Origin of the sequence: Bradyrhizobium sp. SSBR45G (genome assembly GCF_030159255.1) — a bacterium.
In the GTDB taxonomy this organism is placed as follows: Bacteria; Pseudomonadota; Alphaproteobacteria; order Rhizobiales; family Xanthobacteraceae; genus Bradyrhizobium.
On record NZ_BSCT01000024.1, the window covers coordinates 1 to 57,671 of the forward strand.

48 protein-coding genes (1 of these 48 running past the window's edge) are annotated in these 57,671 nt (G+C 65.4%); 36 read left to right on the plus strand and 12 right to left on the minus strand.

The annotated features are described in order from the left end of the window. The first annotated feature begins 433 nt into the window (after positions 1 to 433). On the plus strand, positions 434 to 856 hold the full coding sequence (locus QQL87_RS24260) for a DOPA 4,5-dioxygenase family protein (RefSeq protein ID WP_284421267.1): 423 nt from the start codon (positions 434 to 436) through the stop codon (positions 854 to 856). Between the two features lie 367 nt (positions 857 to 1,223). Here QQL87_RS24260 and QQL87_RS24265 read toward each other — a convergent pair whose 3' ends face one another. Further along, entirely contained in the window at positions 1,224 to 2,393 is a 1,170-nt protein-coding gene (locus QQL87_RS24265) for a polysaccharide biosynthesis/export family protein (protein ID WP_284421268.1), read from the minus strand. Positions 2,394 to 2,989: 596 nt separating this feature from the next. Here QQL87_RS24265 and QQL87_RS24270 point away from each other — a divergent pair. The 3 genes from QQL87_RS24270 (at position 2,990) to QQL87_RS24280 (ending at position 5,355) form a co-directional block, all read left to right on the plus strand. Further along, the gene (locus QQL87_RS24270) at positions 2,990 to 3,274 is read left to right on the plus strand and encodes a hypothetical protein (RefSeq protein ID WP_284421269.1); all 285 of its coding nucleotides are present in this window, start codon (positions 2,990 to 2,992) and stop codon (positions 3,272 to 3,274) included. Between the two features lie 502 nt (positions 3,275 to 3,776). Next, complete coding sequence (locus QQL87_RS24275; protein WP_284421270.1) at positions 3,777 to 4,121, plus strand: hypothetical protein; 345 nt, start codon at positions 3,777 to 3,779, stop codon at positions 4,119 to 4,121. 850 nt (positions 4,122 to 4,971) lie between these two features. After that, a complete protein-coding gene (locus QQL87_RS24280) occupies positions 4,972 to 5,355 on the plus strand; it encodes an H-NS histone family protein (protein ID WP_284421272.1) in 384 nt (127 codons plus the stop codon). 208 nt (positions 5,356 to 5,563) lie between these two features. Here QQL87_RS24280 and QQL87_RS24285 read toward each other — a convergent pair whose 3' ends face one another. Then, positions 5,564 to 7,039 (minus strand): undecaprenyl-phosphate glucose phosphotransferase, encoded by a 1,476-nt coding sequence (locus QQL87_RS24285; RefSeq protein ID WP_284421273.1) that lies wholly within the window; start codon positions 7,037 to 7,039, stop codon positions 5,564 to 5,566. A gap of 520 nt (positions 7,040 to 7,559) precedes the next feature. Here QQL87_RS24285 and QQL87_RS24290 point away from each other — a divergent pair. Then, positions 7,560 to 8,357, plus strand: a complete 798-nt coding sequence (locus tag QQL87_RS24290; protein ID WP_284421274.1) for a glucose-1-phosphate cytidylyltransferase — start codon at positions 7,560 to 7,562, stop codon at positions 8,355 to 8,357. Next, positions 8,354 to 9,007 carry a PIG-L deacetylase family protein gene (locus tag QQL87_RS24295; RefSeq protein ID WP_284421275.1) on the plus strand — a complete coding sequence of 218 codons (654 nt, stop codon included), beginning with the start codon at positions 8,354 to 8,356 and terminating at the stop codon, positions 9,005 to 9,007. Before QQL87_RS24290 ends, QQL87_RS24295 begins: the two co-directional genes overlap by 4 nt. Positions 9,008 to 9,206: 199 nt before the next feature. Here the strand turns inward: QQL87_RS24295 and QQL87_RS24300 are convergent, their stop codons facing one another. Further along, complete coding sequence (locus QQL87_RS24300; protein ID WP_284421276.1) at positions 9,207 to 10,307, minus strand: hypothetical protein; 1,101 nt, start codon at positions 10,305 to 10,307, stop codon at positions 9,207 to 9,209. Positions 10,308 to 10,627: 320 nt separating this feature from the next. On the opposite strand from QQL87_RS24300, the gene QQL87_RS24305 reads away from it, so the two are divergent. The 12 genes from QQL87_RS24305 to asnB all read left to right on the plus strand — a co-directional run bounded on the left by QQL87_RS24305 (position 10,628) and on the right by asnB (position 25,041). Then, complete coding sequence (locus QQL87_RS24305; RefSeq protein ID WP_284421391.1) at positions 10,628 to 11,665, plus strand: NAD-dependent epimerase/dehydratase family protein; 1,038 nt, start codon at positions 10,628 to 10,630, stop codon at positions 11,663 to 11,665. Between the two features lie 60 nt (positions 11,666 to 11,725). Continuing rightward, positions 11,726 to 12,988 (plus strand): class I SAM-dependent methyltransferase, encoded by a 1,263-nt coding sequence (locus tag QQL87_RS24310; RefSeq protein ID WP_284421277.1) that lies wholly within the window; start codon positions 11,726 to 11,728, stop codon positions 12,986 to 12,988. Between the two features lie 83 nt (positions 12,989 to 13,071). Beyond that, on the plus strand, positions 13,072 to 13,614 hold the full coding sequence (locus QQL87_RS24315) for a dTDP-4-dehydrorhamnose 3,5-epimerase family protein (protein ID WP_284421278.1): 543 nt from the start codon (positions 13,072 to 13,074) through the stop codon (positions 13,612 to 13,614). 100 nt (positions 13,615 to 13,714) lie between these two features. Continuing rightward, positions 13,715 to 14,683, plus strand: a complete 969-nt coding sequence (locus QQL87_RS24320; RefSeq protein WP_284421281.1) for a phytanoyl-CoA dioxygenase family protein — start codon at positions 13,715 to 13,717, stop codon at positions 14,681 to 14,683. A gap of 22 nt (positions 14,684 to 14,705) precedes the next feature. Continuing rightward, on the plus strand, positions 14,706 to 16,025 hold the full coding sequence (locus tag QQL87_RS24325) for a DUF4910 domain-containing protein (RefSeq protein WP_284421282.1): 1,320 nt from the start codon (positions 14,706 to 14,708) through the stop codon (positions 16,023 to 16,025). A 31-nt stretch (positions 16,026 to 16,056) separates the two neighbouring features. After that, positions 16,057 to 17,214: a glycosyltransferase gene (locus QQL87_RS24330; RefSeq protein WP_284421283.1), complete on the plus strand. Its 1,158-nt coding sequence runs from the start codon at positions 16,057 to 16,059 to the stop codon at positions 17,212 to 17,214. Positions 17,215 to 17,399: 185 nt separating this feature from the next. Further along, entirely contained in the window at positions 17,400 to 18,899 is a 1,500-nt protein-coding gene (locus QQL87_RS24335; protein WP_284421284.1) for a lipopolysaccharide biosynthesis protein, read from the plus strand. Positions 18,900 to 18,998: 99 nt separating this feature from the next. After that, positions 18,999 to 20,327 (plus strand): glycosyltransferase, encoded by a 1,329-nt coding sequence (locus tag QQL87_RS24340; RefSeq protein ID WP_284421285.1) that lies wholly within the window; start codon positions 18,999 to 19,001, stop codon positions 20,325 to 20,327. Further along, the gene (locus QQL87_RS24345) at positions 20,324 to 21,382 is read left to right on the plus strand and encodes a Gfo/Idh/MocA family protein (RefSeq protein ID WP_284421286.1); all 1,059 of its coding nucleotides are present in this window, start codon (positions 20,324 to 20,326) and stop codon (positions 21,380 to 21,382) included. Before QQL87_RS24340 ends, QQL87_RS24345 begins: the two co-directional genes overlap by 4 nt. Then, positions 21,379 to 22,410, plus strand: coding sequence for an NAD-dependent epimerase/dehydratase family protein (locus QQL87_RS24350; RefSeq protein ID WP_284421287.1), 1,032 nt, complete (start codon positions 21,379 to 21,381; stop codon positions 22,408 to 22,410). Before QQL87_RS24345 ends, QQL87_RS24350 begins: the two co-directional genes overlap by 4 nt. 8 nt (positions 22,411 to 22,418) lie before the next feature. Continuing rightward, positions 22,419 to 23,072, plus strand: coding sequence for a hypothetical protein (locus QQL87_RS24355; protein ID WP_284421289.1), 654 nt, complete (start codon positions 22,419 to 22,421; stop codon positions 23,070 to 23,072). Positions 23,073 to 23,100: 28 nt separating this feature from the next. Further along, the gene (gene asnB, locus QQL87_RS24360) at positions 23,101 to 25,041 is read left to right on the plus strand and encodes an asparagine synthase (glutamine-hydrolyzing) (RefSeq protein ID WP_284421291.1); all 1,941 of its coding nucleotides are present in this window, start codon (positions 23,101 to 23,103) and stop codon (positions 25,039 to 25,041) included. 35 nt (positions 25,042 to 25,076) lie between these two features. On the opposite strand, the gene QQL87_RS24365 is transcribed toward asnB, so the two are convergent. The 3 genes from QQL87_RS24365 to QQL87_RS24375 form a co-directional block, all read right to left on the minus strand. Continuing rightward, positions 25,077 to 25,934: an SDR family NAD(P)-dependent oxidoreductase gene (locus QQL87_RS24365; protein WP_284421292.1), complete on the minus strand. Its 858-nt coding sequence runs from the start codon at positions 25,932 to 25,934 to the stop codon at positions 25,077 to 25,079. Positions 25,935 to 26,114: 180 nt separating this feature from the next. Next, positions 26,115 to 27,401, minus strand: a complete 1,287-nt coding sequence (locus QQL87_RS24370; RefSeq protein WP_284421293.1) for an acyltransferase family protein — start codon at positions 27,399 to 27,401, stop codon at positions 26,115 to 26,117. A gap of 78 nt (positions 27,402 to 27,479) precedes the next feature. Then, complete coding sequence (locus tag QQL87_RS24375; RefSeq protein ID WP_284421294.1) at positions 27,480 to 28,430, minus strand: glycosyltransferase family 2 protein; 951 nt, start codon at positions 28,428 to 28,430, stop codon at positions 27,480 to 27,482. A 189-nt stretch (positions 28,431 to 28,619) separates the two neighbouring features. Between QQL87_RS24375 and QQL87_RS24380 the strand changes: the two genes are divergently transcribed. Further along, the gene (locus tag QQL87_RS24380) at positions 28,620 to 30,587 is read left to right on the plus strand and encodes a glycosyl hydrolase family 28-related protein (protein WP_284421296.1); all 1,968 of its coding nucleotides are present in this window, start codon (positions 28,620 to 28,622) and stop codon (positions 30,585 to 30,587) included. A gap of 41 nt (positions 30,588 to 30,628) precedes the next feature. Here QQL87_RS24380 and QQL87_RS24385 read toward each other — a convergent pair whose 3' ends face one another. Then, on the minus strand, positions 30,629 to 32,359 hold the full coding sequence (locus tag QQL87_RS24385; RefSeq protein ID WP_284421297.1) for an O-antigen ligase family protein: 1,731 nt from the start codon (positions 32,357 to 32,359) through the stop codon (positions 30,629 to 30,631). A gap of 54 nt (positions 32,360 to 32,413) precedes the next feature. Between QQL87_RS24385 and QQL87_RS24390 the strand changes: the two genes are divergently transcribed. After that, a complete protein-coding gene (locus QQL87_RS24390) occupies positions 32,414 to 33,523 on the plus strand; it encodes a WecB/TagA/CpsF family glycosyltransferase (RefSeq protein WP_502871211.1) in 1,110 nt (369 codons plus the stop codon). Between the two features lie 243 nt (positions 33,524 to 33,766). Further along, positions 33,767 to 34,027 (plus strand): hypothetical protein, encoded by a 261-nt coding sequence (locus QQL87_RS24395; RefSeq protein ID WP_284421298.1) that lies wholly within the window; start codon positions 33,767 to 33,769, stop codon positions 34,025 to 34,027. 41 nt (positions 34,028 to 34,068) lie between these two features. Here QQL87_RS24395 and QQL87_RS24400 read toward each other — a convergent pair whose 3' ends face one another. Beyond that, positions 34,069 to 36,429, minus strand: a complete 2,361-nt coding sequence (locus tag QQL87_RS24400) for a polysaccharide biosynthesis tyrosine autokinase (protein ID WP_284421299.1) — start codon at positions 36,427 to 36,429, stop codon at positions 34,069 to 34,071. A gap of 947 nt (positions 36,430 to 37,376) precedes the next feature. Beyond that, positions 37,377 to 38,372 (minus strand): LysR family transcriptional regulator, encoded by a 996-nt coding sequence (locus tag QQL87_RS24405; RefSeq protein WP_284421300.1) that lies wholly within the window; start codon positions 38,370 to 38,372, stop codon positions 37,377 to 37,379. 463 nt (positions 38,373 to 38,835) lie between these two features. Between QQL87_RS24405 and QQL87_RS24410 the strand changes: the two genes are divergently transcribed. From QQL87_RS24410 to QQL87_RS24435, 6 genes are all read left to right on the plus strand, one after another. Continuing rightward, complete coding sequence (locus QQL87_RS24410) at positions 38,836 to 39,975, plus strand: CaiB/BaiF CoA transferase family protein (RefSeq protein WP_284421301.1); 1,140 nt, start codon at positions 38,836 to 38,838, stop codon at positions 39,973 to 39,975. Positions 39,976 to 40,013: 38 nt separating this feature from the next. Next, positions 40,014 to 41,225: an ABC transporter substrate-binding protein gene (locus QQL87_RS24415; protein WP_284421302.1), complete on the plus strand. Its 1,212-nt coding sequence runs from the start codon at positions 40,014 to 40,016 to the stop codon at positions 41,223 to 41,225. Between the two features lie 9 nt (positions 41,226 to 41,234). Then, the gene (locus QQL87_RS24420) at positions 41,235 to 41,831 is read left to right on the plus strand and encodes a glutathione S-transferase family protein (RefSeq protein WP_284421303.1); all 597 of its coding nucleotides are present in this window, start codon (positions 41,235 to 41,237) and stop codon (positions 41,829 to 41,831) included. 11 nt (positions 41,832 to 41,842) lie between these two features. Beyond that, entirely contained in the window at positions 41,843 to 42,601 is a 759-nt protein-coding gene (locus tag QQL87_RS24425) for an SDR family NAD(P)-dependent oxidoreductase (RefSeq protein ID WP_284421304.1), read from the plus strand. A 43-nt stretch (positions 42,602 to 42,644) separates the two neighbouring features. Further along, complete coding sequence (locus tag QQL87_RS24430; protein WP_284421305.1) at positions 42,645 to 43,571, plus strand: glutathione S-transferase family protein; 927 nt, start codon at positions 42,645 to 42,647, stop codon at positions 43,569 to 43,571. Between the two features lie 300 nt (positions 43,572 to 43,871). Beyond that, positions 43,872 to 44,288 carry an ester cyclase gene (locus QQL87_RS24435; RefSeq protein WP_284421306.1) on the plus strand — a complete coding sequence of 139 codons (417 nt, stop codon included), beginning with the start codon at positions 43,872 to 43,874 and terminating at the stop codon, positions 44,286 to 44,288. A 13-nt stretch (positions 44,289 to 44,301) separates the two neighbouring features. On the opposite strand, the gene QQL87_RS24440 is transcribed toward QQL87_RS24435, so the two are convergent. From QQL87_RS24440 to QQL87_RS24450, 3 genes are read right to left on the minus strand one after another with little or no spacing between them, the layout of a single operon-like run. Next, entirely contained in the window at positions 44,302 to 45,327 is a 1,026-nt protein-coding gene (locus QQL87_RS24440; protein WP_284421307.1) for a class II aldolase/adducin family protein, read from the minus strand. A gap of 14 nt (positions 45,328 to 45,341) precedes the next feature. Beyond that, positions 45,342 to 46,211: a TIGR01459 family HAD-type hydrolase gene (locus tag QQL87_RS24445; RefSeq protein ID WP_284421308.1), complete on the minus strand. Its 870-nt coding sequence runs from the start codon at positions 46,209 to 46,211 to the stop codon at positions 45,342 to 45,344. Continuing rightward, entirely contained in the window at positions 46,208 to 47,482 is a 1,275-nt protein-coding gene (locus tag QQL87_RS24450) for an FGGY-family carbohydrate kinase (RefSeq protein WP_284421309.1), read from the minus strand. The genes QQL87_RS24445 and QQL87_RS24450 overlap by 4 nt, the downstream gene beginning before the upstream one ends. A 183-nt stretch (positions 47,483 to 47,665) precedes the next feature. Here QQL87_RS24450 and QQL87_RS24455 point away from each other — a divergent pair, with 183 nt between their 5' ends. The 9 genes from QQL87_RS24455 to QQL87_RS24495 all read left to right on the plus strand — a co-directional run. Continuing rightward, complete coding sequence (locus QQL87_RS24455) at positions 47,666 to 48,655, plus strand: sugar-binding transcriptional regulator (RefSeq protein WP_284421393.1); 990 nt, start codon at positions 47,666 to 47,668, stop codon at positions 48,653 to 48,655. A gap of 37 nt (positions 48,656 to 48,692) precedes the next feature. Then, positions 48,693 to 50,132 (plus strand): extracellular solute-binding protein, encoded by a 1,440-nt coding sequence (locus QQL87_RS24460; protein WP_284421311.1) that lies wholly within the window; start codon positions 48,693 to 48,695, stop codon positions 50,130 to 50,132. A 106-nt stretch (positions 50,133 to 50,238) separates the two neighbouring features. Next, the gene (locus QQL87_RS24465) at positions 50,239 to 51,165 is read left to right on the plus strand and encodes a carbohydrate ABC transporter permease (protein ID WP_284421394.1); all 927 of its coding nucleotides are present in this window, start codon (positions 50,239 to 50,241) and stop codon (positions 51,163 to 51,165) included. Positions 51,166 to 51,177: 12 nt separating this feature from the next. Beyond that, positions 51,178 to 52,035, plus strand: coding sequence for a carbohydrate ABC transporter permease (locus QQL87_RS24470; RefSeq protein WP_284421312.1), 858 nt, complete (start codon positions 51,178 to 51,180; stop codon positions 52,033 to 52,035). Positions 52,036 to 52,041: 6 nt separating this feature from the next. Next, positions 52,042 to 53,145: an ABC transporter ATP-binding protein gene (locus QQL87_RS24475; protein ID WP_284421313.1), complete on the plus strand. Its 1,104-nt coding sequence runs from the start codon at positions 52,042 to 52,044 to the stop codon at positions 53,143 to 53,145. Positions 53,146 to 53,160: 15 nt separating this feature from the next. Then, positions 53,161 to 54,270 carry an ABC transporter ATP-binding protein gene (locus QQL87_RS24480; RefSeq protein WP_284421314.1) on the plus strand — a complete coding sequence of 370 codons (1,110 nt, stop codon included), beginning with the start codon at positions 53,161 to 53,163 and terminating at the stop codon, positions 54,268 to 54,270. Positions 54,271 to 54,272: 2 nt separating this feature from the next. Beyond that, on the plus strand, positions 54,273 to 55,853 hold the full coding sequence (locus QQL87_RS24485; RefSeq protein WP_284421315.1) for an FGGY-family carbohydrate kinase: 1,581 nt from the start codon (positions 54,273 to 54,275) through the stop codon (positions 55,851 to 55,853). Continuing rightward, complete coding sequence (locus QQL87_RS24490; RefSeq protein ID WP_284421316.1) at positions 55,846 to 56,886, plus strand: 2-hydroxyacid dehydrogenase; 1,041 nt, start codon at positions 55,846 to 55,848, stop codon at positions 56,884 to 56,886. Before QQL87_RS24485 ends, QQL87_RS24490 begins: the two co-directional genes overlap by 8 nt. A 15-nt stretch (positions 56,887 to 56,901) precedes the next feature. After that, positions 56,902 to 57,671: the 5' portion of a class II aldolase/adducin family protein gene (locus QQL87_RS24495; protein WP_284421318.1), read on the plus strand. 22 nt of this gene lie beyond the right edge of the window; only the first 770 of its 792 coding nucleotides appear in the window; it begins with the start codon at positions 56,902 to 56,904; the stop codon falls past the right edge of the window.

Consider the following 57,671-nt stretch of genomic DNA (forward strand, 5'->3'; position numbering starts at 1 on the left):
CCCTCTTCACATCCCAAAACAACAACGCCGCGCTGAAACCTCAGCGCGGCGTTGTCGTTTGTACTCCTGCGTTCGTTCGCCCGCATTTTTTCCGACGCCGTCTCACGTCTCGCGATGTCGATCGCCCAGGTAGCCAGAGATCTCACGGTCTCGCGCCTACGCCCCGTGAACGGTCGGCATGATCACAGCCGCGTTAAGCCCAGACATTCTGCGATCGTCCAGGCAGGCAGATCATCTGTCGCTCCTTGCTCTCTCCTATCACGCTCTGATGGTGTGCTGCTTCCACGCCGCTCGACGCGTGCCGAGCTGCCGGACCTCGTCCGCGACCAGGGAGCTCCGCGACATCTCCGGCCTTGCGGTGCTATGCTCGATAAAAAGCCGGGCGGCGGAGAGGAATCCGTTACCGCCGCGAATTGCGAGAAGAGGTGGAAGCATGGGAGAGCCCGCAACGACATCGGAGCCGCATCGCCTCGGCGCGATCGCGAGCTTTCACGCCCACGTCTATTATGACCAGGAGACCCGCATCGAAGCCGAGCAGCTGCGCACATGGATCGGCGAGCGATTCGTGGTGACCCTCGGCCGCTGGCACGACGCGCTGGTCGGGCCGCATGAGCGCTCGATGTATCAGGTCGCCTTCGCGGTCGAGGTGTTTCCGGCGCTGGTGCCGTGGCTGATGCTCAATCACGGCCGGCTCAGCGTGCTGGTGCATCCGAACACGACGCAGCCGCTGGCAGACCATACGGCGCACGCGTTGTGGATCGGACCGCAGCTCGGCATTCGCGGCGAGACATTGCCTGACACCGCCGAGGCCGAGCTACCGCTGGCGCCAAATACGACGCCGACCGTGCCCGCCTGACTCGCTGCCGACCGCCATGAGATCCGGCGTGGCGCTCACGGTCGCGGCGGCCAGGCGATCCGCCGGTGACGGAATCCGTTCGAGATCGACGACGCTCGGACTGAGCTCTGCGCTTTGGATCTTGAAACTGCTCGTGCTGAGCCGGCGCGGCGCCAACGCGCGGCTGCCGGGCAGGGCATGACGTGCGCCCTTCGACACGGCGCAGGCGACCAGGCTGGCTACGGCCAGGATTACGACGGACCGTGCGTGGTGACTGCATCCGCGGGTCTGCCGCCTTCCGGACATTCGTGATGTCCGACAGATTTGCCAGACTGCGGTCGGCCCGCGCCGTCAAAGCGCCGGGCCGAACGATTTCAGCTGTGGGCCGTCACCACTTGGTCTTCACGGCAGTGTTGACGTTGGTCACCGCTCCCGCGGTGCTCGATGTCGTTGCCGCGGTGTTGTTGATCAGGGTCAAAAGCTTGTAGTAGTCGACGACCTTGGCGTTGGCGACGTACATCACGTCCTTGCTGCGCATCTGGAAGCCCGAGGCGAGCAGCATCCCCGAGGGATCACGCAAATTGACGTGGTAGATGGTCGGAATGCGTTCGTAGACGAACCGGCTGGTGTCGATACCGAGCTTCTGCAGCAGCGGGCGCTCCTCATAGCGGTACAGGAAGACCTCGGCCGGATCCGATTGCTGATCGTTCAAGCCGCCCGCTTTGCCGATCGCCTGAGCCAGCGTCAGGGTCTCGGTGTCGAATGAGATCTCCGAGTTGAAGCCGAAGACGTTCTGGTTGAGCGCACCGAGCGCGGTGAAGGTCGGCGACTCCCGCGTGATATAGATCACGTCGTTCGGCCGGATGAAGATGTTCTCGCGCGGGTCCTGCACCACGCGGGCGAGCAGCACGCGCACGCGCTTGCCGTCCCGCTGCAGCGTCACATAGCTTTCGATCGCCTCGTGCTTCGGGCCGCCGCCCCGCGCGATCACCGCCAGCAGCCGCTCGCCGACAGAGTTGAGGGCCAGCACGCCCGGCGTGTTGACGTCGCCGAGCACGCTCACCACGGCGGAATGCTGCTGGTTGAGGCTGACCACGACCTGCGGCTCGAGCGCGCGCTTCTGCAGTCGGAAGACGATATCCTGCTCGATCTGGGGAAGAGTCCGGCCGGCGGCTGCGATCTCGCCAGCATAGGGAACGCGGATGTTGCCCTGCTGGTCGACGGCCTGCGCCGGCAGATCGACAAAATTGCCCGGACGGGCGCCGGCAGCCGTCGGAGGCGTGAACAAGCCGCCCGGCGCCGCCTCGAAGATCGACACGTTCAGGACGTCACCGATGCCGGCGACCTGAACCGGCTTGGGCCGCTTGTCGGGAAACACGCCCTGGAACGTCACGAGATTGGGTTGCGACAGGAAGCCGATCGTCTCCGGGCTGACATCGACCAGGGCATAGGGAAGGGCAGTGCTCGAGCGGACGCTGGCCGTGGCGTTGTCGCTGACTGCGTCGCTGGTCGGACCCGTTCCAGGAAGCCAGGAGCACGCCGGGAGGAGCGCCAGCAATGCGACAGCGACGAGGGCACGCGAGCCGCGCCAGACGCTGCAGAGCCCGCTGAGGCCCGCTGCGCTGCGGATCGGAGATCTTGTTCCGCCAGTCGCACCGTGCGACCCGGGCGGATTGATCAAGGCCTTCGGACGCATCCTCAGATACAACAATAAAATACGTTTCCCCACGCCACTCCCTCCGCCAAGGAGGGAGATCGCCCCACTTGGTTCCCAACCTAACCGGCGCCCACACCAGGCGAAAGCGCATCACCATTCAGCCGGGCCGGCTTTTGCCGCGCCGTGCTAATTCGGTCACAGTCGGGCCTCACCGACTTACCGCTCGCAGCTCTCGTCGCCCCTGAGCCTCTGCGTCCGCCAAGCCCACAAGGCGGCAAACGTCCTCCGACCTCGTGAAATCCGTAAAATTCTAGACAGAAAGCCATTGAGCAACGGTTATCCGAGTCGCGCGCGCCGGTCGTTGTCGAAACGGCCCAAAAAACGAGGGGGCGGCGGTTGCGGATCCGCTGGGCACGGCCCGACCGGACCCGTCGGTTGTCCGCGGCCGTCATTCAAGTCTATGCTGCCAGCCTGACCTGGGCCATCTTGTGGGGAGCATGCCGTTGTCGAACGTCATCAGGATCGCAGCTGCTGCGCTCATCGCGGCCCTGGCGGGTCTGTCCGGCCCGGCGTCGGCCCGCGGGCTCTATCCGCTTACCGAGTGCGGCCCTGATCTCAGCCGCCTGTGCCGGCTCCACGGCGCGTTCGAGGCCACTCCGTTTCATTACAATCTTGCGATCTATCCAGGATGCATCCGGCGGGCCGCCGTGGAGACGCCCCACGGGGTGCGGTATCGGCGCGTCATAGTCTGCGGGGCGCCGGAGCGGGCGATGATCTGGTAAGCCGGCGTCTCGCGAGGCCTCGTGGTTCGGGCTCCGCGGCGAGCCCGCTTACGCCTGTTTCTGCTGTGACCCGGATTGCACTGGGGCAGGGGCGCCGCGCGTCCGTGGGGAACCCTTCGAACGAGGGCCTGGGGCGGACTTCAAACATAAACGTCGTAAAATACCGCGGTTGCATAGGCTGTTTTATGCAATCTAAAATTAAATATTTTATTCGTGTGCCCCGGACAACGCCTGCCATGAAAAGGCGCTGAGTGAACAAACTAAAGCTTCATTTGTCGCCGACCAAGGGTGGTTAATAAGTCCTTTCGGGTGTGCGGCGACAGATTGCGCCAAGCCGCTTCCTGCGCCGGACGTATTTAATGTGTTGTCTTGCAGATGGTAAATTAACTTGTCGCGAGTTGTTAATTTAATCCCGGTCACCGGATCCGAACGTTGTCGCGATGGCAGTTCGCGGGCGCTCGAGAAAAATCCCTCAAATCTCGCCAACGAGTGGGGTCCGTCCTTGTGCGACGAGCTTGGTACAGCGTTGAGTGAAGATGAGTTGGACGTCGGCCGCGGCCGCGCCCCGAATTCCGTCCAGAAATCATTGAGCAAGATCCGGAGCGCCAGATTGCGCTTGAAGCAGCCGCCGGCGGATCATTCGACGCCGGCTGCCCTGATGTCGCAAATCGAACTCTACGACGTCCTTCTCGATGAAATCCGTTCGATCACCAGCAGTCTCGACAAGCGTGTCGAGCATTCCGGCGCTCCCAGCCGTCGTCCGATGGCAAACAGGCGTCACCGCGGCACCGCTCATCTGATCGTGCCGCATCGTACGGCGCCCGGCCGCACCAAGCAGCAGCGGTAGGCACGGCGTACATGAAAGCCCTTGTTGCTCTGTCGTCCCGGAAGCCAGCGCTTCCGGCCAGCTGGCGCGGTCACGTTGCCTTTGATCGGGGACGCCTCCACGGCCGTTCGGCGCCCGATCGGGCCCGGCTTCGTCGGTCTCGCTGATCCGGCGCGTTGACGCCGGTGCGACCGGTGGCCTCGCAATTTTTCCTATTGCCGGAAATAGGCCCTGCCGGAAATACGCCGCCGGATCTTCGGTCGGCCCGCCTCCCTGCACGAACCATCACCGCGAACGGAGATCTGCTCCTCGTCGCGCCGGCAGGCGGGTCCCGGATGTGCTCGAACGGGCCCATTCTGCGGTCGAGCCGATGGACGCGGGCCGCATTGTGTCATATTCCCGGTTTCGTGCGTAATTAAACCCGCTCCCGACATTTTGTGCGGATGCAAAATATCCCGATCCGGGTTAGCGGCTTTATCGCCCGAATAGGTTGTGCCTGTCGCCGCCCGTGCTGCCAGGAGTTCTCAGATGGAGAGGGCTGGCAGCCGGAATATGCCTGTTTGCGCCAGTTTAATCGCGTGATTTCGGCGCGTTTCCGCCATAAAATGCGATGATCTGTTGCAGATCGCGTCGATTTGAAGTCTTTTAATGCCAGGGGCGCAGCCGTGGTCATGGCGTGCAAGAGCGGGCAACACAATTTACCGGAATAGGGTTGAAGGTTGATATTTGTTTGAGTTACAACCAAATACATTGGTGGCGTGGGTATAAATCAAATATTCCGGTTTTCCGACAGAGAACCACTTGCGGATCGAAATACCGAATTATATGACATTAATTCGGCAGGATAGAGAACACAGACAAAGGCTGCTGCATGTCCAGCAAGAAGATCGATTTAGACGCGATGTCGTTCGATGACCTCTGGTCTCTGCATGAGCAGATCAGTCAGATTCTGGCTGTGAGGATCACGTCTGAGAAGCGCGAGCTCGAACGTCGTCTGGCGGTTCTCAACCGCAGCCGCGGCGCGATCGAGGGAACGAACAACGAGGGCGCGCAGTCCTACAGCGCAACAGGAAAGGCGCGCCGCAAATATCCGCGTGTGCTGCCGAAATATCGCAACCCGCAGACTTCGGAGACCTGGTCCGGGCGCGGCAAGCAGCCGCGCTGGCTAGTCGCCGCGATTAAAACGGGACGTCGGATCGAGGAATTCGCGATCAACGCCACCGGTGCTCCCAAAGGCCGCCGTCAGCGCGCCTGATCGATTTTGGTCCGGTTCATGCGCCGCTCATGAGCGGCAGCGCCGTGCCTCCAGGACACCCCGCGACGCGTGACCGGATTGCCCTCTCGGACCCCGGAGCGCGGGCTTCGCCGCCAGGTCGCCACAGCGCCGGCGATGGCCTCAGTTGATGATCGCCCGCGGTGCTCAGTGCCCGCATCGGCAGTGAGTTGCCCCGTCCTCAACCGCGCTAATAGGCATTGTTGCCGCGGATCAGCTCGATCGGGGTCCTGAGAAGGATCGCGATATCCAGCGACAGGCTCCAATTGTCGATGTACCAGAGGTCGAATTCGACACGCTCTTCGATCGACGCCCGCGTCGGCGTCGGCCCGCGGCAGCCATGCACCTGCGCCCACCCGGTCAGTCCAGGCTTGACGCGGCGACGGAACGCGTAGTTGCGCACCAGCTTGTCGAACTCGTTGTCATGGGCCAAGGCGTGGGGGCGGGGGCCCACCAGGGACATGCTGCCGTTCAAGACATTGAGCAGCTGCGGCAGCTCATCGATGCTGGTGCGGCGCAGCCATGCGCCGAGGCGCGTGAACCGGCTGTCCCCGATCCTGGCCTGGACGACGGAGGGGCCGTCCTCGAGCACTGACATCGTGCGGAACTTGTAGATCTGGAAGGCGCGCCCGTTGAAGCCGCAGCGCTGCTGGCGGAACAGCACTGGTCCTGCCGAGTCGAGCTTGATGGCGATCGCGACCAGCAGCAGCAGCGGCGACAGCAGCAGCAGCGCTGCTCCCGCCAGCGCAAGGTCCATGAGTCGCTTCGTGGCGTGTTCGAGCGGACTCATCAGCCCGCGATGCAGCTCGACGCATACGGCGCTGCCGAGGTCGTGGCGCGGGCGCCTGAACAGCTCTGCAGCCGCGCCGACGGGGACGAAGCTCACGGGAAACGGTAGAACTCTCAACTCGGCGCCCAGCGTTCGCAGCTCGGACCACGGGTCGGGGCTGGCGCCGACCACGATCTCCTCGATGTCGGAGCCGCGAACATAATCGATCACGCTCGCGACGACGCGCTGCCGCTGCTCCACATCGGAGCATGAGTCAGGAAGCAGGAAGTGCCGCTTGACGCGGAAGCCGGTATCCATGAGCGCCTGGGTCAGGCCCGCATTGTCCTTGCTGGCGTCGTCGGTGATCAGAACGATGTTCCTGCCCGAGAACCGCTTCTCCGCAAGACCTTTCGCCAGCAGATAGTCCGTGATCCGGCGGTTCACGATCAGCGCCGTCAGCCCGAGGGTCGCGAAGACGACGCTGGTGCCGCGCGAAAACTCGCTGCCGATCTTCAGCGCAAACAGCGCGCCGGCCAGCACGAGGAAAGCGGTGATCCAGGTCAGGCAGGTCGCGCGGATCTGGCGCGGCAGGATCAGGAGCTCGGCCGGCCGATACATGCCGCGGATCTTCATCAGCGACACGAACAGGGCTGAGACCAGGATGGCAAGCCCGACCGACTTGCTGACGTCGTTGGCGCTGGACGGGTCCTGCAGGTGATAGAGAAAGCCGGACAGCACGCTGGATGTGGCGATCGTCGCGATGTCGGCCGCGATCGCGAACGGCTCCACCGCGGCGTAGTGGACAGGCCATTTACGGCCCTGGGGTTGCCGATCCGCCAACAGGGCCGCCGGCATGCCGTTTCGATCGAGAGTCTCGGGCTGATCCACGTAATGCATGGGATGTCGGGGTTCGAAACTCGGTTAAATAGCCGCCTGCAGCGTTTATATAGACAAATATTTAATTTAGACAAATAAAATCGGTGTCCGTTTTATTTTTGCCGCGCGGCGGTCTCGAAATACCGCACTGCGACGTCGTCGGCGAGAGGCGCTTCGCGGCGCCGAACGAACGGACGTAAACGCCTTCATTTATGGGCGTCAGAGCAGCAGCGGAGCGGCGCGACCGGCTCGTCGTCAGACCGTCGGTGTGGCGGATTAATGTCGTCGGAGCGGATATTTCAATCTCCGGCACAAAAAATGCTGTTTAAAATAAAATTAAATAAGCCTATTAATTGGGAGGCGAGCCGCGCTTTCGCGACGTGGCCTGCGCACTGCCTGCCGGACGACGGAGAGCTTTTCTCTGCGCCATCCGGGCGGGCCTGCCCCGAACCGGACTCCGCGCCGTCGTCGAGGCCGGCCGTGGGGCTGGAGGTTATTGAATGTTCATTTGCAAGATGATGAATCCGAAGGACGTCGAGCCATGAAGGTCGTGTTGTTCTGTGGAGGACTTGGCACCCGGATCAGGGAATATTCCGAGAGCGTCCCGAAGCCGATGATCCCGATCGGCCATCAGCCGATCCTCTGGCACGTGATGCAGTATTACAGCCAGTATGGGCATCGCGACTTCGTGCTGTGCCTCGGCTACAAGGCCAACGTGGTGAAGGACTATTTCCTGAACTACAATCAGGCTGCGACCACCGACTGCACGATCTCGCAATTCGGCAAGAAGGTCGAGTTGCTGGGCGAGCGCCCGGCCGACTGGCGGGTTTCCCTCGTCGATACCGGGATCTGGCGCAACATCGGCCAGCGCCTGCGGGCCGTCCGGCACATGGTGCAGGACGAAGAGATCTTTCTCGCCAATTACAGCGACGGCCTGACCGATGCGCCGCTGCCGGAGATGATCGACCGCTTCAAGCGCAGCGGAAAGATCGGCTGCTTCATTGCCATCCATCCGCCGATCAGCTTCCACCTCGCCGAGTTCGACGCAAACGGCACGGTGGGGCGCATGGCAGCCAGCAATGATTCCGACATCTGGATCAATGGCGGCTACTTCATCTTCCGCAAGGAGATCTTCGACTACATCGAGGAGGGCGACGAGCTCGTGGTGCAGCCGTTCAAGCGGCTGATCGACCGCGGCGAGCTGATGGCCTACCGCTACGAAGGATTCTGGCGGGCGATGGACACGCTCCGCGACCGCCAGGTGCTCGAGGAGATGATCGAGCGCGGTGATACGCCCTGGCATCTCGGCGCCAATCTGCCTGCGGTGGTGAACGGATGAGGGCCCTCCAGCTCGCCGGTCGGGGTGACCGGCTGTCGGTCCTGTGTCTCGGGGCGCACTCGGACGACATCGAGATCGGCGCGGGAGGCACGCTTCTGACCTTGCTCGACCAGGGCGTCCGCCTGGACGTTCATTGGTGCGTGCTGAGCGGCAATGGCGAGCGCGGCGTCGAGGCGACAGCGTCGGCCAACGACTTTCTCGCCGAAGCCGCCGGCCGCAACCTCGAAATCCTGAACTTCCGGGACGGCTTCTTCCCTGAGCAGGGCGAGGAGATCAAGGCCTGGTTCGAGTCTCTGAAGAGCAGGATCAATCCTGATGTGATCCTCGCCCACCGCCGCGACGACGCGCATCAGGACCATCGCCAGGTCAACCGGCTGGTCTGGAACACGTTTCGCGACCATCTCGTGCTCGAATATGAGATTCCGAAATGGGACGGCGATCTCGGACGGCCCAACGTCTACATGCCGGTCTCCGAATTCGTCATGAAGCGCAAGGTCGCGCTGCTGATGTCGCATTTCGGCAGCCAGCGCTCCAAGCAGTGGTTCGACCCCGAGACGTTCCTAGGCCTGGCCCGGCTGCGCGGCATGGAATGCCGTGCTCCGGAGCGCTATGCCGAGGCATTCGTCGTGCGCAAGCTGTCGCTGGGGTGACCGGCGGATGAAGCCGCTGGCTGTCGCCGCAATCCTCAGGCGCCGCGCGTAGACGATCGCGGCGCTTTGCCGGCAATCGATGCCTGCGGGCGTGCGGCTGCGTTCAAGCCGACGCTTCGACGTGAATCCGGGCTCGGCCGCGTGCGCGGCCCTTCAGCCGGCCTTTCGCATCCGATGTGATCCGGGTGGCGCGCGGCGGTCAGCCGGTCGCGCGCCTGGGAAGCTCGACGGTGTCCTCGGCCACGGGGCGCTCGATCGCGGCGGCCGGCACCTTCTCAAGCCAGACTTCGCGCCACCACGCAAAGATGCCGCGCGGACAGAACAGCCGGTTCTCGCTGTAGCGCGACTGGCAGTACACCCCGTCGAGGATGACCGCGGGCGTCTTCATCCGCCGGATGTAGCCGGTCCGCTCGTCGATGAATTTTTCCACGCGGGTGCGAACGCGGAATACTTTGCCGCAATAGGGCACCATCTCGGCATCGAAGCCCATGCCGCGGTTGTTGGTCTGCTTGTCGATGGTCGCGAGGATCTCCTTGTGCGGCCTGACGCGGACGAGGTCACCCGGCTGCAGCCCGAGATCGGCGATCGGCGCATCCTTGTCGGTCGCGAGATCACCGCGCCGCCGCGGAAATGGCACGCCACCCCACAGCGACTGCACGCGATCGTAGATCCAGCGCGCAGGGCGACCCAATCGCGGTCGGCGCGCCATCGTCGTGCCGACATAGGCGAAGTACAGGAAGCCGCGAAACATCTTGCCCACGGAGACGTTGCCGGACGCGATGTCCTCGGCATATTGCCGCGCGTCCCACCATTTGAGCGGCTGGGTGTAGCTCGGCAGCTCGGTCGCCTGACAGCTGTAGCGCGGCCCCTTTCCAACGGCCTGGTCGGGCGACTTGGTCGCGTCCCACACCGCGCGCGCCGTACAGCCGCCGGACGCCTGACGCGCCGCCGCGTGGTCGCGATCGGCCGTCGCGGCCTGGGCCGGATCGACCGGCGACAGCCAGGCGTCCTTCCAGAAGATCAGGCAGGCGGCCTGGCACCCGCCATAGGCCTCGCCGTCGCAGCGCAGATCGAGATGCACCGCGTTGGGCAGGCGACGTCCCAGCCATTCACCGGTGTTGTATCCGGTCACCGTGTCACAGGTCTTGTGAGCGCGCTTGTGGACCTGGAAGCGCTGGCCGCACCATTTGAACATCTGCGGCATGAACGGCAGCCCTTCGAGGCGTCCGTTCGCGTCGAGCGTGGCGAGGATCTCTTCCTTGCTGCGAACCTCAACCCAGTCGCCGGCGGATAGCGTCATGCTTTGTCTCTCAAATCTTCAACGAATGCGTTCGAATTAAAGCTGCCGAGATTTGCGGTTCCGATTTGTCCGATTCATGGCGAATTATTTAATTTGATCGAATATATTAAATGGGCGGTACTTGGTGGCGCCTCCGGCGATGTTTGGCTCAAAACGCCGGATATTGATGCCCGCCGGGCCGGAATTCCGCCCTTCCGGCTATTTTGAACCGCGGCGATCCGTGGGCGACAGATTTACTGGACGAGGCGTGCTATTATAAATTATAATCCGCCGCAGGTAATTTAAATCGTGTTTTGTTTGGTGACCTAGGGGTGGCGATTTTGAAGGTTCTGATCACCGGAAACATGGGCTATGTCGGTCCCGCGGTTGCAAGGCATCTGCGGGCGCAGCGGCCGGATGCGACGCTGCACGGCTTCGACAATGCCTATTTTGCGCACTGCCTGACCGGGGCGCCGGTTCTTCCCGAGCGGTATCTCGACGAGCAGATCCACGGCGACGTCCGTGACCTGTCGGTGGATCTGCGCGGATATGATGCCGTGGTCCAGCTCGCTGCGATCTCGAACGATCCGATGGGCAACCGCTTCCAGGACGTGACGCTCGACATCAACCAGAACACCACCGTGTCGCTCGCCAAGGCGGCTGCGGCGGCCGGGGTGAAGAACTTCGTCTTCGCGTCCAGCTGCAGCGTCTACGGCATCGCCGACGGGCCGCCGCGCAAGGAGAGCGATCCTCTCAACCCGATCACGGCCTACGCCAAGTCCAAGATCGGATCGGAACAGGAGCTCGCCGCGATCGACACCGGCATGACCATCACCTGCCTGCGCTTCGCGACGGCGTGCGGCATGTCGGACCGGCTCAGGCTCGATCTGGTGCTCAATGATTTCGTGGCCTGCGCGCTCACGCGCCGGCAGATCAGCGTCCTCTCCGACGGCACGCCGTGGCGCCCTCTGATCGACGTCGCCGACATGGCGCGTGCGATCGACTGGGCGGTCGACCGGCCCGCGGCCTCCGGCGGCCGCTTCCTCACCGTCAACGCCGGCTCCGACGATCGCAACTACCAGGTCAGGGATCTCGCCAACGCCGTGGCTGCCAGAGTGCCGGGGACCGCCGTGTCCATCAATACGTCGGCGCCGGTGGACAGCCGCTCCTACAAGGTGGATTTCGGCCTGTACCGGTCACTCGCGCCCGATCACCAGCCGCAGGTGACCCTGCAGCAATCGATCACGAACCTGGTCGAGGGTCTCACGCGAATGAACTTCAAGGATGCAGAGTTTCGTTCGTCGGATCTGATCCGTCTCAAGGTCCTGCAGGACCATATGGACACCGCCAGGATCAACGACAGGCTGCAATGGACTTGACGTCGCTCGGCCCGCTCGACGGGCCTTCGCTTCGCCAGACAGGACAGTGACGGAGAAACCATGGAACTGAGCCTTCCCACCGCCGTAGGTGTCGCCCCCAAATGCCGGCATTGCGGCGATGATCTGACCCTGAAGCTGATCGATCTCGGCGCTTCACCGGTCGCAAACGACTATGTGGATCCGGCCAACTACATGCGGGCCGAGCCGTTCTATCCGCTGGAGACGTTCGTCTGCCGCGAGTGCCGTCTGGCGCAGACGCGCGACCTGCTGGCCGCGTCCGAGATCTTTCGCGCGGATTATGCCTACTTCTCCTCGCACTCGACCTCGTGGCTCGAGCACGCGCGGACCTATGTCGACGCCATGGCGGCGCGCTTCAAGCTCGGCCCGTCGTCGCGCCATGTCGAGATTGCATCGAATGACGGCTACCTGCTGCAATATTCGGTGCAGAAGGGGATCAGCTGCCTCGGCGTCGAGCCTTGTGAGAGCGTCGCGCTGGCCGCGCGCGCCAAGAGCATCGAGACCCGGGTCGAGTTCTTCGGCCGCGACTATGCGACCATTCTCCGCGAGGAGGGCTGGTCGGCCGATCTCGTCACCGCGAACAACGTGCTCGCCCATGTTCCTGACATCAACGATTTCGTCGGCGGCGTCAAAATCCTGCTCGCCCCGCAGGGCGTCGCAACCTTCGAGGTCCAGCACCTGCTGACGCTGATGCAGCGCCACCAGTTCGATACGATCTATCACGAGCACTTCTCGTACCTGTCGTTGATCGCCGGCCTGCGCATCTTCGCCCGGGCGGGTCTGCGGGTGTTTGATGTCGAGCTCCCGGAAACCCATGGCGGCTCGATCAGGTTCTTCGTCTGCCATGACGGCGCGTCGCACGCGGAAAGCCCGAACGTGGCCGATGTTCTGGCGCGCGAACGGGCCTACGGATTGCACGAGGACGCGATCTACTTGGCTTGGAACGAGCAGGTCAAAGAGACCAAGCGGGCGCTGCTCGAGCTCCTGACGGGGCTGAAGCGCGCCAACAAGAAGGTCGTGGCCTACGGCGCGCCGGCCAAGGGCGTCACGCTGCTCAACTATTGCGGCATCCGAACCGATTTCCTCGATTTCACGGTCGATCGCGCCCCGTCCAAGCAGGGCCGCTACATGCCCGGGGTCCGCATTCCGATCCTGCCGCCGGAGGCGATCTTCGAGGCGAAGCCTGATTACGTGCTGATCCTGCCGTGGAACATCAAGAACGAGATCAAGGCGCAGATCGCCGCGATCCGCGATTGGGGCGGTCGTTTCATCGTGCCGGTGCCGAAGGCCACGATCGAGGACTGAGCGACATCCCGAGGGCGCGCCTTGCATGCGCAGGGCGGCCTTCAAAAAATGCCTGGCCGGATTTTGCGCGAAAGAGTGTTGCCATGAGGTTTGTCCAGCTGGGACGGTCGGATGCGCGGCTGATCGAGCTCGGCGTACGCGCCGACGAGCGCGGCAGCTTCACGCGCACGTGGTGCACGACGACATTCGCCGACCAGGGCATCGACTTCCAGCCGGTTCAGGGCAACAGCTCGGTGACGCGGCTGCGCGGCAGCGTGCGCGGTATGCATTTCCAGCGCGCGCCGAAGGCCGATGCCAAGATCGTGCGGTGCTCCGCCGGGCTGATCCACGACGTCATCGTGGACATCCGGCCGAACTCACCGACGCGCGGCGAAGTCTATGGCTGCGAGCTCGGGCCCACGACGGCACGGATGCTCTACATTCCCGCCGGCTTCGCCCATGGTTTCCAGACTCTGAGCGACGACGTGACCGTCGAATATTTGATGGGCATCGACTACGCCGAGGAGCTCTCGGACGGCTTCCGGCATGACGACCCGGCGATCGGAATCAAGTGGCCGGAGCCGGTGACCGTGCTGTCGGCGAAGGATGCAGCCTGGCCATTGCTGGCCGAGCGGAGCCTGTGGTGAGCGAGGTCGCAACCCAGCCGGGCATGCTCCAACCGCGGCCAGATCGGGAGCGGCCGTCGGGGACCACACAGATTGACAATCTGCCGCGGAGGATCAAGTCATGACGAACATTTTCGTTGATGCCTCGATGCCGGATGACGATCGGCGTCGGAAGCTGTTTGAGGGGGCGCTGTTTCTGTATGCCCCGTCGCCATCGCTGAAGGCGCTGGCTGCGTTCGCCCGCGAACTGGTCGAGGAGGCGTTTCATCCCTACGACCCTCGCACCGCGCAGTTCGAGCTTCCGGTCGAGCGCTATGTCGAGATCCTTGCCAGGCTGAAGCCGTTCTTCATTCATCATCCCCGATCGAAGGAGCTGGTGACGGGAGTTCTGCGCGAGCTCGGATGCGATCCCGAGCAGACCTATTTCGACGTGCCGCGGTTGCGTTCGGCGACGAGCAACGACTATCTGACGACCGGCATCGCGTTCGCATTTCATCCGCATCGCGATACCTGGTACTCTGCGCCGCCATGCCAGCTCAACTGGTGGCTTCCGGTCTATGACATCACGCCGGACAATGGTCTGGCCTTCCATCCGCACTATTTCGACGAGGCCATCAAGAACGGCTCCAGGACCTATGACTACTACGAGTGGAACCGGACATCGCGCGCGACGGCAGCACAGCACATCAAGACCGATACGCGCGTGCAGCCGAAGCCCGAGCAGGAGATCGCACTGGATCCGCAGATCCGCATCGTCGCTCCGAGCGGGGGCGTCACGATCTTCTCGGGGGCGCATCTGCACTCATCGGTGCCGAACACGTCGGGCCTCACCCGGTTCAGCATCGATTTCAGAACGGTGCATTTCGCCGACGTGAGCGGGAGGAGTGGCGCCGTCAATGTCGACTCGGAATCCACGGGCACCAACCTGCGCGACTTCATGCGAGTGTCGGATCTGGCGCGGCTGCCGGAGGACGTCGTCGCGCCTTACGATCAGGCGGAGGCTCCCCAGGATCATCTGGTCTATCAGCCGACCATCGTCCCGCAGACGACCGACGACCTCGCGGCGGATCCCGCGCGGGCATCGGCCTGAACGCAGGGGCAGGGCACGCAGGATGCTGGACAGGTTGACGTCACCGAGCGGGGCCCGCGTCCCGGAAATCGATCTCCACGCGCTGGCGACGGAGCTGTTTCCAATCAACCGTAGCCTCACCGGGGACGGAGTCCGCGAGACGCTCGCGGTGGTCGCGCGCCATGTCGGCCTCGACATCCATGAGGTCCCGACAGGGACGCCGGTTCTCGATTGGCACGTGCCGAGCGAGTGGAACATCCGTCGGGCATCGATCGCGACCATGTCGGGTCGGCGTCTGGTCGATTTTGCCGACAACAATCTTCACGTGATGGGCTACAGCAAGCCGGTGCAGGCGGTGCTGAGCCGGGCGGAGCTGGCCAGGCACGTCCATACGCTGCCAGACCAGCCGGATCTGATACCGTACCGGACCGGCTACTATGCGGATGATTGGGGGTTCTGCCTTCCAGATCGGTTGTGGCAGGAGATGACCGACGACAGCTACCGCGTCGACATCGACAGTGAACTGTCCCATGGCGCCCTGACCTACGGTGAGCTGTTCGTTCCAGGGCGGACCAACAAAGAAGTCCTGATCACCTGTCACATCTGCCATCCGAGTCTCGCCAACGACAATCTGTCGGGCATTTCCATCGCGACAGCGCTGGCGATGCGGCAGGCGCGGCAGACGCGCCGGCTCGGCTATCGGTTCCTGTTCCTGCCGGCGACGATCGGAGCGCTGGCCTGGCTCGATCGCAACGAAAGCCGCGTCGATCGGGTGGAGCATGGACTCGTGCTGACCTGTCTCGGCGATTCCAGCGGCTTCCATTACAAGCAGAGCCGCAAGGGGGCGCCGATCGACCGCGCCGTCATGCATGTCCTGAAGCACTCCGGTCACCGCCACGAGAGCCTGCCGTTCAGTCCCTATGGCTATGACGAGCGGCAATTCTGCTCGCCGGGCTTCGACCTGCCGGTGGGCTGTCTGATGCGCGGCGTTCACGGCACATTTCCGGAATACCACACCTCGGCGGACAATCTCGATTTCATCAAGCCTGAATGCCTGGACGAGTCCTACGCGGTGATCGAGCAGGTGCTCGATCTGCTCGATGGTGATCTCCTCTACGAACGTCTGGACGGGCGGGGAGAGCCGCAGCTCGGACGGCGCGGACTCTATCGGGCGATTGCCGGTCAGCGCGAGGCGGGTGGCGCCACGCAGATGGACCTGTTGTGGGTCCTCAATCTGGCGGACGGGAAGCATAGCCTGCTGGACATGGCGATCCGCGCGGACGTGCCGTTTGCGCGGATCGAGGCGGCCGCCGGGCTTGCGTTGGAGGCAGGTCTCATCAGGCCGGGAGCTCCCTCATTGTGATGTCGGTGGCACGAGAACAGAGTAGGGCGTCATGAATTCTCAGCCGGGCAAGCCCCGCATATTGGTGTTCTCGCTTCGGAACATTTTCGGAAGAGCTCTCAACCGCGGTCCTCACGTCGAGCTCGAGGACATCATCTGCGAGGTCGATTCCGCCGAATTGCTTGCGCCCCGGCTCGATCCGTCGAGCCGGCGGGCGAGCTTCGCCACGCGGCTCGCCTATCATGCGCCCGTGCTGCTCAATCCCGGGCTGCCGCGCCGTCCGGCCCGGCAGCAATATGACGTGCTGTTCGCGATCTGCGGCTTTCCGCAGGATCTGATCATGTTCGACGCGATCGAGGATCTGAGAGCGTCCTCCAGACTGTCGGTCTGTCTCCTCGACGAGCTCTGGGTGAAGGAGATTGCCAAGCACCGGCACTTTCTCAAGGTGCTCGCGAAGTTCGACATCGTCATGCCGTTCCAGATCTCTACGGTGGAGCCGCTCAGCAAGGAGATCGGACAGCGCTGCGTGCATCTGCCGCTCGCCATCGATGCCATCAGGTTCAGTCCATATCCGGATCCGCCCGAGAGGGTCATCGACGTCTACAGCATGGGGCGGCGGTCTCGGACCATCCATGAGAAGCTGCTCGCGATGAGCCGCGACGACGGTCTGTTCTATCTGCATGACACGATCGGCGGCAGCCAGGCCATCGACCTCGGGGAGCACCGGACGCAGGTCGCAAACATCGCCAAGCGCAGCCGGTATTTCCTGGTCAATCCGGGCAAGTTCGACGAGCCGGCCGAGACGGGACGTCAGGTCGAATTCGGATACCGGTATTTCGAGGGGGCGGCATCTGGCGCCATCATGCTCGGAGAGCGTCCCGACAACGAGCTGTTTCCCAGACTGTTCGATTGGCCGGATGCGATGGTCAACGTGCCTCACACCTCCGATGACATCGATCGGGTCATCAGGGATCTCGACCGGGATCCGGAGCGGCAGGACCGCATGCGGCGGGCCGGGATGACGCAGACGCTGTTGCGCCATGACTGGGTGTATCGGTGGGAGACGATCCTCGCGGCGACGGGCCTGCAGCCGTTGCCGGCGCTGTCGGCGCGGAAGGATCGTCTGAAGGCGCTGGCCGGGATGATTTCGGGCGGCCAACCTCCGAGGCGGAATGAATTAAATCGCGCGCCGATATTATTGGCGCAGTAGAATGTTTTAATTCATGTCCCCGCCACAAAGTCGCGTCATCGCTCGTCCGCTGCTCCGGACGGTGCTGACATTTTCGCGATGGCTTCTTTTGACGGATGCGTTTCATGTCCTTGACGAAGTCGGCCGGCTCGCGACGAGACATGCGCATTTTGACCTCGACGACGACTGCAGGTGATTGACGCGACATGTCGGAAGCCATCGCCGCCTATTTCGAAGACCATCGGGAATCCAAGGATCTCGGACGCCGCGCACTGCGCGGCGGCATCATTTCCATCGTCATTCAATATGGCAATGCGGCGCTCCAGATCATCGCGGCCATCGTGCTCGCCCGGCTGCTTGCCCCGGAGGATTTCGGACTTGTCGCCATCGTCACCGTGCTGACGAGCTTTGCGCCGCTTCTGATCGATTTCGGCCTGCTCGATGCCACCGCGCAGCGCAGCAGGGTCACCCCGGCGCAGGTCTCCGGCCTGTTCTGGGTCTCGACCGGCATCGGCGTGGCCATCGCGGTGATCGTCGCCGCGTCCAGCCCGCTGATTGCCTGGATCTACGGCGATCCGCGTCTGGGGCCGATCGCGCTGTGTGTCGCGATCACCTTCGTGCTGTCGGGACTGACCAACCAGCACATGGCGTTGCTCCGGCGCACGATGCAGTTCGGCCGCATCGGCCAGATCCAGCTGTTCGGGACGCTCGTCGGGACGGCCGCAGCCATCGCTGCCGCGATCGCGGGCTATGGCTATTGGGCCCTGGTGCTTCGCCCCGTGGTCAGCTCGATCTGTGTCGTGATCGCGGCGTGGTCGGTCTGCCCGTGGCGGCCCGGTCCTCCGCTGTTCGACGACGACGTGAAGTCCATGGTGAAGTTCGGCCTTCACGTCGTCGGCTTCACGGTCGCCTACACGCTGTCGCGCGCGGTGGACCGGATCGCGCTCGGCCTGCTCTACCGCGCCGATCAGGTCGGCTACTACCAGAACGCCATGAACCTGTACGACAACTCGGTCTATGCGGCGCTCAATCAGACCCACGCCGTCGGAAGCTCCGCGCTCAGCAAGCTGCAGTCCAATCCGGTCGCGCTGCGACAGAAGTATGAAGCGGCACTGTCGATCCTGGCCTTCTTCCTGATGCCGGCGGCGGCGATTCTCTCGGTCACCGCCCAGGACCTGACCGTGGTTCTGCTTGGCCAGAAGTGGCAGGCCGCGGGCGCATTGCTGAGCATCATCGCGCTGCGTGGCATTTCGCACGTCGTCGAGGGCTCGCAAGGCTGGTTGCATCTGTCGCTCGGGCGGGCCGACCGCTGGCAGACCTGGGGCATTATTTCGCTCGTGGTGCAGGTCATCGCCGTGCTGGCAGGCCTGCCGTTTGGACCGACCGGCGTCGCCTGGGCCGTGGTCATCGGATATTCGCTGATCGCGCTGCCGTCGGTGATCTATGCAGGCCGCCCGATCGGCATCGGCGCGGAGCTCGTGGCTCGGGCTGCGGGCCCCCAGACGATCGGGGCGATCGCCGCCGCAGCGGCCGGATGGTGGCTGCAGTCCACGCTCCTCACGGCCTGTCCGGCGCTGCTGCGCATGGTGCTGTCCGGCTGCTTCTGCAGCGTGCTCTACCTCGCGATCGTCGTCGGCGTGTTCCGGCACAATGAGCCGCTCAGGATCGCAGGTACGATCATCCAGGATGTCATCAGGAAACGGTGAGCGGCGGCCGCAAACGCCGGCGTCGCGCCAAGATTATCTATCGCCATTTATTAAATGAGATATATACTCGTCCCGTGATTTAATTATTTTAAAGTGACCATGGCCCACGACCCTTCAGCCCCGGATGTCATGGACCCCGCGCCGCCGGCGCGGGGCAATCCGCGGCCCGTCGATGCCGGCGGCGTGGACGCGCGGCGTCTCAGCATCCTCAGCGTCTCGCACATGCCGGCGAGCCCGCCGCGTTTCGGCGCCCAGGCGCGGATGCATGGGCTGATGATGGAGCTCGCCCGCCGCCATGATCTCACCGCGGTGACGCTGGTCGACGATGCCTACGATCTCGACGAATGCCGCCGGGCGATGCAGGCCTATTGCCGGGACGTGGTCCTGGTGCGCAACCCCTACGGCCGCGACGGCCTTTCGAAGCGGCTTCTGCAGCTGCGCTCGCTGGTGTCGGGGCAGAGCTTCGATCGCCTGCGCGTGGCGCTGCCGGAGCTGCAGCGCGTGCTGGATCGGGTGCTGGGCGCAACGCGGTTCGACATCGTCAATCTCGAATTTCCCTATCTCGGCCACTGCCGGTTTCGTCAGGCTCCCGCGGGAGAGCAACCGCCGCGGCTGATCGTGGACTCGCATGAGATCGCCTATGATCTGGCGCGGCAGTTCGCAGCGACCGGTGCAAGCCTTGGTCGCCGCCTCTATGCCGGGGCCAATTGGCGCAAGCTGCGGCGCGAGGAGCTCGCGGCCTATGCGGGCGCCGACGGCGTCTATCTCTGCAGCACCGACGACGAGAAGCGCCTCCATGACGACCTGCCGAACGTCTGCACGGCGGTGATCCCCAACGCGGCCGATATCGCGTTCTACCAGCCGCGCAGCACGGACCCGGCGCCAGACGGCCGCACGGTGGTGTATTTCGGACTGCTCTCGACCATCCCGAACATCGATGCGGTCACGCATTTCGTCCAGGACATCTGGCCCGCGATCGCCGCGCGGCATCCCGACGCGCGCTGCAAGATCATCGGCGGCCGGCCGCCGCCGTCGCTGCTGGCATTGGCGGGTCCGCGCGTCGAGCTGACCGGCTTCGTGCCCGACCTGCGGCCGCATCTGGCGTCGGCGGCGGCGGTGGTCGTGCCGCTGCGCCTCGGCGGCGGCACCCGGCTCAAGATCGTCGAGGCGATGGCGATGGGCAAGGCGATCGTTTCGACCAGCCTCGGCGCGGAAGGGATCGACGCGAGGGCAGGGCGCGACATTCTCATCGAGAACGATCCGGCTGGCTTCGCCGACGCCGTCAGCCGTCTGCTTGCCGAGCCGGATCTGGCGGCGCGCATCGGTGGCGCGGCGCGCGAGGTCGCGGTCGACAAATATGCCTGGAGAGCGGCGGCGCAGGCGCTGGAAGGCTTCTACCGCAGGATCCTGGAGACACCTCCATCATGAAGGCCGCACTCATCGGGGCCGGACAGATCGCTCGTCAGCATCTGGCCTGTCTCAACACTCTTCCCGGCGTTCGACTGGCCGCGATCTGTGATTTGTCGCCGGCCACTGCTGAAGCGGCTGCGGAGCGCTTTGCCATTCCGGCCTGGTTCACCGATCATCGGGCGATGCTGGAGACGATCCGGCCGGATGTCGTGCACGTGACCACGCCGCCGACCTCGCATTTCCGGCTGGCGATGGATGCGCTCGAGGCCGGCGCGCATGTGATCGTGGAGAAGCCGGCGACCTCGACCTTCGAGGAGCTGGAGATCCTGGTCCGGCGCGCCAAGGACGCCGGCCGTCACGTCGTCGAGGATTACAACTACATCTTCAATCACGGGCCGCAGGAGATCCTGCGCCGGATCGAGACCGGTGAGTTCGGCGCGGTCACCCATGTCGACGTGCTGATCTGCCTGGACATCCTGGGCCCCGACGGCTTCGCCGATCCGAATTCGCCGCATCCTGCGCTCAACCTTGCGGGGGGCGCGATCGCCGACTTCCTGCCGCATCTCGCCTCGCTGTCGCATGCCTTCGTCGGCCCGCATCGGAGCGCGCAGACCGTCTGGAGCAAGCGCAAGCCGTCGCTGCTGCCGTTCGACGAGTTTCGCAGCGTGGTGGAGGCCGAGCGCGGCACCGCGACGCTCGGCTTCAGCGCCAGCGCGCAGCCGGATGCGTTCTGGCTGCGGGTCTATGGCGAGAGGATGCAGGCGACGGCCAATTTGTTCGAGACGCGGCTCACCTTCGACGGCCCGCGCAATGTGCCGAAGCCGCTGCGTCCATTCTTCAGCGGCCTGGAGGAGGGCCGCGACATCCGCCGCGCGGCGCTGTCGACGCTGCTGCGCAAGTTCAAGGGACCTGGCGCCTATGAGGGGCTCTGGGAGTGCCTGGCCCGGACCTATCAGGGGCTTTCCGCCGGCGCTTCGTTGCCGATCACGGGAGACGATGTTCTGGCCGTCAACCGGATGGTCGAAGCGATGAAGCCGAGGGGAACAACCGAGATGAGGGAGCTGCGGGCATGAAGGCCCTCGTCACCGGCGCCAACGGATTTCTTGGCCGGCACGTGGTGAACGCGCTGCTGGCGCGCGGCATCGAGGTTCGCGCCATGGTGCGTCCCGCCACGCGTGTCGACGCGCTGGGGTGGCCGGCGTCGGTCGACATCGTCAGGGCCGACCTGCGCAGCTCGCGTGACCTCGTGGGCGCCTTCGCAGGAGTCGACGTGCTGATCCATCTGGCGGCCGTGGTCTCAGGAGGCGAGGACGCGCAATTCGCAGGCACTGTCGCCGGCACCGAGCGGCTGCTCGAGGCGATGTCGGGCAGCGCCTGCCGCCGCCTCGTGCTGTGCAGCAGCTTCTCGGTCTATGACTACACGGCGGCGCGCGGTGTTCTCGATGAGACCTCGCCGCTGCAGCAAACGCCGGACGTCTACACCCGCGGCGGCTACACCGTCGCCAAATGGTGGCAGGAGCGGGTGACGCGCCGCTACGTCGAGCAGCACGGCTGGGATCTCACGGTGCTTCGCCCCGGCTTCATCTGGGGCCGCGGCAACAGCTATCTCGCGGCGCTGGGACAGCAGATCGGACGGCATCACGTGGTCATCGGGCCGCTGACGCGCGTTCCGATGACCCATGTCGAGAATTGCGCCGACGTCTTCGCGCTGGCGGCTGCGGACTCGCGCGCGATCGGCCAGACCTTGAACATCGTCGACGGCCCCGGTGAATGCGTCTGGACCTATCTGTCCGACTACATGCGCGGCACCGGCGCGCGCGGCTGGCGGCTGCCGATTCCGCACTGGCTCGCCAGCACCGTCGTGCGGCTGGCTTTCGTCACCGTGTTCAGGCGGGCGACCAAGGTGCCGGCGATCCTGACGCCCAAGAAGTTCGATGCGATGCTCAAGCCGCTGCGCTTCGACAACCGCAAGCTGCGGGACACGCTCGGCTGGACGCCGCCGCTCGACTACCAGCAGTGCCTGGCGCGCACCTATGGACCGGTGACGGCGCCGACGGAAGCGCCGGCGTCGTGGTCGTCCGGAACGGCGGCTTCGATTTGAGGGCCGGGATGATTCTGCGACGGCCGAGATGGGGTCTGGCACTGGTCGCGACGACCCTGGCCGCGGTCGCCGTCGCTGCCGCTCCTTCCGTCGCCAAGCCGGTCCTGCGCGCCGCGGGACATGCGCTCGTGCTCAGCGAGCTGGCCGCGCCCGCCGACATCATCGTCATCGCCACCGATTCCGGCGGCGCCGGCGTACTGCAAGCAGCGGATCTGGTGCATGACGGCATTGCGCGCCGCGTCGCCGTGTTCACCGATCCGCCGAGCGGGGAGGATCTCGAATTCATCCGCCGCGGTCTTCCCTACGACGACATGGCGGCACGGCAGATCCGCCAGCTCGGCTCGCTCGGCATCGCCGATGTCGTGACGATTCCAAGAGAGGAAGCCGGCTCTCGCGGCGAAGGCGAGGTCCTTGCCGCATGGTCGGACCAGCATGCGATCCGCGCGATCGTGTTCGTTGCCGCCAGCGATCACTCGCGCCGCATACGGCGCGTGCTCGATCGCAACATGAAGGGGCATGGCGCGCGCGTGACGGTGCAGGCCGAACGCTATTCGGGCTTCGATCCGGAGTGCTGGTGGCAGACGCGGCGCGGCACCCGGACCGCGATCATCGAGCTCGAGAAGCTCGCCCTCGACATCGTCATGCATCCTCTCTCGTTGTGAACTCGCGCATTGCAAACGGATTTATCTGATGTGTGGCATTGCTGGGATCATCGGGCGGGTCGACGACGACAACCGCGCAGCGCTTCAGCGCATGAACGACGCCATGCTTCATCGCGGTCCGGATGCCGGGGGAACCTGGGTCTCCGAGGCGGACGAGCGCGGCTGGGGCGCGCTGCTGGCCCACCGCCGTCTTGCCATCCTCGATCTGTCGCCCGCCGGCGTGCAGCCCATGACGGACCCGGTCACGGGTCATGTCATCGTCTTCAACGGCGAGATCTATAATTTCGCCGATCTGCGACACCGCCTGATGGCGGAGCGACAGCAATTCAACTCCACGGGCGATACCGCGGTGATGTTGCGCGCGCTCGGCCTGCACGGGCCGGACGCCGTATCCTGGCTGCGCGGCATGTTCGCCTTCGCCTGCTGGGATCCAAGCGAGCGCCGGCTGCTGCTGGCGCGCGATCCGCTCGGCATCAAGCCGCTCTATGTGGCCCGTGCCGCAAGTCCCGGTGCCGGCTGGTCACTGGCTTTCGCGTCGGAGCTGCGCGCGCTCCTGGCCTCGGGCCTTCTCGGCAAGCCGCAACTCGATCCGCAGGCGGTGGCCAGCGGCGTCTGGAACGGCTTCGTGGTCGGGCCGGGCACGGCGGTCAAGGGCGTCGAGCTGTTGCCTCCGGGCCATCTGACGGCGTTCGACGGTGTCGGGAATACGATCCGCGACGCGGATTTCTGGACCATCCCCGGCCATGCGCCGGAGCAGGTCATGGACGAGGAACAGCTGGCCGCCATTCTTCAGGATACGCTCGGACTGCATCTGGCGAGCGACGTGCCGCTGGCGGTGTTTCTCTCCGGTGGCATCGATTCTTCGGTCATGGCCAATCTGGCGCAGCGCGCGGCGAAGAGCCCGATCCACACCTTCACGCTTGCGTTCGAGGAGCAGGAGCTGAACGAGGGACCGATCGCGCGGCGCATCGCCGATGCCATCGGCACCGAGCATCACGAGGTGGTGCTGACCGAGCAGCATTTCGTCGACAATCTCGATGCCGCGCTCGACAGCCTGGACCAGCCGACATTCGACGGCCTCAACTCCTACTACATGTCACACGCCATCCGCGGCGCCGGCTTCACCGTCGCCTTGTCGGGCACGGGGGGCGACGAGCTGTTCGGCGGCTACACGTCGTTCCGCGATCTGCCGGTGCTGCAGCAATGGTCGCGGCGGACGGCATCGGTGCCGGCGGGCCTGAAAGTCGCCGCGGCAAAGCTCGCCGCCCGGCTGCTGTCGCCGTCGGGCAGCGTCGTCGCTTCGCAGACGCGCTGGGCCAAGCTCCCGGACATGGTTCGGCGCAGCGATGATCTGCTGGCGCTCTACCAGATGGCGTATGCGCTGTTCCTTCCCGGCTTCCAGCGTGATCTGCTCGCGCCCGACCTGGTCGCGACGTTGAGTGACGGTCTTCCAACGGCGATGAAGGCCAAGATCACGGCGGAGACCCGCGCCCGTACGCCGTTGTCGGCGATCAGCGTCATGGAGCAGCGCCTGTTCCTTGGCGAGCGGCTGCTGCGGGACAATGACGTCGCGAGCATGGCGGCCTCGCTGGAGCAGCGTGTGCCGCTGGTCGATCAGGTGCTGTTCGAAAGCGTCGACCGGCTGCCCGATCAAGCGCGCTACGAGCCGTTGCGCAGCAAGGCAATGCTCAGGCGCGTCGGCCTGCGCGGGCTGGATCTGACGCTGTTCGACCGACCGAAGAGCGGCTTCGTCTTGCCGCTGGATCGCTGGATCCGGCGTGGTCTGCAGGATGCGATGGACCAGACCTTGCGCGACCCGCAGGCCATCGCGTCCGTCGGCCTCGCGCCCGCGGCGGTGGAGCGGCTCTGGCGCGCCTTTCTCGACGGCGCCCCCGGACTCTACTGGTCCCGCGTCTGGTCGATCTATGTGTTCGTCCGCTGGTGTCACCGCCACCGCGTCTTCCGCTGACGGACAATGATCGAATGCCGAGCCGCGAGAGCGTCTCAGGCCTCGGGCATGACAATTCCGCCGCAGACCGGCACGCGCACGCCGGTGACGAAACCTGCGAGGTCGGAGGCCAGAAAGGCGATCATGTTGGCGACGTCCTGATCATAGCCACGCCGTCCAAGCGGCACCGAGCGCTCATAGAGCGGCTGCACCTCGTCGCGGTCGCGGCGATCCTTGTCGGAGATGACCCAGCCGGGCGCCACCTGATTGACGGTGATGCCATGTTCCCCGAGCTCTTTCGCCAGCGAGCGCAGCATGCCGTCCATGGCACATTTCGCGGCGGTGTAAGGTGCACGGTTGGGCAAAGCGAGGCTCGTCATCTCCGTGCCGAGCGAAATCAGCCGTCCCCATCTGCGCTCGATCATCGGGCCGGAGAACACCCGGGCGGTCGCCCAGGCCTGCAGAACCGAGGAACGAAACACCCGGTCGAACTGGTCGGCGGTCTGATCGATGACAGGACCTTCGTCGAACCACGTCACCGCGTTGTTCACGACGATGTCCACGGGGCCGAGCCTGCTCTCGACTATAGGGCGCATCGCCTCGACATCTTCGAGCCTGGCAACGTCGCCGGAGATCGTACAGGCGCGCTGCGGCTCAAGCTCGTTCAACTCGTCGCAGAGGCGCTCGGCCACATCGCGCGCCGTCAGGTAGTGGATCGCGACCTTGGCGCCGCAGGCGGCCAGCGTTCGCGCGATCGGCCTGCCGATCTCTCCCGCTGCGCCGGTGACGAGCGCAACCCGGCCTGACAAATCGATCTGCAGCGGCGATCTCAAAGGCTTCAGCGCCGGGTCGTCCGGCAGCGGACCGAGCGTATTTCGTCGAATTCGTCGTGCGACAGCGCTCGCGATCCGCATACGCCAGTCTCCAGCTAATAGTCATCGCCCACGCGCCAATATTAAATGTGCGGCGCGGGAATTAAATTGCACAATTTGACGCATTATATTTGAAGCTGCCGAGCGGCGTCGGCCGGCACCGCCCATGTGGCGCGCATGGCCTCGCAGGCATCTGACGAGATCTGATCGCCTCCTGAACGATCAGAACGCGCGTGTCGTCGGCCTCTGCACGATGCGATCGCGAAGCGGGCGGTCGATTGCGCTCGAGCCCGGTGATTGTCCGACAGTAACCGAGGCGCCAGTCGACCCCGGCCTGAACCTGTGTCTGAGCTGCCTGAAATACGGCTCCACCAGGCGCTCGATCACCGCGGCATAGACGACCGAGATCAGAAGCGTGAGCGGAAACAGCATGTAGGGCTTGGCGGCAATCGCCGGAAAGGTCTTGTCGAAGGTTCGGATCACCACATTGTGGATCAGATAGATCGCGTAGGAATAGGTGCCGAGCGTCATCATCCAGGAACGGTTCAGAAGACGGAACGGCGGCGTGTCGGCAAAGCGGACGGCGAAGTAGAACAACGGCATCAGGGCCAGACCCTGAATGCTGTAGCGCGCCGTCTCGCGGAAGACCGGATCGCGGTAGAGCAACGACAGCAGCAGCACGGCCACTGCGGCCAGCAATATCGCCCAATGTTTCGGAGACATCGCGCCCGGCTTCGACCGCTGCCGCGCCGGGTTCATGACGAGCGCCAGCACGCAGCCATAGGCGATGGAGTCGATGCGCGTATCGGACGCATAGTAGGTCCGGTCGGGAAAAAAGCCGGGCGTATGCACCAGATGGAAGCGCCAGGCGAGGACGGCGAGGCAGACGAGCCCGAGCAGCGCCCCGACGGTGCGGGGGCGCAGCGCGGACCCGAGCAGCAGCGTCATCAGCAGCGGATAGACGATATAGAAGTGCTCCTCGACCGCGAGCGACCACAGAATGCCAGTGCCGTCCGGGACGGTGTTGCCGGGATCGAAGAACAGGCCATAGTAGTTCGCAAAATAGAGCAGCTGCGCCGCCAGCCCCTGGAGCGTGATCCCGCCATCCAGCATGCCGGCACAAGTAAGCCCATAGGCGATCGCCAAAGTGATCAGCAGCGGCGGCATCAATCGGAAGACGCGGCGGGCGTAGAAGCGCGGGACGTTGATGGTTCCGGTTCGCTCATGCTCCGAGAGCATGAGGGTCGAGATCAGGAACCCGCTCAGGAAGAAGAAGATCGTGACGCCGAATCCGCCTGGGATCAGGGTCTGCAGCCCGGAATGACCGAGAACGACGATCAGCACCGACAGTGCGCGGATGCCGTCCAGCGACGGAATCACAGGCGATATGCTGACCTGCGCATCCGGGGCCGATGGAGTGGCGGCAGATGTGCTGCTGTTATCGGTGACCTCGATCGGCATGGGCGCGGAGGCACCGCCACGACGGCTGAACGCGAGAATCTTGGCCATGATGTCCAATCGAGACGTCGGAGAAAGGCTTGCTTCGCAAATGTCGCTTCGGCCGCGCTGCGATCTGCCGGGCGCGGATCACCTTGTGTCGGCGAGAGGGTGGCTGGCGCGCCAGAGTTGATCTCGCTCGGCATTGATCCGCGCCGTGGCGGCGCGCTTGCCCAGGCGCAGGCAGGCCCGCTGATAGGTGCGCAGGAAGCGGCGGAACTCGAGATCGTCGTAGCGCGGCAGGCCCTGCAGCCAGCTTCGGAAATACCCCCATAGCATGGCCGTGCTGCCGATCAGCGCGGGATAGGCGGGCAGATGATAGACCGCCACCGCGAGATGATAGAGCGGCGATGTGCCCATGAAATACTGGCCGAAGCCCTTGCGCAGGCGTCCTGTCCAGATGCCCTTGTGGCTCGCACCTTGCGGCCGCAGATGAATGAAGCGCAGCGCCTCGGTGTCGATGCTCTCGGCAATCCAGCCGAGCATGCGGCAGCGGTGGCAGTCGATGCCGTCCCACATCACCTGGCGTACGAAGCCGCCGATCTCCTGGAAGCAGGCCACGCGGTAGAACTTGGTCATGCCGACCGACATCTCGTCGCCGCAGACCTCCGGCTCCAGGGCGCCGGTCTGCGGGTGGACGAACCAGGGCTTGCCCGAGGTGGTCCCGACCCTCGGATCCCCCTCCATCCGCGCCATCAGCAGCTCGAAATAGCGCGGAGGCAGGTCGAGATCCATGTCGAGCTTGCAGATATAATCGTAGTCCTCGAGCCGTACGGTTTCCAGACCGGCATAGAACGCCTCGATCACGCCGGGGCCGACCTTGCGTCCGCCGCGATCGGCGCGGCGCACCACGCGGAGATAGGGCAGGCGCTTCGCATAGTCCTCCAGGATGGCGGGGGTGTCGTCGGTCGAGCCGTCGTCCACGACGATCCAGAGGGCTGGCGGCACCGTTTGCGCCGCCACGCTGTCCAGCGTTCGTCGGAGATATTGTGCCTCGTCGCGGCACGGCGAGATCAGCAGGTAGCGGCGCGATGGCGTCACGTCTCGAAATCCCTATGCGGAAGGCTGCGGGCGGCCGCAGCGCCCTTATCGGGGCGGAGCGGTACCGGGCGGCTTTCAATAAATTAAATCGTGATTTAATATTATGAGATGCGACGTGTCAAAATCATGGTGTTTTTAAATTCGTCCGCTCCCGGCGTTCCACGCCGGGGTTGCCTCCGCTTCGGCATATTGTGGACACTGGCCCTCGCGGCCCTGGTCGCTCCTGGCTACGCCGGGCAGCCCGGCGAAGCTTCCGAGGCAAATGCGCCGATCGGGCTGCCGGCTCCGCCCGGCAGTCTGCTGCCTGCCGATCGCGCAGTCGCCTGGAATCCCGGCCTGACGTCCATGGGCGGCATTCCCAACCGCACCACGATCTACCGAACGCTGTCTCCGAGCGAAAAGGATGATACCGCCGCGATTCAGGCAGCGCTCGCCGCTGCACCGGCGGGGCAGGTGGTGATGCTCGGACCGGGTACGTTCATCGTCAGCGCGCCCCTCCTGATCAATCGCCCGGTCACGCTGCGCGGTTCGGGCGCAGGCGCGACGAGGCTGGTGAAGCCGAACGGCGCCCGCGCCAGGACCTCTGCGGTCATTCCCGGCACCCAGGGGATCCTGACGCCGGTCGACCCCGCCTCGTACAGCTATGATGCCAGCCCGATCATCATCGTCGGACCGTCACGCTGGAACAACGGTCCCGACACCGCCGCCTCGCAGTCTCTGCTTGCGGACGGTGCCAAGGGCGCCAGCACCGTCGCGCTGGCAAGCACTGCGGCCCTGAAGGCCGGCGATTTCGTCCTGGTCGACGAGGCGTCGGGCGCGTCATGGCAGACGACGCCGGCGGGCTTTCCAGCAGCGGCCAAGGTCTGGCAGGGCGATCGCGTCGCCTGGAACATGCATTTTCCGGTGCAGCCGGGGGACGACAATGCCGGCGCGAATGCCGACGGCCCCTATGATCAAATGCCCGGCGAGCTGCCAAAGTCGATGGCGTGGTTCGCACGAACCGACCGGGCAACCGCGGAGATCAAGGAAATCGCGGCCGTGTCGCCGACCACGGTCACCTTCACCTCGCCGCTGACGATCAGTTATCGCTTAAGCCATCAGGCACAGCTCACACCTTACAGCACCGATCCGAACAGTGGCGGTCATGCCGCCAACAATCGCGATATCCATGTCGCTCACGCAGGCGTCGAGAATCTGAGCATCATCGGTGGTGCGGAGGGCGCGCTGCGGTTCGAGACCGCCGCCTATTCATGGGCCCGATCGATCGAGGTGACGCAGTGGCTCGGCGAGGGCGTCGCGATCGACAATTCGTTCCGGATCGAGCTTCGCGATTCCTATGTCCATGCGGGGGCGTGGCCGCAGCCGGGCGGCGCCGGATACGCGATCAGTCTGGCGTCGGGCTCGTCCGAGGCCTTGATCGAGAACAATATCCTCGTCGACGTCTGCAAGAACATGGTGTTCCGGTCGGCCGGCGCCGGTACGGTGGTCGGCTACAACTATGCCGATGATTCGTTTGACTTCGACAATCCCGGCTGGGTCGAAGTCGGCATCAACGCGTCGCATATGGCCGGCTCGCATCACGTCCTGTTCGAAGGCAACCTGTCGCACAATGCCGACAGCGACTATACGCATGGCAACGCGATCTATCTGACCTTCTTCCGCAATCATCTGACGGGGCAGCGCCAGCGCTTCGTCGACCGTTCCGGTCTGCGCACCGTTGGCCTTGCTTATGGATCGTGGTGGGACTCCTTCGTGGGCAACGTGCTGGGGCGTCCGGGACGCATGAGCGGGTGGGCCTATGACGATCCCTCGATGCAAGCCAACATGGCGCGCTGGGGGCAGGGCGCGGTGGGCGACATCTGGATGCTCGGCTATGATCCCGAGCGATGGACGATGGCGCCGGACCCGAAGACGTTGGCGACGGTGATCCGCGGCGGCAATTTCGACTATCTCAGCAACCAGGTGATCTGGACCCGCGGCCTCCCGATGCAGTCGCTGCCGGCATCGCTCTATTTGCGTGCCAAGCCCGGCTTCTTTGGCCATCATCCCTGGCCTTGGGTCGATCCGACCGGTGACATCAAGCTTCATCTCCTGCCGGCAAAGGACAGGTTCGATGCGGGGACGCCGTTCGCGGCGGCTCCGGGAGCGACGCAATAGAGGTGCCGATGCTGCTCACGAAGTTCAGGTCGCCGTGTCCGTCAGAAGCGGACCCCGAGCCGAGGCCGCCATGCCAGGCGTGTGCGCACGGAATGGACTGCTCGTGTCGGCATCGGTCGGCGGATGGGCGTGCTCAGCGGTGACCGGCTCCAATAGCGCGCGGCTTCGACCGTCACGAGCACGAATGCGACCCACGTCACGTCGAAGGCGCGCAGCCACAGGGTTTCGATGAAATTATAGATCATGACGAACAAGGCGATGGATAGAAGGATCCACGCGCGCTTGAAATCATGCTTCATCACACGTCCGATCACATGAACGGTCGCAGCGAGAAACGCGAGGAGAAGGGCCAGGCCGACATAGCCCAGCTCGAGCATGGTGTCGTAGAAGCCATTGTGGGAATTCGGCATGCCCTTCACCCAGCCGGGTGCCTCGGTCACGCTTGGCGCGTCCGCTCCGACCAGCCAGAAGCTCTGATATCCCCACCCCAGAAGCGGCCGTTGTGCGATCTCCAGTTTTGAGAACGCCCATATGGTGGTCCGACCCGTGAAGCTGGAATCCCCTGTCAGCAGATAGGCGATCCGGTTCGTGCCAAAGCCCGCGAGCTCGCTCAGCACGATGTAGCCCAAGACCATTGTTGTGAGGATCAGCACCGGCGCGAGCCGGAACGTCCTGGCGACGAGAAGCACCAGGAGCGCGAGAGCCGGAGCCACGAGCGCAAGGCCAAGCGCCGTCTTGGAACTGGAGATGAAGATCAAGGTGACGGCGGCGAGCGCAACCACGAGCCCCGACGCCCGGCGATAACCGGGATAACGTAGCTCGTGGAGCGCCAGCAGAAGCGCGGTGGCGGCGAACTCGCCGAGCAGGTTCTTGCCAGAGAAATATCCCTGGTAGCCGATATCGACCAGCTGCGTGCCGTATTGCGCATAGGTCGCATAGCCGCCGGGGATCAACAGCACGTTCAGGATCACACCGATCGCAAAGCAGACGAACATCCCCCGCATGATGTCTGCCGTCGGATTCGACAGCAGGGCGGGCAGCACGATCGCGGTGAGGATCATCGCTTCCTGCGCGAAGCGGACGAAAGCGAGCTCGGGCTTGAGTGCCCATGTGACGCTGGCGCCGGCAAAACCGAAATAGGCGCAGAGACTGACGATGTTCGGCGGAACGGAGAGACGGCCGCCGCGCGCCAGGCGCTGTGCTGCAGCGATGATGGCAAGGGCCGCCAAAGCCGGCCAGAAGATCCGGTTCTCGATCCGGCTTTCGAGCAGGCCTTGAAGCCCGGGCGTTGGCGGGAAGTTGAAATAGATCAGTGGCTGGATCAGCGACGAATAGGCGAAGGCCGCGATCGGGATCAGCGCGCAGACGTCGAAGGCTGATGCCGACAGGCGCGGCCCGGCCGAAAGGTACGTCGTTGAAGGTCTGGGCATCTGCGCTCTGTCTGTTTGTCGGGACCGGACGCGGTCAAACCGGCCGGCCCGTCGTCCGCAAATATTATCCCGGGCCGCGATTAAATCAAATGGCAACGCGAAAATACCGAATAATCGTGACGTGTTGCTTGATGTCTGCCGGAAATGGCCGTCGCGCCCACAAATAAACCACATTAAATAAATCAGATCATTTAAAATTAAATGTTGAATTGAGTTCGTCCTCCTTCGGCGGAGGCCGTCGCCGGGGGCCACGCCATCCGGCAGCGCCGCGCTGCGGCGCAGATCCAGGGAGAGCGGTCGATGCTTACCACGCAGGAACGACAGGAGGCTTCGCGCTCCCATTATCGCGGGGGTCGCTCGGACGCCGGTCGCGACCGGCCCGAGGTCGACGCGCGCATGCCCGATCCCGCGGTCCCCGACGACCTGTCGCGCGACGTCTATTGCGTCCTCGGAATCCCCATCGATGCCATCGGGATGCGGGGCGTTCTGCGCCGCATCCGCGACGCCGCCCGATCCAGGACGCGATTTCTCATCTCGACTCCCAATCTCAACTTCCTGGTCACCAGCCAGTCGAACAGGAGCTTCAGGGACTCGCTGATCCTGAGCGACCTCTGCACCGTCGACGGCATGCCGGTGGTCTGGATCGCGCGCCTGATCGGAATCCCGATCAAGACCCGGACGGCCGGGGCCGATATCTTCGATGCGCTCAAATCGGATGCCGGCTCGGCGTCGTCCCTCAAGCTGTTCCTCTTCGGAGGTCCGGAAGGGGCCGCCGAGCGCGCCGCGCGGACTCTGAACAGCAACTCGGGCGGGCTTCGCTGCGTCGGCTGGTCGAACCCGGGTTACTGCTCCGCCGAGGAGATGAGCGGAGATCATATCATCGAGGAGATCAATGCCAGCGGGGCGGATTTCCTGGTCGCGTCCCTGAGCAGTCAGAAGGGGCAGTCCTGGCTCCAGCGCAACCATCAGCGCCTCGATATTCCGGTACGTGCCCATCTGGGCGCCGCGCTGAACTTCCAGGCTGGCACGGTGAAGCGCGCGCCGGGGTTCCTGCGCAGCGTGGGCCTGGAGTGGCTGTGGCGCATCAAGGAGGAGCCCTATCTCTGGCGTCGCTACTGGAACGACGGGACGGCGATGCTGCGGCTGCTGTTCAGCCGCGTGCTGCCATTCGTTGCGTGGACCTGGTGGATGCGGCGCACGCATGAGCGGGGCGAAGCCCTCACGATCACGCAGGACTACGGCTCGCGGGAGGTCACGCTCAGCCTCTCCGGACCTGCCGATGCGCGGCATGTGGACCGGGCCATTCCGGTGTTTCGGTCGGCGGTTGCGGTCCGCAAGCGCGTCAAGCTCGATTTCTCCAATGTCTGCGCCATCGATGCGCGGTTCCTCGGATTGCTGCTGATGCTGCGGAAGCAGCTGGAGGCCCAGGGGTGCATGGCGAGTTTCGTCGGCGTCTCTCCTCAGCTGGCCAGGATCTTCCGCTTCGGCGGCCTGGAATTGCAGTGAACGCCGGGATCGGCCGCCGGCGGCATCGTCCGCCAGCGCATTCCGGCGAGGTGGTGCCCCGGTTCGACGGGGCGAACTGACCGCACCCGGCGCCGATGCTGCAGCTGCTTGGCCCCCCGAGGGCGATTTTTCCGCGACGCAGTGTTGCCGCAATACGCTTGCTCGAATCCTCCCAGGCGGTTTAGCTCATCACTAACCATTCGCCGCTAGCCTCTCGCCACGGCCGAGGAGGCATGAAAACTGATGTGGGTGATCGCGCTTCATTTCGGGGCCGGTGCAGTCGCGGGAGCGATCTTCAACGTTCGCACCCTGATTGCACTCGTCGCCATCGTCGCCGTGGAGTGCCTCGCGGCTGCGGCCATGAGCGGCCTGTCAGCCGCGCTGTATTCGGTCGGTGGCCTGTTTGCCGTCCAGCTGGGCTACCTCTCTGGCATGTATCTGCGCAGCGTGCTCGAGCGCGCCGGGATCGCCCATCCTTCGATCCGGCCCGAGCATCAGCGCTGATCGCAAGCCCCCCGCGTCGACCGGTCGCCGCGCCGGCCCGTCTACTCGGCCATGACGCTCCCGTAACGGGCATAGTACCGGTGATTGTAGTAGTCGCCGAAATGGTTGGCATAGCGCTTCAGCGCCTTCATGTCGGTCTTGTTGAGCACGACACCGAGCAGGGCGTCATAGACGTTTGGCGCCGTGTTGAGCGCATGCTCGACGACGTCCGCCGGCGTGCGTCCCCATTCGACCACGAGCACGAAGCTGTCGAGCAGCCCCGAAATGGCGCGTGCGTCGGCGACCGGCGCCAGCGGCGGCAGATCGACGATGATGTAGTCGTAGGAAGCGCGCAGCTGCTCGAACAGCTTGCGCATCTGCTCATTGGCCAGGATGTCGCTGGTGTCGCGATGGGCGGCGCCCTTGCCGGGCAGGAAATCCAGCCGTGTCGCCGGGTCGGTCCAGACCGTCTCCTCCAGCAGCCGCGCCCCCGAGACGATGTCGGCGATCCCCGTGCCGGCGTCGGGAGCGAGGGTCGCAGAGAGCGACGGGTTTCTGAGGTCGCAATCGATGACGATGACGCGCTTGCCCGAGCTGGCGATCGACTGGGCGAGCGAGGCGGCGATCATCGACTTGCCTTCGTTGGGCAGCGCGGAGGTCAGGCCGAGCACTTTCCGCGCGGTCCGGTTTGGATCCTGATCGATCGCGACCTTCAGCGAACGGATCGATTCCGCGAAGCGTGAGGAGGGCATCGCCGATGCCGCCCAGCAGGCTCCGGTTCCCCGCGTCATCATGCGCCGGCTGCATTCGGCGTCGGCCTTGCCGGCAGCGCCCAGCGCAGCCTTGCTGGTGATCCTGTTCACCTCGCCTTGCCTGAGCAAGGGGACGACGGACAGGCAGGGCAGGCGCAGGCGGTCCTCGAGCTGATCGGTCGTTCGAAAGCTGCGATCTCGCAATTCCCTCAGCAGCCCGAGGCCGCCGCCGAATGCAAGGCCGCCAAACAAGCCGATCCCCAGCAGCACGAGGGATTTCGGCTTGATTTTCTTCTTCGGCGGCGTCGCCGCAGAAATGACGCGCGCCTTGGCGATCGGGAACGAGCCCTGCTGGACCGAGCCCATGTAACGCTGGAGGAAGGTATCGTAGAGGGCGCGGTATCCCTTCGCGCTGGTCTCGAGCTCGCGGATGCTGATCTCGGCGGCCATGGTATCCTGCGATCGGACCACCGCCTGGGCGAGCTGCTTTTCGACCTCCTGCTGCTGCTGCCTGGCCTCGGCGTAGTCGTGCTTGGCGACATCGGCGAGGCGCCGCACCTCGTCGAGGATGGCCTGGCGGATGCTCTTCATGGCGGCGCGGATATTGATGACGGCGAGATGGTCGCTGCCGTATTTGGCGGCGTATTCGTATTCCCGCTTGGCATTGTCGAGATATTGCTGGCGCAGGCTGTTGATGATCGCCGTGCTGTTGGAATTGCTGATCGAGAGCCCGTCGGGCGGATTGAGATTGCCGCTCAGCTCCGCCGGAGCGAAGTCCGATACGGCTGCGAAGCTGTCGACCGGCGAATCGGAAGTGCTCGAGGCCAGCATCTCGTCGAACCGGTTGAGCCGGGTCATCAGCGAGCTCGTGTGCGTGCGGGCGGCCACCAGCCGATTGGTCAGCTCGGTGATCTGCTGCTGGTCCACGAACCGGCCGTCAGCGGAAACGATGTTGTGCCGGCTCTTCAGGTCGTTCACCGCGCGCTCCGCCGAGGTCGCGTCGTTGCCGAGTTCCTGCAGCCGATCGTGCAGCCAGGCCGTGACCGTCCGCTGCTCGTTCGCTTCAGCCTTCAACTGCTGATCGAAATACTCCTTCACGATCGCATTGGCGATCATCGCGGCGCGCTGCGGGTCGCTGGCGGTGAAATCGACTTCGACGACGGTGCTGGTGCCGATCCTGAACGCGTTCATTCGACGCTGAAATTCCTCGAGCAGATCGTCCATGGACGGCGCGCTCGGTTCCGGCGTGGAGCTCACCAGCCGGCGGATGGCGCCCATGACGCCGTGCAGCGGGCTGGCCTTGCCGCTGAAGTCCGGATCGTCCGCCAGGTTCAGCTTGCTGATGACCGCCGTCGCGACCGACTTGGACTTCAGGATTTCGATCTGGGATTCCATGTCGAGCGGCGGGTCGTCCTGGACCGGCTGCGGCTGCAGGACCGGCGGCTTCGCGCTGCCGAGCATGATCTTCACGTCGGCCGAATAGGTCGGCGGCACGAGCTTCAGGACGGTGAAGCTCGCGACGAGGGAAACCACTGTCGTGATCGCGATCAGGAGATAGTGCCGGCGCAGGAAGCCCAGCGCCACGTCGAACGGGCCGGGTCCGGTCCGTTCCCAGCCATGGTCCTGCTGGGGATTATAGGCAACCGTGCTCGCGTTGGGATTGTGCAGCATGTCTTTGAAGCTTCATCGGTTGCGCTTCGGACGTCGGAGCCGTCCGGGTGCCTGCGAAAACAAGGATTTTGCTTTTTGGACCATTAAATCGTCTGTCGTACGATTTAATTTATATTAAATCTAATTTTGCCCATCAAGTGGCCTTTTGAAATTAAATAACGTGTATGGCGAAAGCGTGGGGGTGCGCGCTGCTCCGGCAAGGTCGGCGAGTTCGCCGTGCTGCGCCGGATCACGGTGTGGACGGCCACCGATCCGCTCGCCGGATTGCTGGGGTCGACGAGGCGAGGCCGAATTCAGCAGACGGCATCGGGGCGCCCGGCGTGACGCCGCGGCCTCGCGGCGCATTTGCGTCCGAGCTGTTCGGGTCGTTTCGCCCCCTTTTACAAGAGGGCGCGGGGAATGCCGGGCGCTGGCCGCACCCATGGCCCGCCTGCAGAAAAGAATGCAGGCGGCAGGAACCACAGGTTCAGCCGAGACATCCCGGCATTCCCCGCGCGGTGGTTGGGCGGCTTATACGTCCTCTCCCCGGGGACCGGCTGTCTTGCCCCCGTAACGGCCGGATCATCGTCACCGACCGCGTGGCCTCAGCGTCGGGAGGCCAGGACCCTACGATTTCGCCGGCGCGCCAAGCTCGTTCGTCTGCATGACCTTAGTCACGCTGCGAGCCGACACACCCACCGCATCCCACCCCGCGCGTCGTGACGATCGCGATGCGCCCCTCATGGCGAGGCGGGACGCGCCCAGACAACCATGAATTCCGAAAAAACGAAAGTGAAATCTTTTTGCGGTGAGGACTGGACATGGGTGATGTGACTGAGGCGACGAAGAAAACGCGTTTTTTGGCGCAACGCCCCTGGCCAGCGTTCCGCGTGGATATCAGCGGGCCGGCGGCGCAAACGGGAGCGCATGAGTCGCCCGTCGGGCAGGCGGTGACGACCAGCCGCTCGTCAGCGGCGCCGCGTCCGCGTTGATTTGCCTGGCTTCCGCCTGGAGGGACGTGGGGCCTTGCGGGATGCGGTCCGACGGTCATCTGCTGCATCCGGCAACATCTCCGCTGGCCTCGAAGCCCGCGACCGCACCAGCTCGGCGAACAAAACCGCGGAGCGCGGCTCGGGCTGGTTGCGGCGGACCAGCGTGATTTCGGCCTGCGGGGCGTGGATGAGGGGACGATAGACGACGCCGTCGGTCGACACCTGCGCCATCGAGCGCGGCACGATCGACACGCCGATGCCGGTGGCGACGAGGTTGACGACGGAGGTGAGCTGCGGCGCGACCTGCAGGATCTTGGGCGAGAAGCCGGCGGCCTGGCAGGCCGACACGATGCTGTCGAACAGCGCGCGGCCGTTCGGGCGCGGATACAGGATGAAGGCGTCGTCGGCGAGCGAGGCCAGCGACACGGATTTTCGTCCCGCCTGCTTGTGGCCGCTCGGCATCGCGACCACCAGCGGCTCGGCGACGGCGCGCTGCGACAGGAGGTGATCGACCTCGCCAGGTGCTGGACGCAGGAACGCGACATCGAGCCGGCCGGTGGCGAAGCGCTCGAGCAGGAAGCTGGTGGCTTCCTCGATCAGCTCGACCTCGACGTCCGGATAGGTGGTGCGGAAGTCGCGGATCGCGCCGGTGACGAACGGGTTGAACGAGGCCGAGGCGGTGAAGCCGATCCGCAGCAGCCCGAGCTCGCCGCGGCCGGCGCGGCGCGCCTTCTGCACGGCAGCCTCGGCCTCCGCCAGCACGGTGCGCGCGCTCGCGATCAGCACGCGTCCGGGCTCGGTCAAGGTGACGCCGCGCAGGCCGCGCTGGAACAGTGCGAAGCCGATCTCGTTCTCCACCGCCTTGATCTGCCGGCTCAGCGCCGGTTGCGCAATCCGCAGCCGCGCCGCCGCGCGGGTGAAGCTCGCCTCCTCGGCAACGGCGACGCAGTAGCGGAACAGGCGTAGTTCCATTGGGGGACTCCGAAGTAATTAGTCGGTTGTGTCGGCGTCTTGAAACGTCATGCTGTCGCGTAACGTCTCCGCGCGTCGTCCCGGCGAACGCCGGGACCCATACCGCGTAATCTCGCAGTGAGGCATGCGGGGAGAGGTCGAGCGTCACAACAACCCCATGTGGTTATGGGTCCCGGCGTTCGCCGGGACAACATCGGAGATTGGCGCGCGAGCCGGGCCGTTATCATTCGCCTGCATGCCTCCACCGGCGAGACCCATACCTCCAGGGTATGGAGAGGCTATCAATTATATATTGGACGGCAAGACCGGATCGGGCGCAGGGTCCGCCCCACAAAACAACCTGTCCGGGAGGAGACGGACCAAGCCGCACAAAGCGGGGGGGCGGGGCCATGTCGTATCGCGTTGCGGCATGGCCTTCCCCGCGCGGTGCCGCTCGCCGTCACCCCGTTGCGGTGGTCGTGCCATGAAGCCCCTGAAAGACATTCTGGTCGTCGCCTTCGAGCAGGCGGTTGCTGCGCCCTATTGCACGTCGCGGCTCGCCGATGCCGGTGCGCGGGTGATCAAGATCGAGCGCGCCGAAGGCGATTTCGCGCGGGGCTATGATGCGTCGGTCGGCGGACTGTCGAGCTATTTCGTCTGGCTCAATCGCGGCAAGCAGAGCCTGGTCGCGGACATCAAGAACGCCGATGATGCCGCGCTGCTGCACCGGATCATCGCGCGTGCCGACGTCGTCGTGCAGAACCTCGCGCCGGGCGCGGCGGCGCGCGCCGGCTTCGGCTCCGACGCGCTGCGCGCAAGCCATCCGCGCCTGATCACGGTCGACATTTCCGGCTACGGCGCCGGCAACGCCTATGCCGACATGAAGGCCTATGACCTGCTGGTGCAGGCCGAGAGCGGGCTCGCCAGCATCACCGGACATCCGGCCGGCCCCGGCCGGGTCGGCGTCTCCGTGTGCGACATCGCCTGCGGCATGGCCGCGCATGCCGCCGTGCTGGAAGCGCTGATCGCGCGGGGACAGACGGGCCGGGGCAGCGCGATCGAGACCGATCTGTTCGCCGGCATGGCCGACTGGATGAACGTGCCGCTGTTGTATGTCGAGGGCACCGGCCAGGCGCCGCAGCGCATGGGCCTCGCGCATCCCTCGATCTGTCCCTATGGCGCGTTCGCGACGTCGGACGGATCGCAGGTGCTGATCTCGATCCAGAACGAGCGCGAGTGGCGCAATTTCTGCCGAATTGTGATGACCGAGCCGGAGCTGCCAGATCATCCCGACTACGCTTCCAACAACGCCCGCGTCGCCAACCGCGCCGAGGTCGACGGCCACGTCGCTTCGGTGTTCGCGTCGATGACCCGCGATCAGGCGGCGTCGAAGCTGCGCGAGGCCGGCACGGCCTATGGCTTCGTCAACGGCGTCGCCGAGCTCGCGCAGCATCCGGCGCTGCGGCGGATCGCCATCGAGACCCCGAGCGGCACAGCTTCGATCATCGCGCCGCCGGCGCTGCGCGACGGCGCCATGCCGGCGCTTGGCCGCGTGCCCGGGATCGGCGAGCACAGCGCCGCGATCCGGGCCGAGTTTGCCGGGCAACACCAACCTGCAGAGTGACGTTCGAAAGTTCACAGAGACCTCGAGGGAGACTCGCCATGAGACCAACCATCGCCGCCTGCGTGACGGCACTCGCCGCCGCCACGATGTTGCTGACGACGCCGGCCCGCGCCGACGACAAGCCATTCCGGATCCTGGTCATCGACGACCTCACCGGCATCTATCAGGGCAATGGCGGCCCGAACACGGTGCTCGCCACGACGATGGCGGCGGAGGATTTCGGCGGCAAAGTGCTGGGCCGCAAGATCGAGGTGCTCTCGGTCAACCACCAGAACAAGCCTGACATCGCAGCCTCGCTGGCCGGTCGCTACATCGATCAGGAGGGCGTCAGCGCGCTGGTGCTCGGCGGCTCGAGCTCGGCCGGCCTCGCCGCGCAGGCGATCGCCAAGCAGCGCGGCATCACCACTTTGGTGACCGGCGGCTACGCCTCCAACTTCTCCGGCGACCAGTGCTCGCCCTACGGCACGCAATGGGCGCCGTCGACGGACGCGTTGTCCAACGCCGTCGCCAAGGGCCTGGTCGATGCCGGCGCCAGGAAATGGTTCTTCATCACCGCCGACTACGTGTTCGGCAAATCGCTCTCCGCCGATGCCTCCAAGGCGGTGGTTGCCGCTGGCGGCTCGGTGGTCGGCGAGGCCAAGCATCCGCTGGATTCGCCCGACATGGCCTCGCAGATCCTGCAGGCGCAGGGCTCCGGCGCCGACATCGTCGCGCTCGCCAATGCCGGTCCCGATCTCGTGACCACGATCAAGCAGGCGCGCGAGTTCGGCATGGGCGGCAAGCTCGCGGCGATGCTGGTGTTCACCAACAACGTCGTGTCGATGGGGCTCGATGTCGCGCAGGGCATGAAATTCCCGGTCGCGTTCTACTGGGACCAGAACGACGCATCGCGCGCCTGGGGCCAGCGCTTCATGGCCCGCAACGGCAAGCAGGTGCCGACCATGGGCCACGCGCTCGCTTACGTCGCCACCCAGCACTATTTGAAGTCCGTGCAGAAGGCCGGCACCGACGAGGCCAAGACGATCGCGAAGACCATTCGCGAGGTCGCGATCGACAATGCCATGATCTCCAATGCCAAGATCCAGGCCAACGGCCGCGTGGTGATGGACCTGATGATCGCGGAGGTGAAGACGCCGAAGGAGTCCAAGGACCCGGCGGCCGATCTGTACAAGATCCTCTACACCATCCCCGGCGGCAGCCTGTTCACGCCGGCCGAGAAGAGCGGCTGCCCGTCGCTGCTGTCGGAGTAAGGAGCGGTCATGCGCATTCTCACCAACACCACCAGCCCCTATGCGCGGATCGCGCGCATCGCGCTCGCCGAGAAGGGGTTCGATCTCGGCGGCACCGAGGTCGTCAACCCCTGGGTCGACGATGCCGACCTGCTCCGGCTCAATCCGGCCTCACGCGTGCCGACGCTCGAGCTCGACTCCGGCATTCCGCTGACCGAGAGCCTGCTGATCGTCACCTGGCTTGAGCGCAAGGTGCCGAGCCCGTCGCTGCTCGATGGCGATCTCGACCGCATCATCTCGCGGGCAGGCGCCGCGATGGGCGTGATCGACGCGATGGTCCACATCATGATCGGCGTGATGCAGATGGACCCGAACTGGGGCGAGACCCGCGTCGGGCTGAAGCGGCGGCGGACCATCATTTCCGGCCTCCGCTCGCTGGAGCAGGATCCGCCAGTGTATGGCGGCGGCACGCCGGATCTCTCAGTGATCCTCGCCGTGGTTGCTGTGGACTATGTGCGGTTGCGCTTCCCGGACGCGCCGTGGCGTGAGCCGACGCCAAAACTTGACGCGCTGCGCGAGGTGGTCGCGGCGCGGCCGGCCTTCGCAGCGACGCTGCCTTACGTCTGAAGGAGAGAGACATGACGCAAGCCAATCTGCTCGACGGCCGCACCATCGTCATCACCGGTGCCGCGACCGGCATCGGCCAGGCCTTCGCCGCCGGCTGCGCGGCGCACGGCGCCAACGTTGTCGTCGCGGACATGAACGCGGCCGATGAGACTGTCGCCCTGGTGGAGCGCGCCGGCGGCCGCGCGCTGCCCGTCCGCGTCGATGTCGCCGATGACAGCTCGGTGCGCGACATGGCGGCGGCGGCGATGAAGGCGTTCGGCCGCATCGACGGGCTGATCACCAACGCGGCCTATTTTCGCGAGGTCAAGCTGACGCCGTTCGAGGAGCTCGATCCCGCGGTGTGGGACCGCATCTTTGCCGTCAACGTCAAGGGGGTGTGGCACTGCTGCAAGGCGGTGGCGCCGGCCATGCGCGCGCAGAAGTCGGGCAGCATCGTCAACATCGCCTCGGTGGTCGCCGTCGCCGGCCAGCCCGGCTATCTGCATTATGTCGCGACCAAGGGGGCGGTGCTGGCGATGACCAAGGGCCTCGCCAAGGAAATGGGCCCGAACGGCGTGCGCGTCAACGTCATCGCGCCTGGCTTCGTCATCACCGATGCGACGCGCAACCGTCCGGTCGAATGGCAGCAGAGCTTTCTGAAGGCACGCGCCCTGTCGCGCGAGCAGAGGCCGGACGATCTCGTCGGCACAGCGCTCTATCTGCTGTCCGACCTCGCCGGCTTCGTCTCCGGGCAGACCATCGTCGTCGACGGCGGCCACATCATGCACTGACGATCACGACAACAAGCAAAGCCAAGGGAAGGGAAGCGCAGCGATGACCGAGCTGATCCTGCATCACTACGAGCTCTCGACGTTCTCGGAGAAGATCCGCGTGGCCTTCGGGCTGAAGAAGCTGGCGTGGCGCTCGGTCGATACGTCGCCGGCGCCGCCGCGGCCGCTGCTGATGCCGCTGACCGGCGGCTACCGGCGCATTCCGGTGCTGCAGGTCGGGGCCGACATCTATTGCGACACCAACATCATCCTGCCGGCGCTGCAGCGGCTGCATCCCGAGCCGACGTTCTATCCCGCCGGCAGCGAAGGGGTGGCGCGCGGACTGTCGTTCGCCTGGGAGCGTGCGATGTGGATTCCGACCATCGGCGTGATCTCGCATTTCATCGGCGACATGTTCCCGGCTGAGTTCATCAGGGATCGCAAGGAGGGTTATCTCGGCATCGACATCAGCAAGGCCGCGATGGCGCCGAGCCTGCCGCTGCATCTGCAGCATTTGCATGCGCAATATGCCTGGCTGAAGACCGCGCTCGTCGATCACAGGCCCTTCATCTTCGGCAATGCGCCGAGTGCGCTCGATCTGACCTGCTATCAGACCACGTTTTTGATGCGCAAGAACTGCCCGCCTGAGGTCGACAAGCTCGCGGGCCTGACGCCGCTGGTCGGCTGGTACGATCGCGTCGCCGCGCTCGGTCATGGCGCGCCGCAGCCGATGAGCGCGGAGGAGGCGTTTGCCGTGGCGAAGGCCGCGAGCCCGACGGCGCCGTCGCATCTGCCGGCTGATGGCGATCCGTCGGGGCTGCGCGCGGGCCAGAAGGTGACGGTGACGCCGGATGACAACGCGCGCGTTCCGGTCTCCGGCACCCTGGTTGCCGCCGATGCGAACGAAATCGTGATCCACCACAGGGACCAACACGCCGGCGATCTCCACATCCACTTCCCGCGTCTGGGCTTCGATGTGGTGGCGGCGTGATGATCGAGGTTTGAGCTCTTGTATTGCGGCGCGCTCAGCGCACCGGGTCGCACCCGAAGCAGGGCAATTGCATACGAAGAATATGGCGGTGGCGACAGGCATTGCCGTCAATGAGTTGCGCCGTCATGCCCGGGCTTGTCCCGGGCATCCACGTCGTTTTCCGGATGCCGACCGACGTGGATGGCCGGGACGGGCCCGGCCATGACGATGTGGAAAGAGACGAATACGAGACTTCGACTGCGGTGGCCGAGGAAGCGACGATCACCACGTCAAGACCAATGATCATCAAGGGAGAAGCACATGACATCCGAGACCAACAAGCAGATCTGCCGCGACTACTTCAAGGCGTTCCTGGCCCGCGATGCGGCGTGGATGGAGAAGCATGTGGCGAAGAGCTTCGTGCGCCACGATCCCGGGCTCGATTTCGAGGTGCGCGGGCCGGAGGGCGTGCTGCAGCTGCATGATGCGCTGATGCCGGCCTTTCCCGACATGAAGCTCGATCTCGAAGATCTCGTCGCCGAAGGCGACAAGGTGCTGGTGCGGCTGGTGATCCGCGCCACGCATGCCGGCCCGTTCGGCGCGATGGCGCCGACCGGCAAGCCGATCCGGGTCGCGGTGCTCGACCTGTTCCAGATCCGCGACGGCGTGCTGGTCGAGCACTGGGCGCAGCTCGACAATCTCGGCATGCTGAAGCAGCTCGGGGCGCTGGCGGCCTGACTGCGCGCTGACGCTACGGGCGGCTGGCGGTCAGTTGCTGCCGGTAGCGTTCGGCGTCCCAGTTGAGCAGCAGCTGCTCGTGGGCGCCCGAGAGGTAGCTGATCTCGGCCGAGAGCGGCAGGCGGCTGGTCACCAGCGCGAGGCAGCTCAGCATCGCCTCGGCGCCGGGGCTGGCATCTTTGCGGATGATGGCGCCGAGTCCCGGCACGAGCGCTGCGACGGGCGCGGGCAGGCCGTTTGCTTCGGCGCGCGCGAGCATCGTCGTGAGGCCCTCGCGGCCGTCGACGGTGGGCAAGCCCGGGCCGAGGAAGACGACGTGATCCGGATACAGCGAGCCGCCGGTCGCGATGGCGCGGCTGTAGGGATCGGTGGCGATGCCGTGGCATTCGGCATCCCCGGGCAGGCGATAATCGGTGCCGGCACACAGACGGCGCAAGGCCGCTTCGTCGGCCGCGGGCATCGCGCGCACCGGCAGCGCCAGCCGGGTCTCGACATCATGCACCAGCGCTTCCGCCTGATCGCAGGTCTCGGCGCCGACGACGAGGCCGTGATTGCCGAGGATCAGCACGTCGACGGTTTCTCGCGCGACGATCTCGTTCACCGCGCGCGCCAGCGGCAGTCCGGGATGGACGTAGTCGAGATGACGCCAGGCGAGCCCGGCAAGCCGCTCCGCAAAGGCGTCACGGGAGTCGCGGCGCGCCGCCCAGGCGATGGTGTTGACGGCGTGGACGTGCAGCACCACCCGGTGTGGCAGCAGCGCATGCAGCGAGGTCTCGATCGAGGCGCGCAACGGGCCGGGCCTCGCCAGCGGAATGCGCTCGTCGTCGTCAGCCAGCGCCTCGCGCGCCGCCGGCAGCAGCACCGGCACGAAGATGTCCTTGTCATTGGCATCGGAGAGCCAGGTGCCGGAGGCCTTCACCCAGAGAACATCATCGTCCTTGACCGATGAGTTGCCGCCGGCGCCCTGCACCAGCAGCATGTTGCGGCCGACGCGCGCCGACATTTCGCGCAACGCATGAAGATCTCCGGGCTCGCGCATCTCGCCGCTCCTCGTCACCAGCCCAACTGCTGCATCGTCCAGGTCGGCATGCGGCCAGCGGAGGCCGCGAGCTTGCGCGTCGCGGCCGCGAGGTCCGGCGCGCCGGCCAATGTCGTGCGATGAACGCCATCGGCGAGCAGCAGGGTCTGCAAGCCCGCGGCACGAGCACCGGCAACGTCGTGGTCGAGCGAGTCGCCGATCATCAGCACGCGGTGCGGATCGGGATTGCCGAGCAGCGTTAGCGCCGCGGCGAAGATCGGCTGATGCGGCTTGCCGACGAAGGTCACCGCGCCGCCGAGCCACTCATAGGCGCGGGCCAGCGTGCCGGGCGCGGGGACTAGGCCAGTCGCGCCGAACATCATCAGGTCGGGATTGGCGCAGATCATCGGCACCCGCCGCGCCGCTGCGCGCGTGAACTGGTCGCGCCAGAGGTCGGGCTCGGCGAGATTGTCATCGAGCCCGCCGAGCAGGATGAAATCGGCATCGCGGGTGTCGGTCACGATGACGAGGTCGAGCCCGTCGACCAGCGAGCAGTCACCGCCCCTGGTGATCAGGAAGCAGGCATTGCCGCAATCGGTGAAGGGCGCGCGCGTCCGGTCGCGCAAGCCGGTCCAGGTCACTTCGCCCGAGGTGAGAATGCCGTCATAGGCCGAGCGCGGCAGGCCGAGCCGGCCCAGACGCTCGGCGTTGGGGCCGGCGCGCTTGCCGGAGTTCGACAGCACGAGGATGTGCTTGCCGGCCTCGCCCAGCCTGACGACGCAATCCTGCGCCGCTGGAAACACGTTGCGGCCGTCATGCAAGGTGCCCCATTGGTCGAGCAGCACGTGATCGAACCGGTCGGCGATGGCGGAGAGGCCGCCGATCTCACAGGCTGCGGCGGTCATCGCGGCGGCCCCTGCAAGGCGAGCAGCGCGGTGCCGTAGCTCGCTTCGGTCTGCGCGGCGACGCTGACGGGCACGCCGATGATGCGTTCGCGGATGCGCGTCCAGGCATCGTTCTTCGCGCCGCCGCCGATGCTGATCACCCGCCGCAGCGACGGTGCGCCGAGTTCCTGCAGACGGCGATAGGCCAGCGCCTCGACGCCGGCGATGCCTTCGAGCAGCGCCTGGAAGTAAAGCTGATCCTCGGCCGGCCGGGGCGTGATCTTCGGCGCGAAAGCGAGATCGGCGATCGGGAAACGCTCGCCCGGTTTCGGCAGCGGGTAGTAGTCGAGGCCGGTCGGTTCGTCCGGGCGCAGCAGCGGTGTCATGCGGTCCATGTCGTCGGTGGAAAAATGTGCGAGCAGCGCGGCGCCGCCGGAGTTCGAGGCGCCGCCGGCAAGCCATTTGTCGCCGAGACGGTGCGAGTACACGCCCTGGCCGGCGGCGAAGATCGGCTGCGTCGCGATCAGCTTGACCACCAGCGTGGTGCCGAGCGAGGTCACGGCATCGCCGGGCTGATCGGCGCCGGTGGCGATGAAGGCCGCGACGCCATCGGTGGTGCCGGCGACGATGCGTGCCGACGGAGCGAGGCCGAGTGCGCGCGCGATCGACGGATCGATGTCGGCGAATGGCGTGCCCGGCACCAGAACGGCCGGCAGCACCTCCGGCGGGATGCCGAGCTTGTCGAGCCAGTCCGGCCAGCAGCGCTTGACCGGATCATAGCCGAGCTTGAGCGCGTTGTTCTCGTCGCTGCTGCCGTGCCGGCCGGCGAGGCGTCCGGCGATCCAGTCGGCCTGGTGCACCGCGCGGCGCGCGCCGCTCGTCGTGGCGAGCAAATGCAGCAGCTTGGCGAGCGCGCTGCTCGCACCATGCGCGCCGCTCTCGGGCGGCGCGACCGCGGCGATGCGCCGGGCCTCATCGACGGCGCGCGCGTCGTTGTACATCAGGCCAAGCGAGCAGGGACGTCCGTCGTCATCGATCAGCAGCAGCGTGCCAGACGTGCCGTCGACCGCGATGCGCGCGACGGCGCCGAGATCGACGCGCGCACCGAGCCTGCTGAGCGCCGCCGTCGTGGCCTGCCACCACAGTTCGGGATCCTGGTCGATGGCTGCGCCATCCTGACGCGGGGCGGCCAGCGGAACCGCGGCCGCAGCCTTGACGGCACCGCTGCCATCGACGGCGCAGGCGCGCACGCCGCTGGTTCCCACATCGATGCCGACAAACAATTGCGTCATGCGACCTCGTCTTCTCGTGCGCCGGCGAGCATGCCCCAGGCCCGTGCAACCCGTCACGCCCTGATGCGCTGCAGCACGTTTGGGGGATTGACGGCCGGATCGGCGTCTGCAATTTTTTGCAAGGTGTGAAGAATTTTGCAAGCAGGCATTCCCCACGTGACGACAGCTTCCGACAGGGCGCCCATGGTGGACGGCGAGGCCTCGCTGGCGACGCGCGCCGCGTGGCTGTATTTCGCGGCCGGGCTGACGCAGTCCGAGGTCGCCGACCGCCTCAACATCCAGAGCACCAAGGCGCACCGCCTGATCGCGCGCGCCAGCCGCGAGGGCATGATCCGGGTGTTCGTCGAAGGACCCGTCGCCGAATGCGTCGCGCTGGAGAATGCGCTGGCCGACCGCTACGGCCTCGATTTCTGCCGCGTTGCGCCCGATCTCGGCGAGGGCGACCTGCCGCTGAAGGCGCTGGCGCTGGAGGGCGCGAGCTTCCTGCGCCAGGTGTTGGAGCGCGGCGACGACAAGATCATCGGCGTCGGCCATGGCCGCACGCTCGCGGCCGTTGTGGCGCAACTGCCGCAGACGCCGGCGCGCGACGTGCAGTTCGTATCGCTGCTCGGCGGCCTCACGCGAAAGTTCGCGGCCAATCCGTTCGACGTGATTCATCGCCTTGCCGAGCGCACCGGCGCCGAGGCCTATCTGCTGCCGGTGCCGGTGTTCGCGAATTCGGTCGCCGACCGCGCCGTGCTGATGCAGCAGTTCGGCATCGCCGACGTGTTCGCGCTGGCGCAGCGCGCCTCGCTGCTGTTCGTCGGCATCGGCCAGATCCACGCCGACGGCTTCCTGGTGTCGAGCGGCATGATCAAGCCGGACGAGGTGGTCGAGCTGAAGCGCGCCGGCGCTTGCGCCGACCTGCTCGGGCATTTCTTCAATGCCAAGGGCGAGTTGCTCGATCTCGATCTGTCGGCGCGCGCCACCTCGATGGCCGCGAGCGATCTGAAAAAACACCGCATCGTCGCCATCGGCGGCGGCGAGGCGAAGATCACAGCCCTGCGCGCCGTGCTGCGCAGCGGCTTCCTGAACGGTCTCATCATCGATGAGGTGACCGCTCAGGCATTGGCTACCGACAAGCCGGAGAAAACATCCGGTCACTCTAAAAACAAAAGTCGGAAGGGCAGGTAACGCGACCAATTCAACCAATAAAATTGGGAGGGTAGAAATGTACGATCGCGAGAAGAATCTCTTTGCGTCCTACGCCGGCAAGCGCATCAGCCGGCGTGATCTGCTCGATGGCGCCGCCAAGCTCGGCATCGCCAGCGTCGCCGCCAATGCCGCCTTTGCCTCCGAAATGTCGAAGGCGATGGCCGCGGACTTCAACTGGAAGGCCCAGAGCGGCAAGACCGTCAAGCTGCTGCTGAACAAGCATCCTTACGTCGATGCGATGATCGGCGACATCGAGGCGTTCAAGAGCCTCACCGGCATGAACGTCACTTACGACATCTTTCCGGAGGACGTCTATTTCGACAAGGTGACGGCGGCGCTGTCATCGAAATCCGATCAGTACGACGCCTTCATGACCGGCGCCTACATGACCTGGACCTATGGTCCGGCGGGCTGGATCGAAGACCTCAATACCTACATCAAGGATCCTGCCAAGACCAACCCGGCGTTCGCCTGGGACGACGTGCTGCCGGGTCTGCGTTCGTCGACCGCCTGGGACGGCGTCGCCGGCTCCGAGCTCGGCTCCGGCAAGGCCAAGCAGTGGTGCATTCCGTGGGGCTACGAGCTCAACAACGTCACCTACAACCGCAACATCTTCAGCAAGGTCGGCGTCAAGCCGCCGGGTAATCTCGACGAGATGGTCGAGGTTGCCGCCAAGATCACCAAGGATGCCGGCGGTCCCTACGGCGTCGGCGTGCGCGGTTCGCGTTCCTGGGCCTCGATCCATCCCGGCTTCCTCTCGGCCTACGCGAATTTCGGCCAGAAGGACTTCGTGATGGAGAGCGGCAAGCTCAAGGCCGCGATGAACACCAAGGCCTCGAAGGACTTCCACGAAAAGTGGGTCAAGATGATCCAGGGCTCGGGTCCGAAGAACTGGTCGACCTACACCTGGTACCAGGTCGGCACCGATCTCGGCGCCGGCGCCTCCGGCATGATCTTCGACGCCGACATTCTCGGCTACTTCATGAACGGCGGCGAGAACAAGGAGCGCGGCAATCTCGGCTACGCGCCGTTCGCGGCCAATCCGGCCGCCAAGGCGCCGACGCCGAACGTCTGGATCTGGTCGCTGGCAATGTCGAGCTTCTCCAAGCAGAAGGACGCGGCCTGGACGTTCATGCAGTGGGCGGCCTCGGTCGAGCACGACCTGTTCGGTGCGCGCAAGATGGACTTCGTCAACCCCGTCCGCACCTCCGTGTGGAAGGACAGCGAATTCCGCGACCGTATCGCCAAATCCTATCCGGGCTATCTCGAGCAGCATGACCTCTCGGCGCCCGGAGCGAAGATCTACTTCACCGCGCAGCCGCTGTTCTTCGACCTCACCACCGAGTGGGCGGCGTCGCTGCAGAAGATGGTGGCCAAGGAGGTCAGCGTCGACGAGGGCCTCGACAAGCTGGCCGACAGCATCAACCGTCAGTTGAAGCAGGCCGGCCTCGGTTGAGTCCGGACGCGGCATCCTCCATGACCACCTGCCGGTCCGGGCGCTCCCCACAAGTGCCCGGACCGGCCCATCTTCCCGCGACGACGTGATCACGCCTGTCATGAGCATGGCCCAACTTGTCGAGACCCAGACAGCGCCGCGCCGCACGAAGCGCTGGCGCGGACGGCTGCTGCCGTATCTGTTGAGCTTGCCGGCGCTGCTGGTCTGCATCGCGATCCTCGTGCCGTTCGTGACGGCGGCGATCTATTCGCTGCAGCGCTACCGGCTCAATCTGCCTTATCTGCGCGGCTTCATCGGCCTCGACAACTACATCGATTTCCTGTCCGACCCCGCGTTCTGGAACACGCTGCGGATCTCGCTCGTCTACACCGCGGTGACCGTGATTGCCGAGCTGCTGCTCGGGCTCGGCATCGCGCTGCTGCTGCGGCGGCCGACGCGCTTCCACAATGCCGTCTCGATCATGCTGCTGCTGCCGCTGATGACGGCGCCGGCGATCGCAGCGCTGATGTGGAAGCTGATGACCAATCCGAGCTTCGGCATCCTGTCCTATCTGGTCGGCCTGCTCGGCGTGCACGATTTCAAATGGGCGTCCGATCCCTCGACCGCGCTGTTCACCGTGGTCCTGGTCGACGTCTGGGTCTACACGCCCTTCATCATGATCCTGCTGCTGGCCGGCCTGCGCTCGCTGCCGCGGCAGCCGTTCGAGGCGGCGGCGCTCGACGGCGTGCCGGCGAGCTTCGTGTTCTTCCGCATCACCTTGCCGATGCTCGCGCCCTATATCATCACGGCGTCGCTGTTCCGGCTGCTCGATTCCATCCAGCAGTTCGATATCGTCTATGCGATGACACAAGGAGGGCCCGGCGACCGGCTGATGGTGTTCCAGGTGCAGGCCTATCTGGAATTCTTCCAATACACCAATGTCGGGCGCTCGGCGGCGCTGCTGATGATCCTGTGGCTGATCACCAACATCCTGTCGAACATCTTCATCAAGAACTGGCTGCGGCTGCGCGCGCGCGCTCATGGTCACGCCTGAGGGAGGGGCATGATGGATCACTCCAGTCTGGCAGGGCGCATCTTCCGGGGCATCGCGCTGGCGCTTGTGCTCGTGTTCTTCATGTTTCCGATCGTCTGGATCCTGCTGATGTCGTTCCAGAGCAACGAGCAGATCCTGCGGATCCCGCCGCGCCTCCTGTTCGAGCCGACGCTCGCCAATTACGAGGCGCTGATCTCCGGCCAGCTCAAGACCGCCGCCGGCAATCTGCAGCTCACCTTCATGCGCAATCTGATGAACAGCTTCATCCTGTCCAGCGCCTCGGTGATCCTGGCGCTGCTGCTCGGCGTGCCCGCGGCCTATGCGTTTGCGCGCTTCAAGTTCAAGCTCGGCGAGACCATCGCCTTCACGCTGCTGTCGTTCCGCTTCGCGCCGCCGCTCCTGGTGCTGTTGCCGCTGTCGCTCTACTACCAGCAGCTCGGGCTGAACGACACGTATTTCGGCATCGTCTGGGTCTACCAGCTGATCGCGCTGCCGCTGATCCTGTGGATCGTGCGCGGCTATTTCGAGGATATCAGCCCGGATATCGAGCATGCCTATCGGCTCGCCGGCCATTCCTGGCGTGAGGCGTTCACGCGGATCGCGGTGCCGCTGGCGGGGCCGGGCATTGCGGCGGCCGGCCTCCTGTCCTTCATCTTCTGCTGGAACAATTTCGTCTTCGCGTTGATCCTGGCCTCGGCCGACAAGCAGCCGGTGACCGTTGGCGCACTGGCCTTCGTGACGGCATCGGGCATCCAGTACGGGCAGATCGCCGCGGCGATCGTGCTGTCGGTGACGCCGACCCTGCTGCTTGCGCTTTATGCGCAGCGCTATCTGGTCGAAGGCCTGTCGCTTGGTGCAGTCAAGGGTTGAGGAAGTATGGCGCGTCTCGAACTCACATCCGTCGACAAGAGCTTTGGCGCCGTCAGCTGCGCCAAGGGCGTGTCGCTGACGGTCGAGCCCGGCGAGATCGTCGCGGTGTTCGGCCCATCCGGCAGCGGCAAGACCGTGCTGCTGCGGATGATCGCCGGCATGTTCGAGCCTGACGGTGGCGACATCCTGGTCGGCGGCCGCTCGATCGTGGATGCGCCGCCGGAGCAGCGCGGCATCGGCATGGCGTTCCAGAACTTTGCGCTATTCCCGCACATGAGCGCGCGCGACAACATCGCGAGCGGGTTGCGCGCGACGGGCGCGGCCGATATCGCCACCAAGGTCGCGGCGATGAGCCGGCTGTTGAAGATCGAGCATGTGCTCGGCCACAGGCCGCGCGAGCTCTCCAATGGCCAGAAGCAGCGGACGGCGCTGGCGCGCGCGCTGATCGGCAATCCCGAGGTACTGCTGCTCGACGATCCCCTGCGCAATGTCGATGCCAAGCTGCGCTACGAGATGCGGCTGGAACTGCCAAGCCTGTTGCGGCGCAGCTCGGCGGCGGTGCTCTATGTCACGCAGGATTATCGCGAGGCCATGGCGATCGCCGATCGGATCGCGGTGCTGATCAATGGCCGCCTCGTGCAGGTGGCGCGTCCGGAAGAAATCTACGCGCGGCCCGCGTCGGTGGCGGTGGCGCGGCTGTTCGGCGATCCCAGCATCAATCTCTCGGAGGTCACGCCTGTCGTGGAGCAGGGCCGGCTGACGGCAGCCGTGGCCGGGACGCTGATCCGGCTCGATGCGGGCGAACTGTCGTCTGCCATGCGGGAGCGCTGCTGGCTCGGCGTCCGGCCTGGCGATGTGGTGGTGACCCGTCACGGTGGCGAGGGCGCGATCCCGGCACGGATCGTCGCGGTCACGCCGATCCATGAGCGCGCCGTCGTGCTGCTGCGCTTCGCCGATGGCTCGGAATGGCTGGCGGCCCTGGCGCCCGAGGCGCTCGAGGCCGGCGCCGACGATGACGTGTTCGTGCGGTTTGCGCCTGAGGCGGCGCTGTTGTTCGACCATGCGAGCGGAGACCGTATCGGTCTGTCGCCGCGGCGGCAGGCGGCGTGAGGATCTGACATGGGCATGCTTGAGATCCGTAGCGTCGACAAGCTCTATCACAGCCGTGGCAAGCCTCCGGTCCATGCCGTCCGCGCGCTCGACATGGAGGTGAAGCAGGGCGAGATCGTTGCGCTGCTTGGCTCGTCCGGCTGCGGCAAGACGTCGACCTTGCGCATGATCGCCGGCTTCGAGAGCGTGAGTGCCGGCTCGATCGCGCTGGCGCAGCGGCCGATCCATGATCTGCCGCCGGCCAAGCGCAAGGTGGCGATGGCGTTCGAAGGCTACTCGCTGTATCCGCCGCTGACGGTGCGCGAGAACATCGGCTTCGCGCTCAAGGCGCAGCAGCTGTCGCGGGCCGAGATCGCGCAGCGCGTCGACAGCATCGCCCGCCTGGTCGAGATCGAGGACATCCTCGATCATCATCCGCGCGCGCTCTCGGGCGGACAGCAGCAGCGCGTCTCGCTGGCGCGTGCGCTGGTGCGTGACGCCGACCTCTATCTGCTCGACGAGCCGATGGGGCAATTGGAACCGCAGCTCCGCGCGGTGCTGCGCGGTCGCATCAAGGGCCTGCTCGCCGAGCGCGGCATGACGGCGATCTTCGTCACCCATGACCAGACCGAGGCGAGCGCGCTCGCCGACCGCATCGCGGTCATGGAGGACGGCGTGCTGCAGCAGTTCGGCAGCGAGCGGGAATTGAAGAACCGGCCGGCCAATCTGTTCGTCGCAAGCTTCATCGGCGAGCCGCCGATGAATCTGCTGGACATGGCGGTGGCGCAGGAAGAGGGCGGCTTCCGCCTGTCGGTTGGCTCCGATCTGGCGTTCCATATTTCGCGGCAGACGCTCGACGTCACCGGACAACAGGCGCTGGTGCAGGCCGAACGCACCAAGGTCGGCATCCGGCCGCAGCGGATCGCGATCGGCAGCGGCGAGGCGCGGCTGCGAATCGTCTCCAACCAGTGGCTCGGCGACCAGTCGCATGTTGCCGGCGAGTGCGCCGGGCATCTGCTGGTCGCCGTGACGTCCGGCAAGATCGCAGCAAGGCCCGGCGACATCGTGCCGTGCGCACTGGAGGCGCGCAATCTCCACATCTTCGGCGCTGACGGCGTCTGCGTCCGCCATGCGGAGGCGCGCTGAGCATGGCGGCCTCCGCGAGCCGCGATGTGATCATCGGCATCGACGCCGGGACGTCGGTGATCAAGGCGGTCGCCTTCGCAAGAGATGGCCGCCAGCTTGGCGAATTCGCGATTCCCAACAGCTACACCTCGGCGCCGGGTGGTCGCGTCGAGCAGGACATGTCCAGGACCTGGACCGACACGGTGGCCGCGTTGCGCGGACTCGGCGCCGCGCTGCCGGACCTCGCCCCACGCGTTGCCGCGATTGCCGTGACGGGGCAGGGCGATGGCACCTGGCTGATCGATGGCGACGGTCATCCGGTTGCGCCCGCGCTGCTGTGGCTCGATTCGCGAGCCGCTGGCCTGGTCGAATCATTCCGCGCCGGCGAGCTCAACGCCGCGCATTATCGGCGCACCGGATCGGGACTCAATGCTTGCCAGCAGGGCCCGCAGCTGGCCTGGCTGCAGGCGCACGACGCCGAGCTGCTCGAACGCGCGCGCACCGTGTTCCACTGTAAGGATTGGCTCTATTTCAAGCTGACGGGCGAGCGCGCCACCGATCCATCGGAAGCGGCGTTCTCCTGTGGCGATTTCCGCAAGCGCTGCTTCGATGCCGAAGCCGCTGATCTGATCGGCATCTCGCAGTCCGCGCGGCTGTTTCCCGCGGTCGTCGATGGTGTCGCCACGACGCATGCGCTGTCGGCCGCGGCGGCTGCGGAGACGGGCTTGCCGCAGGGCGTGCCGGTGTCGCTCGGCTATGTCGACGTGATCTGCAACGCGCTCGGCGGCGGGCTGTATGATCCTAAGCCGGATGTCGGCTGCACCATCATCGGCTCGACCGGGATGCACATGCGGCTGGCGACATCAGCCGATGCGGTCAGGCTGAATGCCGAGGCGACGGGCTATACGATGCCGTTCCCGGTGCCGGGCCACTACGCGCAGATGCAGTCGACGATGGCGGCGACCTTGAACATCGACTGGCTGCTCGATGTCGCGCGCGGCGTGCTCGCGATGGAAGGCATCGCGCGGTCGCGCAACGACCTGATCCGGCGCCTGGATGAGCGTGTGCTCGCGGCGAAAGCGGGCGAGCTGCTCTATCACCCCTTCATTTCCGACGCCGGTGAGCGCGGGCCGTTCGTGTCCCACGAGGCCGCCGCGCAGCTGATCGGCCTGCGCACGCGTCACGGCTATTGGGACCTGATGCGGGCGGTGATGGAGGGTCTGGCCTTCGCCGCACGCGATTGCTACGCGGCGATGGGATCGCTGCCGGCGGAGATCCGGCTCACCGGCGGAGCCGCCCGCAGCCGCGCGCTCGGCGCCATTCTCGGATCGGCGCTGGGCAGCACCATCCGGGTCTGCCGCCGCGAGGAGGCCGGTGCCTCGGGCGCCGCGATGATCGCGGCGGTCGCGACCGGACTTTACACTGATATGATGGACTGCGCGGAGGAGTGGGTGAGACCGTATCTGGATGAGCCGCAAGCGCCGGATGCGGCGCTGGCGGAGCGCTATGCGCAGCTGTTTCCGGCCTATGTCGAAGCGCGTCTTGCCGCGCGGCCGGTGTGGAAACAGCTCGCGGCCCATCGCGCAGGTGCCAACCATGTCTAGCTCCATCGCCATCATCGGCGACCGCTTCATGCTGCCCTCGGTATTCGCCGAACGCATCACCGCCATCTGTGGTGACGGCGTCGACATTCGCATGCTCGAGCAGCCCTGGCCGGATGAGCCGATGGAGCACGGCTATGCCGGCTCCAAGCTCGACGGTCTCAAGGAGTTCATGGGCGATCCCGATGAGCTGGCCGAATTCATCGGCGAAGCGCCGCTGCTGGTGACGCATCTCGCGCCGATCTCGCGCGCGATGCTGCAGCGGCTGCCGAGCCTCAAATTCATCGCGGTGTCGCGCGGCGGCCCGGTCAATGTCGACATGCAGGCGGCGCGCGATCATGGCGTGCTGGTCGTCAACACGCCCGGACGCAACGCCAGCGCGGTGGCCGAGTTCACCATCGGCGCGATGCTCGCTGAAACCAGGCTGATCCGCAGCGGTCACGAGTCGATGCGGGGCGGGGAGTGGCGCGGCGATCTCTATCGCGCCGACCGCACGGGACGCGAGCTCGGCGAGATGACGGTGGGCATCGTCGGCTATGGCGCGATCGGGACGCGCGTGGTGAAGCTCCTGAAGGCGTTCGGCTGCAAGATCCTGGTCACCGACCCCTACGTCCAGCTCAGCGCCCAGGACCGCAGCGACGGCGTCGAGCATGTCGCGCTCCCCGATCTGCTGGCGCGCGCCGACGTCATCAGCCTGCATGCCCGCGTGACGGCGGAGACGACCGGCTTCATCGATCGCGAGGCGCTGGCGAAGATCAAGCCGGGTGCGATCCTTATCAACACGGCGCGCGGGCCACTGGTCGACTATCAGGCGCTGTTCGAGGTGCTCAGCTCGGGACGGCTGGCCGGCGCGATGCTCGACACCTTCGCGGTCGAGCCGGTGCCGCCGGACTGGCCGCTCCTGCAACTGCCCAACGTCACCTTGACGCCGCACATCGCCGGCGCCTCGGTGCGCACCGTCACCTTTGCCGCCGACCAGGCGGCCGAAGAGGTTCGCCGCTATCTCGCCGGCGAGCCGCCGCTCAATCCCTGCTGACGAAAGGTCTTTCAAATGAATCGCGAGGAACGACTGATCCGCGAGAACATCATCGCCAAATGCCGGTGGATGAATGCGTCGGGTCTGAACCAGGGCACGTCGGGCAACATCTCCGCCCGCTACAAGGACGTGATGCTGATCACGCCGTCGGCCACGCCCTATGACGCGATGAAGCCGGAGATGATCGCGGCGATGCCGCTCGAAGGTGACTACGGTTCCTGGCAGGGGCCGCTGAAGCCGTCGACCGAATGGCGCTTTCATCTCGATATCATGCGCGGCCGTCCTGATGTAGGCAGCGTGGTGCATACGCATTCGACCTATGCCACGGTGCTCGCGATCGCCCGCAAGTCGATCCCGGCGTGCCACTACATGATGGCGGCGTTCGGCGGCACCGACATCCGCTGCGCCGGCTATGCGCGCTACGGCACCGCCGAGCTGTCCGAACTCGCTCTGAAGGCGCTGGAGGGACGCAATGGCTGCCTGCTCGCCAATCACGGCATGATCGCGGTCGGCGCCAATCTCGACAAGGCGATGTGGCTCGCGGTCGAGCTCGAGACCATCGCGAAGCAGTATTATCTGTCGCTCGCGCTCGGCCAGCCGCACATCCTCGGCGATGCGGAGATCGCCGAGACGGCGCAGGGCTTCTCGACCTACGGATTGCAGGAGCCCAAGGCCAAGGCGAAGACGGCGACGCCCGCAAAGAAGGCCGCGAAGCCTTCCGTCAAGGCGCCGGCTAAGGCGGCATCGAAGACACGGGCGGCTGCGGCCGGCCAGAAGCCTGAGAA

Coding starts and splice junctions, on each gene's coding strand:
- QQL87_RS24290 (WP_284421274.1), top strand. CDS start 7,560: ATGAAGGTCGTGTTGTTCTGTGGAGGACTTGGCACCCGGATCAGGGAA.
- QQL87_RS24400 (WP_284421299.1), bottom strand. CDS start 36,429: ATGCTGCACAATCCCAACGCGAGCACGGTTGCCTATAATCCCCAGCAG.
- QQL87_RS24445 (WP_284421308.1), bottom strand. CDS start 46,211: ATGACCGCCGCAGCCTGTGAGATCGGCGGCCTCTCCGCCATCGCCGAC.
- QQL87_RS24260 (WP_284421267.1), top strand. CDS start 434: ATGGGAGAGCCCGCAACGACATCGGAGCCGCATCGCCTCGGCGCGATC.
- QQL87_RS24390 (WP_502871211.1), top strand. CDS start 32,414: ATGCCCGATCCCGCGGTCCCCGACGACCTGTCGCGCGACGTCTATTGC.
- QQL87_RS24455 (WP_284421393.1), top strand. CDS start 47,666: ATGGTGGACGGCGAGGCCTCGCTGGCGACGCGCGCCGCGTGGCTGTAT.
- QQL87_RS24435 (WP_284421306.1), top strand. CDS start 43,872: ATGACATCCGAGACCAACAAGCAGATCTGCCGCGACTACTTCAAGGCG.
- QQL87_RS24405 (WP_284421300.1), bottom strand. CDS start 38,372: ATGGAACTACGCCTGTTCCGCTACTGCGTCGCCGTTGCCGAGGAGGCG.
- QQL87_RS24480 (WP_284421314.1), top strand. CDS start 53,161: ATGCTTGAGATCCGTAGCGTCGACAAGCTCTATCACAGCCGTGGCAAG.
- QQL87_RS24355 (WP_284421289.1), top strand. CDS start 22,419: ATGATTCTGCGACGGCCGAGATGGGGTCTGGCACTGGTCGCGACGACC.
- QQL87_RS24350 (WP_284421287.1), top strand. CDS start 21,379: ATGAAGGCCCTCGTCACCGGCGCCAACGGATTTCTTGGCCGGCACGTG.
- QQL87_RS24450 (WP_284421309.1), bottom strand. CDS start 47,482: ATGACGCAATTGTTTGTCGGCATCGATGTGGGAACCAGCGGCGTGCGC.
- QQL87_RS24270 (WP_284421269.1), top strand. CDS start 2,990: ATGCCGTTGTCGAACGTCATCAGGATCGCAGCTGCTGCGCTCATCGCG.
- QQL87_RS24460 (WP_284421311.1), top strand. CDS start 48,693: ATGTACGATCGCGAGAAGAATCTCTTTGCGTCCTACGCCGGCAAGCGC.
- QQL87_RS24490 (WP_284421316.1), top strand. CDS start 55,846: ATGTCTAGCTCCATCGCCATCATCGGCGACCGCTTCATGCTGCCCTCG.
- QQL87_RS24370 (WP_284421293.1), bottom strand. CDS start 27,401: ATGGCCAAGATTCTCGCGTTCAGCCGTCGTGGCGGTGCCTCCGCGCCC.
- QQL87_RS24325 (WP_284421282.1), top strand. CDS start 14,706: ATGCTGGACAGGTTGACGTCACCGAGCGGGGCCCGCGTCCCGGAAATC.
- QQL87_RS24470 (WP_284421312.1), top strand. CDS start 51,178: ATGGATCACTCCAGTCTGGCAGGGCGCATCTTCCGGGGCATCGCGCTG.
- QQL87_RS24340 (WP_284421285.1), top strand. CDS start 18,999: ATGGCCCACGACCCTTCAGCCCCGGATGTCATGGACCCCGCGCCGCCG.
- QQL87_RS24345 (WP_284421286.1), top strand. CDS start 20,324: ATGAAGGCCGCACTCATCGGGGCCGGACAGATCGCTCGTCAGCATCTG.
- QQL87_RS24410 (WP_284421301.1), top strand. CDS start 38,836: ATGAAGCCCCTGAAAGACATTCTGGTCGTCGCCTTCGAGCAGGCGGTT.
- QQL87_RS24295 (WP_284421275.1), top strand. CDS start 8,354: ATGAGGGCCCTCCAGCTCGCCGGTCGGGGTGACCGGCTGTCGGTCCTG.
- asnB (WP_284421291.1), top strand. CDS start 23,101: ATGTGTGGCATTGCTGGGATCATCGGGCGGGTCGACGACGACAACCGC.
- QQL87_RS24485 (WP_284421315.1), top strand. CDS start 54,273: ATGGCGGCCTCCGCGAGCCGCGATGTGATCATCGGCATCGACGCCGGG.
- QQL87_RS24385 (WP_284421297.1), bottom strand. CDS start 32,359: ATGGGAGCGCGAAGCCTCCTGTCGTTCCTGCGTGGTAAGCATCGACCG.
- QQL87_RS24280 (WP_284421272.1), top strand. CDS start 4,972: ATGTCCAGCAAGAAGATCGATTTAGACGCGATGTCGTTCGATGACCTC.
- QQL87_RS24320 (WP_284421281.1), top strand. CDS start 13,715: ATGACGAACATTTTCGTTGATGCCTCGATGCCGGATGACGATCGGCGT.
- QQL87_RS24440 (WP_284421307.1), bottom strand. CDS start 45,327: ATGCGCGAGCCCGGAGATCTTCATGCGTTGCGCGAAATGTCGGCGCGC.
- QQL87_RS24395 (WP_284421298.1), top strand. CDS start 33,767: ATGTGGGTGATCGCGCTTCATTTCGGGGCCGGTGCAGTCGCGGGAGCG.
- QQL87_RS24330 (WP_284421283.1), top strand. CDS start 16,057: ATGAATTCTCAGCCGGGCAAGCCCCGCATATTGGTGTTCTCGCTTCGG.
- QQL87_RS24335 (WP_284421284.1), top strand. CDS start 17,400: ATGTCGGAAGCCATCGCCGCCTATTTCGAAGACCATCGGGAATCCAAG.
- QQL87_RS24430 (WP_284421305.1), top strand. CDS start 42,645: ATGACCGAGCTGATCCTGCATCACTACGAGCTCTCGACGTTCTCGGAG.
- QQL87_RS24475 (WP_284421313.1), top strand. CDS start 52,042: ATGGCGCGTCTCGAACTCACATCCGTCGACAAGAGCTTTGGCGCCGTC.
- QQL87_RS24420 (WP_284421303.1), top strand. CDS start 41,235: ATGCGCATTCTCACCAACACCACCAGCCCCTATGCGCGGATCGCGCGC.
- QQL87_RS24315 (WP_284421278.1), top strand. CDS start 13,072: ATGAGGTTTGTCCAGCTGGGACGGTCGGATGCGCGGCTGATCGAGCTC.
- QQL87_RS24415 (WP_284421302.1), top strand. CDS start 40,014: ATGAGACCAACCATCGCCGCCTGCGTGACGGCACTCGCCGCCGCCACG.
- QQL87_RS24300 (WP_284421276.1), bottom strand. CDS start 10,307: ATGACGCTATCCGCCGGCGACTGGGTTGAGGTTCGCAGCAAGGAAGAG.
- QQL87_RS24425 (WP_284421304.1), top strand. CDS start 41,843: ATGACGCAAGCCAATCTGCTCGACGGCCGCACCATCGTCATCACCGGT.
- QQL87_RS24365 (WP_284421292.1), bottom strand. CDS start 25,934: ATGCGGATCGCGAGCGCTGTCGCACGACGAATTCGACGAAATACGCTC.
- QQL87_RS24285 (WP_284421273.1), bottom strand. CDS start 7,039: ATGCATTACGTGGATCAGCCCGAGACTCTCGATCGAAACGGCATGCCG.
- QQL87_RS24310 (WP_284421277.1), top strand. CDS start 11,726: ATGGAACTGAGCCTTCCCACCGCCGTAGGTGTCGCCCCCAAATGCCGG.
- QQL87_RS24465 (WP_284421394.1), top strand. CDS start 50,239: ATGGCCCAACTTGTCGAGACCCAGACAGCGCCGCGCCGCACGAAGCGC.